The following is a 54869-nucleotide window of genomic DNA, read 5'->3' as shown; positions in this document are numbered from 1 at the left end:
TCGTCGGCGGCCTCCGCGTCGCCTCGGGCCAGATGACCATCGGCGACGCGACCGCGTTCATCCAGTACTCGCGCGAGTTCTCGCAGCCCATCGGCCAGATCGCGGGCATGGCGAACATGCTGCAGTCCGGCGTGGCGTCGGCCGAGCGCACGTTCGAGTTCCTCGACGCGCAGGAGCAGTCGGCCGACGTCGAGACCCGGCACCTGCCGGAGCGCGCCGACGGCCGCGTCGAGCTCGAGAGCGTCGACTTCTCCTACGACCCCGAGACCGAGCTGATCCGCGACCTGTCGCTGTCGGTCGCGCCCGGTCACACGGTCGCGATCGTCGGGCCGACGGGCGCAGGCAAGACCACGCTGGTCAACCTCATCATGCGGTTCTACGAGCTGAACGGCGGCACCATCCGCCTGGACGGCATCGACACGACGGACCTGTCCCGCGCCGAACTGCGCGGCCAGGTCGGCATGGTGCTGCAGGACGCCTGGCTGTTCTCCGGGACGATCCGGGAGAACATCCGCTACGGACGCCTCGACGCCACCGACGAGGAGGTCGTGGAGGCCGCCAAGGCGACCATGGTCGACCGGTTCGTCCGCCAGCTCCCGGACGGCTACGACACGAAGATCGAGGCGGACGGCGGCAACGTCTCCGCCGGTGAGCGCCAGCTCCTGACGATCGCGCGCGCCTTCATCGCGAACCCGTCGCTGCTCATCCTCGACGAGGCCACCTCGTCGGTGGACACCCGGACCGAGCTGCTCGTGCAGCACGCGATGGCCGCGCTGCGAAGCGACCGCACCTCGTTCGTGATCGCGCACCGGCTCTCCACGATCCGGGACGCGCACACCATCCTGGTGATGGAGCACGGCCGCATCGTCGAGCAGGGCGACCACGCGACCCTCCTGGCGAAGAAGGGCGCGTACTACGACCTGTACATGACGCAGTTCCGCGGCGCGGCGACCGAGGAGGAGACGGAGACGGCGGGCGACACGGAGGCCGCGGAGGTCCCGACGGCCTGACGCGCGCGTCGCTTACCCCGAATCGTTCGAAAAGTGAACGAGTTGAGCCGGTGCGGGAGGAGGTCGTAGAACATCAGTATGACGATCGACTCCCGCGCCGCGCTCCCGCCCGGTCCGACCTACGACTACGGCGGCCATAGCGTGCGGATCGCCCCCGAGCCGGGCTCCAACACTCGCTGGCGGGTGACCGAGGACGACGGCTACCTGGGCATCATCGCCACGGCCGACCCGGTCAAGGGCGAGCCGGAGGTGCACTTCGCCGTGCACTTCGCGGGTGAGGAGGACATCCCGCCCACGAAGATCGTCCCGCTATGGACGACCGCGGTTGAGTTCCTCATCGACGCGGGCGAGCCGCAGCGCCCACCGGTCACCTGAGACCACCCGTGACCTGAGACCAGGTGTGCGGGCGGCATTCGGGGTTGGGTTGAACCGCCGCCCGCACACCATCGACGGAAACACAACAGAACCGGACGGTCGATACGATTGACAGCCGCGCCGGTACGTGCTCGTGACACGACTCGGCCCCGGCGCACGAAGCACCGGGGCCGGGGGAGCGGGCGCCGCTGGGGCGCCGGCTTCGGGTAGTCGCTTCGGCGTCAGGCGAGCGCGCCGATCGCGAAGCTCACAGCGCCCTGCTCGTCCACCTGGGCGTCGAGCACCTTGTCGTCGAGCGCGACGGCGGCGCCCGGCTCCAGGAACAGTCGCGCACCGTCGGACTCGACCACCTGGTCCGCGGGCTCCGGCTCGGGCGTCACGGCGGCGGCGAACGCGGTGTTCTGCGGGTTGCTGCTGCTGATGCGCAGACCGGCGTCGTCCTGCGGCGCCTGATCGGTGAGGGTCTTGACGATCGTGCTGGCGTTCTCGGTCAGGGTGAGCACGTGCTCTCCTTTCGTTGTTCCTCCAGGAGTCGCCTACGTTCCCGCGGTCGGCTCCGGAGTGCAACCCCGCCGTCCGCCATTGTCAGGAAACGTCCACGAAGAGCGGAGGCGGGGTGCAGTCGCGGTCAGGCGATGAGCTTCAGGAGCTCCCGGTTGAACGCGGGGAGGTCGTCCGGCTTCCGGGACGACACCAGGGTGAACGGTCCCGAATCGACCCGGACCTCCTCATCGACCCAGGTCGCGCCGGCGTTGCGGTAGTCGGTCTGCAGGCTCGGCCAGCTGGTCAGCGTGCGGCCGCCGACCACGCCGGCCTCGATGAGCACCCAGCCGCCGTGGCAGATCACCGCGATCGGCTTGCCGGCGTCCGCGAAGGCCTTCACCAGCGCGACGGCGCCGGGGAACGTGCGCACCTGGTCTCCGTTGGCGACGCCGCCGGGTAGCACCAGCGCGTCGAAGTCGTCGGCGGACGCGGCGTCGAGCGTGAGGTCCACCGGGAACTCGTCGGCGGGCGTCAGGTGGTTGAAGGCCTGCACCGTCCCGGAGTCCTTCGAGATCAGTTTCGCGCTCGCTCCCGCGTCGGTCACCGCCTTCCACGGCTCGGCCAGCTCCGCCTGCTCGATCCCCTCCGGGCCGACCAGGAATGCCACCCGCTTGTCGTCGTAGGCCATGTCGTCTCCTTTCGTAGACCCCATCACTACGCCGGACGCGGGGCAGAATGAACCCATGGCGAACATCCCCCTGGTCTCTCTCAACGACGGCAACCGCATCCCCCAGCTCGGGTTCGGCGTCTACAAGATCCCGGAGGCCGAGACGGTGGACGCGGTGCTGACCGCCCTGGAGGCCGGGTACCGCCACATCGACACCGCCACGTTCTACGAGAACGAGCGCGCCGTCGGGGAGGGCGTGCGCCGCAGCGGTGTCCCGCGCGACGAGGTGTTCGTGACCACCAAGGTGTGGTGGACCGACAACGGCTACGACTCGACCCTGCGGTCGTTCGACGCCAGCCTGGAGCGGCTGGGGTTCGACACCGTCGACCTGTTCCTCATCCACTGGCCCGCGCCGAAGCACGACAGGTATGTGGAGACGTGGCGCGCCCTCGAGCGGCTGAAGGCGGAGGGCCGGGCCCGGTCGATCGGCGTCGCCAACTTCCACATCCACCACCTGGAGCGCCTCGCGGCGGAGACCGGGACGGTCCCCGCGGTCAACCAGGTGGAGCTGCACCCGTGGCTGCCGCAGGCGGAAGTGCGCGCGTACGACGCCGCGCACGGGATCGTGACCGAGGCGTGGTCACCGCTCGCGCGCGGACGCGTTCTGGACGATCCGCTGCTCGCCGGGATCGCCGCGAAGCACGGGGTGACGCCCGCGCAGGTCGTCATCCGCTGGCAGCTCCAGCTCGGCAACGTCGTCATCCCGAAGTCGTCCACGCCGCAGCGCATCCGGTCGAACCTCGACGTCTTCGGCTTCGAGCTGGACACCGACGACCTCGCCGCGATCGCCACCCTCGAGTCCGGCGAGCGCACCGGCAAAGACCCCGACCACCTCGGCTGACCCCGCCACCGGAGGACATCCACCCCCACCCGCCACCGCAGCCACCGGAGGACATCCCTCCGAACCGGGCCCCGATCTCCTCCGTTACCTGCGGATCGCGGGCGTGTCGCCTCGGATCTCCTCCGTTACCGACGCCGCAGCCAACGGAGGAGATCCCGCCCGCGGCGACCGCAAAACGCAGTCAACGGAGGACATCCCCGCGTATCCAGCCAGATTCTCCTCCGGTAGCTGCGCATCACCTGCGGCCCGGATCTCCGCTACTCCCCGGTCGGGTGCGCCCCCACCACGTCCAGCAGCCATGCCAGCGAGAACGCGCGCTCCCGCCAGGCCGCGTAGCGCCCGGACACGCCGCCGTGGCCGGCCGCCATCTCGGTCTTGAGGAGCGCGTCGGCGCCGACCTCCCGCAGCTTCGCCACCCACTTGGCCGGCTCCACGTACAGCACGCGCGTGTCGTTGAGGCTGGTGACGGCGAGGATGCGCGGGTACACGCTCTGGTGGATGTTCTCCACCGGCGCATACGACTTCATGTAGAAGTACACGTCCTCATCGTGCAGCGGGTCGCCCCACTCGTCCCACTCGATCACCGTCAGCGGCAGCGACGGGTCCAGGATGGTGGTCAGCGGGTCGACGAACGGCACCTCGGCGAGCACGCCGGCGAACAGCCGCGGCGCGAGGTTCGCGACCGCGCCCATCAGGAGGCCGCCCGCGCTGCCGCCCTGCGCGGCGAGCTGCGACGGGGTCGTCCAGCCCTGGTCGACGAGGTGCTTCGCGGCCGCGACGAAGTCGGTGAAGGTGTTCTTCTTGTGCAGCTTCTTGCCGTGCTCGTACCAGAGCCTCCCGAGCTCCCCGCCGCCGCGCACGTGCGCGATCGCGAACACCACGCCGCGGTCGAGGAGGCTGAGCCGGGGGATGCCGAACGACGGGTCCATGCTGGCCTCGTACGACCCGTAGCCGTAGAGCACGAGCGGCGCCGGCTCCCCGGGCGTCACCAGGTCGCGGCGGTAGACGAGCGAGATCGGGATGCGGGTGCCGTCCTCCGCGGTCGCCCACTCCCTGCGCTGCTCGAACAGCTCCGGCTCGAACTCGCCGAGCACCGGCTGCTGCTTGCGCAAGGTGAGCTGCCGGGTGCGCACGTCGTAGTCGTAGACGCTGGACGGGGTCACGAAGCTGCCGTAGCCGAGGCGCAGGAACGGCTGCGTCCACTCGGGGTTGCCGCCCGCGCCGACCGTGAAGAGCTCCTCGTCGAAGTGCAGCTCGTGGAGGATGTCGTCGACCTCGGCGACCACGCTGCCCTCGCTCGGGGAGGGGAGGGCCGCGACCGCGAGCCGCGTCATCCCCTCGCGCCGGTACTCCAGCGCCACGAAGTCGCGGAACGCGTCCACCCCTTCGATGCGCACGGCCGGGTCGTGCGGGAGCAGCGTGCGGCGCGGCCCCTGCGGGTCGTCGGCCGCGACGCTCACGAGCTCGAAGTTGACGGCGCCGTCGTTGTGGACGATGAGGAGGCGGTCGCGGCCGCCCGCGACGACGTGCTCGATGTCGTACTCGACGCCCTCCTTGCGTGGCCAGACGACCTGGAACTCGCCCGTCGGGTCACCCGCGTCGAGCAGCCAGCTCTCGCTGGTGATGTTGGAGCCGGCCTCGATGACCAGGAACCGCCGGCTGCGGGTGAGGCCGACGCCGATCCAGTAGCGCTCGTCCGGCTCGTGGAAGACCTGCGCGTCGGCCTCGCCGTCCGGCCCCTGGCCGACCCGGTGCCGCCAGACGGTATCCGGCCGCCAGGCGTCGTCCACGGTCGTGTAGAAGATGTACTCGCCGCTCGGGTCGAACAGCGCGCCCGCGCCCGTGCCGGCGATCTCGTCGGGGAAGGTCGTACCGTCGTCCGCCAGCGACCGCACGCGGATCGTGTACCGCTCGTCGCCCTCGGTGTCGACGCCGTAGAGCAGCCGGTTGCCGTCGGCGCTGACGTCGAAGCTGCCGAGCGCGTAGAAGTCGTGCCCCTCGGCCTCCGCGTTGTCGTCGAGCAGGATCTGCTCGCCCGGGAGGCCGTGCTGCTGGGCCTCCTCGTCCAGCGCGGGCGGCTCCCAGTCGTCCGGCCCGTCGATCGGCGCGCGGCAGTGGATGCCGTACTGCTTCCCCTCGACGGTGCGGGTGTAGTACCACCAGTCGCCCTCGCGGGTGGGGACGCTCAGGTCGGTCTCCCGGGTGCGCGACTTGATCTCGTCGAAGATCTGCTCGCGCAGCACGGCGAGCTTCTCGGTGCGCGCGTTGGTGTACGCGTTCTCCTCGTGGAGGTGCGCGATGACAGCGGGGTCGTCCTTGTCGCGCAGCCATTCGTACTCGTCCACGACGACATCGCCGTGGTGGCTGCGCTCGGTCGGCTTCTTCGCGGTGATCGGCGGCGTGAGCATCCCACCAGGCTACCGAACGCGAGTGGCCGCGGGGCCGCCCGCGCGACGCGAGCGTTTCGGCACGAATCGCGACTCTCGCGCCGCTGTTCGCGACATTCGGCACGAATCCGCGGACGGCCGCCGCGCAGCACGCGGCAGTGCGAGTGCTCGACATTCGACACGAATGTGCGGGGCCGGGTCTGCGCAACGCGGGGTGGGGGTGCCCACATTCCTCACGAATGTTGATTATGGCGGCGCCATTCGCGACATTCGGCACGAATGTGCGCGGCGGCGCTGCGGGTCAGCGTGCCGCGGTGAACGCGAGCAGGCCGGCCCCCGTACGGCCGGCGTCGCCGCCGAGGCCGCTGGCCACGATCGCGGGCCGCTCGCGCCAGGCGAGCCCCGCCGTCACGGCACGCTCCAGCGGGGCGAACAGCGCGTCGCCCGCGTGCGAGACGCCGCCGCCCAGCACGACGACCTTCGGGTCGAGCAGCAGGGTCAGGATGGTGAGGCCCTGGGCGAGCACGTCGACCGCGTCGCCCCAGATCCGGTCCGCGAGCGGGTCGCTGCCGAGCCGCGCCACGATCCGCCGCGTACTGAGCGCAGAACCGCCGGCCTCCCGGTAGCGTCGGGCCACCCCCGCCCCGGACATGTAGACCTCCAGGCAGCCGCGCTGGCCGCAGGTGCACGGCTCGCCGCCGGCGACGACGGGGATGTGCCCGAACTCGCCCGCCGCACCGGTCGCGCCGGTGATGGTGCCGCCCGCGGTCACGAGCGCCGCGGCGACGCCGGTGCCGATCGGGACCAGCACGAAGTCGTCGGAGCCCTGCGCCGCGCCGAACGTGCGCTCGGCCAGCCCGGCGGCCCGGACGTCGTGCCCGACCGCGACCGGGAGGTCCAGCTCGCCCTGCAGGATGTCGAGCAGCGGCACGTCGCGCCAGTCCAGGTTGGACGCGTAGTGCACGATGCCGCGCTGCTCGTCGAGCATGCCGGGGGTGGCGACCCCCGCGCCGACGACCTCGCGCTCCGCGACGCCGGCGACCTCCCGGAGGTCGTGGAACAGCGTCACGAGCGCGCCGAGGATGTCGCCGCCCGGCGTCGGCCGCGTCAGCTCCGCGACCACCGCGCCGCCCTCCGCCACGACGGCGCCCTTCATCGCCGTGCCGCCGAGGTCGACGGCGAGCACGACGGGCGCTCCGGAGCCCGGGGCCTCGCCGCCGTCGCCCTGCTCGGCCGGGAGCGCGGCGACGGTCGTGCCGCTCATGCCGCGACCTCCCGCACCGCGTCGACGACGGCCGCGACGATCGCCTGCGACGTCACCTGCCGGTGCCCGGAGTCGTACGCGCTCGTCGCCAGCGAACCGCTCGCGACCGTTGCGGCCGCCCGCAGGTGCACCTCCCGCACGCCCGTCCGGCGCACCAGGTCGGCGACGTTCCCCGGGCGGACTCCGCCGCCGGCGAGGACCACGATCCGCTCGCCCGCCTGCACGACCAGCGCGGCGAGCTCGTCGGCGCCCTCGAGCGTCGTGGCCGCGCCGCCCGACGTGAGGATGCGCGCCACCCCGAGCGCGGCCAGCTCCTCCAGAGCCGCCGCACGGTCGGGCACCTGGTCGAAGGCCTTGTGGAAGGTGACCGCCGCGTCGCCGCAGGCCGCGACCAGCGTGCGCGTCGCGTCCACGTCCACCGACCCGTCGGGCCGGAGCGCGCCGACGACGAAACCGACTGCGACTCCCCGCGGGTTGGGCAGCGCCCGCACGGCGTGGATGTCGGCCACCATCGCGGCGAGCTCGGCGGCGTCGAACACGAAGTCGCCGGCCCGCTGACGCACCAGCACGTTGACGCCCATCCGCCCGACCGACCGGAGCACGGTCGCCACGGTGCCGATCGACGGGGTCAGGCCACCGTCGGACAACGCGCTGCACAGCTCGATGCGATCGGCGCCCGCATCCTCGGCCAGGCGCACGCCGGCGAGGTCCTCGAGGCAGATCTCGACCAGCACTCCGCTCACGCGACGCGCTCCAGCACCGCGGCCAGGTCGGTCCCGACCTCGATCCGGCCGACCGGCACGCCGCCGCCGAGCACCGGCAGGTCGACCAGGGCGCCCGCACCGGAGATGTCGGTGCCCAGCGCTTCCAGCACCCGGAGGGCGATCAGGGTCGTCGCGCGCGGGCTCCCGTCCACGATCTTCATCGCGACGGCGGTGCCGTCGGCCGCCGCGACCCCGATCACACCCTCAGCGCCGCCCTTGGCGAGCGCGCCGGGGATTGTCTCCATGAGGGTCGAGTTCTGGTGACCGCTGCCGCCCACGTAGAACGGGTGCGCGCGCATCGCGTCCGCCACCGTGCGCTCGGGGGTCCCGGGAGCCGCGGTCACGAGGCGGCCGAACGAGCGGGCGACCCCGCGGACGGTCGTCCCGAACAGCGGCGCCCCGCAGCCGTCGATCGCGTCGTGCCCGACCGCGACGCCGGTGACGGCGGCCATGGTCTCGCGCACTTGCTGCTGCACGGGGTGCGCCGCGTCGAGGTATCCGTCCGTCGGCCAGCCGTTCGCGGCTGCGGCCAGCAGCATGGCGGCGTGCTTGCCGGAGCAGTTCATCCGGATGCGCGTGCGCGGCTCCCCGGCGCGGATCATCCGCTCGAAGGTGCCCTCGTCCTCCGGCCGGTCGACCGGGCAGCCGAGCGCCGACTCGTCCACCCCCGCCGCCGCGAGGATGCCGCGGACGACGCGCACGTGCTCGTCCTCGCCGGTGTGGCTGCCGGCCGCGATGGCCAGCTCCGGACCGGCGAGCGCGGCGCCCGCGGTGAGGCACGCCAGCGCCTGGAGCGGCTTGACCGTGCTGCGCGGCAGCACGACCGCGTCCGGGTCGCCGAGCTCCAGCAGCGTCCCGCCGTCCGGGTCGAGCGCGACCAGGCTGCCGAAGTGGCGGCTCTCGATCAAGCCGGAGCGGCGCACGGCGGCGAGCTCGGCGAGGCCCGGGACGGCGGTGGCGGAGGCGGTGCTAGGCATGGGTCTCTTCCTGGTGCTGGGCGGCCGGCAGCGCCGGGAGCGCGGGCTGCGCGGAGGGACGTCGCCGCGGCCCGCGCTGCAGGCGAGAGGCGAACGCCGAGAGGCTGCCGTTGACGACCAGGTAGATGACCGTCACGGCGACGTAGGTGGGGATCAGCAGGTGCAGGTACGAGGCGAGCACCTGGCCGCGGTAGAGCAGCTCGGTGAACGCCACGATGTAGCCGAGCGACGTGTCCTTGAGAAGGCTGACGAACTGCGTGACGAGCGACGGCGCGACGTTCCGCGCCGCCTGCGGGAGCACCACGAAGCGCATCGCCTGGCCGGGCCGCATCCCGAGGCTGAGCGCGGCCTCGCGCTGACCGCGGGGGAGACTGAGGATGCCGGCTCGCACGATCTCCGCGAACACGGCCGAGTTGGCGATCGTCAGCGGGACGACCAGCTTCCACAGCACTGGGAGGTTGATCCCGAGCTGCGGGAGGCCGAACAGCATGAGGTAGATCACCAGCAGGACGGGGACCGTGCGCGCGATCTCGATGTACAGCGCGCACAGGAACCGGACCGCGCGGAGGCGGCTGATCCGGCCGAGTGCGAGGAGCACCCCGAGGAGGCCGCCGAGCACGGCGACGATAGCGGCGGCCTCCAGGGTCCCGAGCAGCCCGACCAGCAGGTAGTTCCAGATCGGCCACTCGGTGAACGGCGCCCAGCGCTCGGGCGCGAGCTGCCCGTGGGACGCGAACTGCCACAGCCCGTAGCCGAGCAGCCCGGCGATCGCGAGGCAGCTCAGCACGGTGCCGAGCAGGATGTTGCGGCGTCCGCGCGGACCGGGGACGTCGTACATGAACGCGGCGGCATACGCCTTCCGCGGGCGCTTCGTCCGCGCGGCGCGCACCGGCGCCGGACGGTCGGGGATCAGCTGTGCGGTCATCGGGCGATCGCCACCTTCCGCTCCACCCAGCCGGCGGCCAGGCCGATGGCCAGCGCGATGGCCATGTAAAGGATGCCCGCGCTGGAGAAGATCAGGATGGGCTGCGCCGCGACGAGGTTGATCTTGTTGACCTCGGCGGTGAGCTCCACGACGCCGACGGCCGCGGCGAGGGCGGTGTTCATCGCGAGCGCGATCATCACGTTGCCGATCGGCTGGACCACGGCGCGCAGCGCCTGCGGGACGACGACGAGCCGCAGCGACTGGCCGAGGGTGAAGCCGAGGGCGCGAGAGGCCTCCACCTGCCCGACCGGGACGGTGTTGACGCCGGAGCGCACGGCCTCGGCGACGTAGGCGGCCTCGTAGACCGTGAGCACGATGATCGCGGTCGGCGTCAACGGCAGCAGGAGGCCGGCGTCGGGGAGCGCGAACACGGCGAGCAGCAGCAGCGCCAGCAGCGGCACGTTGATGAAGAACTGCACGTACAGGAAGGCGGCGGCGCGCAGCACCGGGATCGGGCTGACGCGCGCGACGGTGACCAGCACGCCGAGCACGATCGAGCCGACGCCGGCCACGACCGCCATCAGCAGCGTCGTGCCGAGGGCCTGCAGCAGCGGCCCGAGGTTGTCGATCAGGGGGTTCATCGCTCGCTCACTCGTGAGGAATGTCTGAGGGGCGGGCGGAGCCGGTGGACCGGCTCCGCCCGGGGGTTCCCGGGCTCATGGCCCGGGAACGTTGGTCGGGTCAGGAACCCGCTGGGTCAGGAACCCGGGACCGAGCCGATCTCCGGCGGGGTCGGGATGGCGGAGTCGGTCACGGTGCCGAGCGTGGTCTTCCACGCCTGACCCCACTGGCCGCCCTTCTGGATCGACTTCAGCCAGTTGTTGACGAAGGTCTTGAAGTCGCTGTCGCCGTGCGGGAGGCCGATGCCGTAGGGCTCCTTGGTGAACGGCTGGCCGACCACCTTGATCTGCTTCTCGCTGGCGGCGTCGCTCGCGAGCAGGGTGTAGTCCTGCACGTAGGCGTCGCCGCGGCCCTGGATGAGCGCCTGGACGGCGGCCGGGTCGGTGCCGAACGCGGTGACCGTGGCCTTCGGGGCGATCTTCGGCACCTCGGTGACGGCCGGCGTGTTCGCGCCGACGATCACGTTCTTGCCGTCGAGGTCCTTCTCGCTCTTGATGGTCTTGTTGTCGCTCTTGACGGCGACGGACAGTCCCGACTCGAAGTACGGGCCGGCGAAGTCGACCTGCGTCGCGCGCTGCTCGGTGATCGTGTAGGTGTTGAAGACGACGTCGACGGTGCCGTTCTGCAGCATCGCCTCGCGGGTCTCCGACGCCGGCGGGACGATCTCCACGTTCGGCTTGCCGAGGATGTAGATCGCGAGCAGCTTGGCCAGGTCGGCGTCGAAGCCGGTGACCTTGCTCGGGTCGGTCGGGTCCTGCTGCGAGAGCAGCGGGGCGTCCAGCGCCTCGGCGACGATGAGCTTGCCGCGCTTCTTGATCTTCTCCATCGTGGAGCCGGGGAGGATCAGGTCGGCCTTGGCGACGGGCGCGCCGGAGAAGACCGTGTCGGTCCCGGTCGTGGAGCCGGCGCCGTCGCCGGGGAGGGCCGAGGTGCCGGACGAGCAGGCCGTGACGGCGAGGGTCACGGCCGCGAGCAGGGCGCCTGCGAAGGCGGCCCGGCGGCGGGTCGTGCGGGTCGTGCTGCGGGTCATTGCGTCCCTTTCTGAGTTCGGACGTTCTGTGTTCGGACGTGTGGTGCTGTGGAACTTCGGTGCTGCGGCGTCAGTGCGAGAGCACGGACGCCAGGAACGACCTGGCCCGCTCGGTGCGGGGCGAGTCGAAGAATTCGGCGGGCGTCGCCTGCTCGACGATCTGCCCGTGGTCCATGAAGACGACGCGGTCGGCGGCGCGGCGGGCGAAGCCCATCTCGTGCGTGACGACGATCATGGTCATCCCCTCGCGGGCCAGGGAGGTCATCACGTCGAGCACCTCGCCGACCATCTCGGGGTCGAGCGCGCTGGTGGGCTCGTCGAAGAGCATCACCTTCGGCTGCATCGCGAGCGCGCGGGCGATCGCGGCGCGCTGCTGCTGGCCGCCGGAGAGCTGCGCCGGGTGGCTGCCCGCCTTGTCGGCGATGCCGACCCGGTCGAGCAGTTCGAGGGCCTGGCGCTCGGCCTCGGCCTTCTTGACCTTGCGGACCTTGACCGGCGCCAGGGCGACGTTGTCGAGGACGGTGCGGTGCGCGAAGAGGTTGAACGACTGGAACACCATGCCGACCTCGGCGCGGAGCCGGGCCAGGTCGGCGCCCTCCTGGGGGAGCAGCTCGCCGTCGACGCGGATCTCGCCGCCGTCGATGGTCTCCAGCCGGTTGATCGACCGGCAGAGGGTGGACTTGCCGGACCCGGACGGCCCGACGACCACGACCACCTCGCGGGGGGCGACGTCGAGGTCGATCGAGCGGAGGACGTGCAGGTCGCCGAAGTGCTTGTCGACGCCGCGCAGGCTCACCATCGTGCGAGCGTTCGGTGTTTCCATCGGTTCCTCGTATCGTCATCGGTCGGGATGCGATGAGCGTACTAAGTAACTTTTGTTCTTGCAATTTCGAATTTGGTTGATTCGAAATCGAAGAAAGTCGCTACAGTATCCTCAACGAATAACCGCACGCGACGGATGCGTGCACACGAGGGGGATGCGCTGAAGATGAGCGGCACGCACACCGCGGCACCCGGGAACACATCGGCCACGCCGGGGGGCATCCTCCACCTCGTCCGCTCCGGACGGGCGGGCTCGCGGGCGGACATCGCCCGGCACACCGGGCTCTCGCCGTCAACCGTCACCCAGCGGGTGGACGCGCTGCTCGCGGCGGGCTTCCTGCGGGAGGCGGGCGAGGGCGTCTCGCACGGCGGCCGCCGCCCGCGCGCCTTGGAGGTCGACCCGAGCTCCGGAGTGGTCGCCGCCGCCGACCTCGGCTCGCACCACGCGACATTCGGGCTGTTCGACCTGTCCGGGCGACTGCTGGCCTCGCGCACCGAGGCGATGGACATCGGCTCCGGCCCCGACCGGGTGCTCGCCTGGATCGCCGCCGGCGCCGAGGAGCTCCGTGCGCAGCACGCGGCGCCCGGCCAGGACCTGCGCGGCATCGGGATCGGCCTGCCCGGTCCCGTCGACTCGACCACGGGCAGGATGGTCTCGCCGTCGCGGATGCCGGGCTGGAACGGGCTGGATGTCGCGGCCGCGCTGACCGCCCGCACGGGCCTGACCGTCGCCGTCGACAACGACGCCAACCTCATGGCGCTGGGCGAGTACGACGTCACCGGCCAGACCGCCGACGCGCTCTCCGGCGACGGCCAGCTCGTCTTCGTCAAGGCCGGTTCGAGCATCGGTTGCGGGATCGTCGCGTTCGGGGGCGTCTACCGCGGCCACCACGGCATGGCGGGCGACATCAGCCACGTCACCGTGCCGGGCGCTCCGGACGTGCTGTGCTCCTGCGGCCGCGTCGGCTGCCTCGACGCCGTCGCGGGAGGCGCCGCGATCGTGCAGGCCCTGCGCCGGGACGGCGTGGACGTCGCCGACACCCGCGACGTCCTCGCGCTCGCCCGGGACGCGCACCCGCGCGCGACCCTCATGCTGCGGGAGGCCGGCCTGCGCACCGGCGGCGTGCTGGCGACGATCATGAACTTCTTCAACCCGGAGCGCCTCGTGCTCGGCGGCATCCTCGGCGAGGCGGAGGCGTTCGTCGCCGGCGTCCGCTCGGCGATCTACTCCGACTGCCTGCCGATGATCACCGACCAGCTCGACATCGCGGTCAGCGCGGCGAAGCAGGAGGCCGGCATCCGCGGAGCCGGCCGGCTCGTCCTCGACGCGCTGTTCGACCCCGCTCAGGTCGACCGCGCGGTGCGATGAGCGAGCTCGTCGCGGGGCACGGCGCGATCGTCGTCGGCGCCGGCCGGATGGGCCGTGCGCACGCGGAGGCCTGGGCGGCGTGCGGCGTGCCGGTCCGCTGGGCCGTCTCGCCCCGCCGCCGTCCCGACCTGCCGGCGGCGCCCGGCGCGCGCTGGGCGGCCTCGCTCGACGAGGCGCTCGCCGACCCGGCCGCGGACATCGTCTCGATCTGCACGCCGACCCCCACGCACGCCGACCTGGCCGTGCAGGCGCTCGCCGCGGGCAGGCACGTGCTGCTCGAGAAGCCGATCGCGCTCACCCTCGCCGACGCCGAGCGGGTGGCGGACGCCGCCCGGCGCGCGCCCGGTGTGCTGATGGTCGCGCACGTGGTGCGCTTCTTCCCCGGCTACGCGGCGCTCGCCGAGCGGGTCGCGGCGGGATCCGTCGGCCGGCCGCGCGCGGTGCTCGGGTCGCGGCTCTCGGCGGCGCCGGAGGGGTACGAGTGGCTGGAGGACGAGAGCCAGTCGGGCGGGATGATCGTCGACTTCGCCATCCACGACGTCGACCAGGCCGGGTCGTACCTGGGCGAGCCGGTCGCCGTCACGGCGGTCCGCGCGCCGGGGCCGGGCTTCGGCGCTCCCGCCGCGCTCACGGTCGAGTACGCGTCCGGCGGAGTGGCCCAGCTGCTCGCCGTCTCCGACCTCCCGGCCGGCGCGCCGTTCCGCACCACGCTGGAGATCGTGGGCGACCGCGGCACGGACGCCGTCGCCGACCTCCCCGGCGACCCGTTCGCTGCGCAGGCGCGCTACTTCCTCGACTGCGTCGAGAGCGGCGCCGAGCCGGTGCGCGCGCCGGTGGCCGCCGCGATCGACGCGCTGCGGGTGTGCCTGGCGGCACGCGAGTCGGCCGCGTCCGGCGCGCGCGTGGAGCTCGCGCGGCGTCGCGCGTGACGCCGGGCGCCCCGCTCACGCAAATGGCCCCGGCTAACGCGAATGGCCCCCGCTAACGCGAATGGCCCCCGCGGGTAAGGTGGGCGGGTGAGCGAGACATGGTGGAAGTCGGCGGTCGTCTATCAGATCTACCCGCGCAGCTTCGCGGACAGCGACGGCGACGGCATCGGCGACCTCCGCGGGATCATCCAGCACCTCGACCATCTGCAGGAGCTCGGCGTCGACGTGGTGTGGCTGTCGCCGATCTACGCCTCGCCCCACGACGACAACGGCTACGACATCAGCGACTACCGGGCGATCGACCCGCTGTTCGGCACGTTCGAGGACTTCGACGAGCTGCTGGCCGGCCTGCACGCCCGCGGCATCAAGCTGGTCATGGACCTGGTGGTCAACCACACCTCCGACGAGCACCCGTGGTTCATCGAGTCCGCCTCGTCGCTCGACAGCCCCAAGCGCGACTGGTACTGGTGGCGGCCGCCGCGGGAGGGCCTGGAGGCCGGCGCGCACGGCGCGGAGCCGAACAACTGGGGGTCGTTCTTCTCGGGTCCGGCCTGGCAGCTCGACCCGGCCACCGGCGAGTACTACCTGCACCTCTTCTCGCGCAAGCAGCCCGACCTCAACTGGGAGAACCCGGAGGTCCGCGAGGCCGTCTACGACATGATGAACTGGTGGCTCGACCGCGGCGTCGACGGCTTCCGGATGGACGTGATCAACTTCATCTCGAAGGTGGTCTCGCTGCCCGACGGCGAGGTCCCGCCGGGACGGCTGTACGGCGAGGGGTACCCGTTCTTCGGTCAGGGCCCGCGCATCCACGAGTTCCTGCACGAGATGCACGAGAAGGTCTTCGCCGGGCGCGCCGACCGCATCCTCACCGTCGGCGAGATGCCGGGCGTGACCATCGAGGACGCCCGGCTGTTCACGGATCCCGCGCGCGCGGAGCTCGACATGGTCTTCCAGTTCGAGCACGTCGACCTCGACCACGGTCCCGGCGGCAAGTGGGACGACCGCCCGGCGAGCGTGCTCGACCTCAAGCGCAACCTCGCGAAGTGGCAGGAAGGCCTCGCGGACACCGGCTGGAACAGCCTCTACTGGAACAACCACGACCAGCCGCGCGTCGTCAGCCGCTTCGGCGACGACCGGCCGGAGTACCGGGCGGCCTCGGCCAAGGCGCTCGGCACGGTGCTGCACCTGATGCGCGGCACTCCCTACGTCTACCAGGGCGAGGAGCTCGGGATGGCGAACGTGCCGTTCGAGTCCATCGACGACTTCCGCGACATCGAGACGCTCAACCACTACGCGGAGGCCGTCGACATCCAGGGCCGCGACGCCGCGGAGGTGATGGCGGACCTGCGCCGGACCAGCCGGGACAACGCGCGCACCCCCATGCAGTGGTCGGACGCCCCGGCGGCCGGCTTCACGACCGGGACGCCGTGGATCGCGCCGAACCCGGACTACGTGCTGGTCAACGCGGCGGCCGAGACGCACGCCGCCGACTCGGTGTTCTCCTACTACCGGCAGCTGATCGACCTCCGGCACCGCTCGGCGGTCGTCGCCGACGGCGACTTCACCCTCGTGCTGGCCGACCATCCGCAGCTCTTCGCCTACGTGCGCGAGCGGGACGGGAAGGCGCTGCTCGTGCTCGTGAACCTGACCGGGGAGCCGGCCAGGTACGACCCGGCCGATCTCGCCGGCTGGGAGGACGCCGCGCTCGTGCTCGGCAACCTGGCCGACTCGGTCGACCGCGGGCTCCGCGGCCTGGTCGAGCCGTGGGAGGCGTTGGTCTTCGAGCGGTCCTAGCCGGTCCCTCTCGCGCGGTCGTACCCGCGGGGTTGTGCTCTCCGCGCGCGGAGGTGTGTGATGGGCGTCAACGCCGCCGGTGGCGGCGGCGTCGACCGGGAGGAGCCATGGGCAACTACGTCGCGAGAGCGGAGGTGGACGTCCGCGCGCCGCGGCGCGAGGTCTGGAAGCTGCTGACGTCGAGCGGATCCCATCCCGAGATCCTGTTCGGGGCCGAGGTGGTCTCGGACTGGCGGCTGGGCTCGCGCATCGTCTGGCGGGGGGAGTGGCAGGGCCGCGCGTTCGAGGACCACGGCCGCGTGATCGAGCTCGACGACCGGGAGGAGCCCTGGCGGATCGTGCTCACGCACTTCAGCCCGCTCAGCGGCCTGCCCGACGTCCCGGAGAACTACCACGCCCTGCACTTCGAGCTGAACGCGACGCCGGAGGGCACGCACATCACGCTCGACCAGGACAACAACCCGACCGTGGAGGCCGCACGGCACTCCCGGGACAACTGGGTCGCCATGCTGCAGGGAGTGAAGGAGGTCGCCGAGCGCTCGGCGGCGAGCCGGCCGGCCTGACCGGTCAGGGGCCTGACCGGTCGGAGGCCCGACCGGTCAGAGGCCCGAGCCGTCAGAGGCCCGAGCGGGCTCAGCCGTGGCCGCCGCCCTTGCCCTTGCCGCCTCCGCCGCCCGGGTTGCCGCCGGCGGGCGGACCCGGGTTGGGCGCCGGGGCGCCGGGTGCGCCGGGCGCCGGAGCCGTCGTCTTCGGAGCGGCCGGCGCGCCGAGGAACTTGGCCGGCGGCGCGGGGAAGGCCGTCCCGCCGTAGGCGGCGTCGAGCGCCGTCTGGATGCGTTTCACGATCGAGAACTTGACGTTTCCGCCGCCGACGCCCTGGAACGACTGGCTGCGGAGGGCCACGCCGCCCGAGACGTTGCCCACCCAGGTCGCCTGGGCGATCTTCGTGGTGGAGGTCACCAGCCAGTTCTCGACCGAGTTGTCGGTCGTTCCGGTCTTGCCGAAGATCGGGACGCCGTCGTTCGGGTTCGCGGAGGCCGCGGTGCCGCCCCCGCGGAGGACGCCCTGCAGTGCGTAGATCGCGGCCGCCGCGACCCCCGGATCGATCGGGGTCGTCGAGCACTGCGTCTTGGGCACGGGGTGCTGGGCGCCGTCCGAGGAGACGATCTTGTCGATCGCGACCGGGCTGCAGGCCTTGCCGTTGTTGGCGATGCCGGCGTACGCCGTCGCCATCGTGATCGGGGCGATGTAGTTGGTGCCGAGCACCGAGGAGGGGTTCGCCCGGAACGGGTTGGTCGCCTCGTCGGCGCCGTGCACCAGGAGGTCCTGCGCGCCCTGCTTGATGCCGCAGAGGTCTAGCTTGGTGGCCATCATCGCGAAGATCGAGTTGATCGACGCCGCGGTCGCGTTCATCACCGTCGAGGATGTGACCGACTCGCCTTCGTCATTGGAGACGTTCCACGGGGACCCGCCGATGTCGTTGCACGGGTCGCTCTCGTGGAAGGCGGTCTGCGGGAAGGTGTGCTGCGTGCCGTTCACCGACTCGAAGAGGGTGTGGCCCTCCTTCAGCCATTCGAGCAGGTCGAACGCCTTGTACGAGGATCCGGTCTGGAAGCCCTCCGAGCCTCCGTAGTCGTAGTCGGTGTTGTAGTTGACCGCTGTCGTCCCGGCCGCAGGGGACGCCGTGTTGTCGTACTGCCGGTTCTGCACCATGGTGACGACCCGGCCGGTGCCGACCTCCACGGACACGTTGGACGACCCGAGGTCGAGGTTCGGGCTCGTCGGCGGGATGTACGCCGACACCGCCTGCTGCGCCTGCGACTGCAGGTCGAGGTTGAGCGTCGTGTAGATCTGGAGGCCGCCGCGCGTGAGGAAGCTCGACCGGTCGTCGGAGGTCTTGCCGAAGATCGGATCCTGCTCGATGGTCCGCTCGACGTAATCGCAGAAGAACGCCGCGTTGTACTGCTGCGCGGTCATGCAGCCGTTCGACATCTGGCTGATCTTGGGCTCGACCTTCGTCGCCTTCGCGGCGTCGTGCTCCTCCTTGGTGATCTTGCCGTTCACCAGCATGCGGTCGAGCACGTAGTTGCGCCGGGCGAGGGTCTGGGCGTAGCCGTTGGCCGCGCCGTTGACCTTGTTGTCAGGCTGGTCGATGCGGAGGTTGTCCGGGTTGTTGAGGATCGCGATGAGCGTGGCGGCCTGGGGGAGCGAGATGTCCTTGGCGGACACCCCGAAGTAGTACTCGGCCGCGGACTGGACCCCGTAGACGCGACCGCCGAACAGAGCGATGTTGAGGTAGCTCTGCAGGATGTCGTTCTTCGAGTACTCCTTCTCGAGGCCGATCGCGTAGCGCATCTCCTTGAGCTTGCGCACCGGGTCGACGGCCGTGGCGTCGCTGTAGCAGGCCTGGTACGCCTTGTACTGCTTCTTCTGCACGGCGTCCGACGCCGTCGGGTCCGGCTGCTTGCTCTCGCAGCGCTGCACGAGGATGTTCTTGACGTACTGCTGGGTGATGGACGAGCCGCCCTGCACCGACTTGTGCAGCGCTGTCAGCACGGCGCCGCGGAGCGTTCCGGTGACGTCGACGCCGCCGTGCTCGTAGAAGCGCGGGTCCTCCGTGGCGATCGCCGCGTCCTTGAGGTTCTGCGAGATGGCGTCCCAGCCGACCTCCACGCGGTTCTGCGAGTAGAACGTGGCGATCGGCACCTCTTTGCCGGCGGAGGACGCGTACATGGTCGACGCCTGCGCCAGCGGCTCGACCTTGACGTACTCGGGGAGGCCGTCGAAGACGTTGATGGTCGAGTCGGCGGCCGATCCGGTGAGGGCGACGGCGGGCGTCACCGCCGCGGCCGCGAGGAGACCGGCGACAGCGCTCAGTGCCACGAATCCGAGCAGCGCGGGCGCCCACTTCCATCTTCTGCGTCCGTCAGCCGTCATGCGCGCCATGATACGCGTGCCGCTTGGCGGGTCCCCGAGGTTCCGCCCGGCTTGTGGAGAACTCGTTCAGGAACCCGCCTGTGCCGAAGCGATCGCCGTCACTCGTCGCCGCGGAGCTTGTCGCACAGGGCGGCCAGCTGCTCCAGTTCGTCGTTGTCCAGCCGTGTGCCGACGCGCTGGGCGATCGAGCGCATGTGGTCGAACGCGACCCGGCGGAACATCTCGAAGCCGGTGTCGGTCAGCGTGATGATGGTCCCGCGCGCGTCGGAGGGCTCCGGGACCTTTGCGACGAAGCCGCGTGCGGCCAGCCGGTCGACCAGCCTGCTCACGCTCGGCTGGGTGAGCAGGACGTGCTTGTTGAGGTCGCGCAGCCGCAGCGAGCGGTCGGGCTGGCGCGAGAGGTTGAACAGGACGTCGTACTCGTTGAACGAGATGTCCCTGGTCGGGAACTCGGCCGCCAGCGTCCGCATGACGGCCACCTGCGCGCGGAAGAGCGACTCCCACGCCGAGACCGCGGTCGTCCTGGATCGCTTCGCGGGACCTGCCGTGGTCGTGCCCATGCTCATGGCGACACCCCTTCGCGCTCGACTGGTCAATGCGTTCGCATCTTCTCATCATGCGCCGACACTGCTCATCCGTGCCAGCACGGCATTCCGGAGGACGGGGACCGCGGCCCGGGCGAGTTAGAAAGATTGAGGGCCGGCCGCAGAGGCTAGCGGCCGGCCCTCTCCCTTGCACCAAGAGTGTCCTGCAATCACATTCCGCGATGGCTGCCACAGCAAACAACCATTGCTCTTGAACTATATAACGAAGAGGTAACGGGTGCTAGTTATCAAGTCGTTATTTTTGCTGCGAATTCTCTTGGGGAAGGTTATCCCCCCGCTGAGGGTGGACCGGCCGGTCGGAATAGTGCGGTTGCGCGCTCTGTTCACGTCAGGGGCCGTGCCCGGCGCAGGCTGCGCCCGATCGGCCGCATCCCCATCTACCGAAAGGCTTCCCTCGATGGATCTGTTCTCCCCCGTCTCGCTCGGCGATCTCCACCTTCCCAACCGCGTCGTGATGGCGCCGCTCACCCGGACGCGTTCGGGCGAGGCCGGCATCCCCGGGCCCCTGGTCGCGGAACACTATGCGCAGCGGGCGAGCGTCGGCCTCATCATCTCCGAGGGCACCTACCCGAGTCACGAGTCGCGTGCGTACCCCGGCCAGCCGGGCATCGTCACGGAGGAGCAGATCGCCGGCTGGCGCGCCGTCGCCGACGCCGTGCACGCCGAGGGCGGCCGCATCGTCATGCAGCTCATGCACAGCGGTCGCGTCTCGCACCCGCTGATCACGGGGACGGACCGGATCGTCGCGCCGAGCGCCGTCGCGATCGACGGCGAGACGCGCACCACCACCGGCAAGGTCGCCTACCCGGTGCCGCACGCGCTCACCACCGACGAGCTCGCGACCGTGCGCGACGAGTTCGTCACGGCGGCGAAGAACGCCATCGCGGCCGGGCTCGACGGGGTCGAGGTGCACGGCGCCAACGGCTACCTCCTGCACCAGTTCCTCTCGCCGGTCTCCAACGTCCGCGACGACCAGTACGGCGGGTCCCCGGAGGCGCGGGCGCGCTTCGTCGTCGAGGTGACCACCGCGATCGCCGAGGCCGTGGGCGCCGGGCGGGTGGGCATCCGCCTGTCACCGATGCACAACATCCAGGATGTCTTCGAGACCGACCTCGCCGACGCCACCGCCACCTACCAGGCCGTGGTCGACGGGCTCGCGCCGCTCGGCCTCGCCTATGTGAGCGTGCTGCACAGCGACCCCACCAGCCCGCTCGTCCAGGACCTGCGCCGGCGCTTCGGAGGCCCGTTCATCGTGAACAGCGGCTTCGCTTCGGTCACCACGCGCGACGAGGCGATCACGCTGGTCGAGGACGCGCACGCGGACGCGGTGGCCGTGGGGCGTCTCGCCATCGCCAACCCCGACCTGGTGGAGCGCTGGAAGGGCGAGCACCCGGAGAACGAGCCCAACCCGGCGACCTTCTACAGCCCGGGCGCCGAGGGCTACACGGACTACCCGCGCCTGAGCGCGTAGTCGCAGGCACATCAAGCCTCCCGGTCTTCGGCCGGGAGGCTTGACTTTTGCCTATCCGAAGTCGAATACTCTAATCAGAGTATTCGGAGGTGAGCAATGGCCAAGCGAGCGGTGTCCAACCCTCTGGCGCTGGCCGTCCTGGCCTGCCTCTGGGAGAAGCCGATGTATCCGTACGAGATGACGACGACGATGCGGGAGCGCGGCAAAGAGGACAGCATCCGCCTCAACTTCGGCTCCCTCTACGCCGTCATCAAGTCGCTGGAGAAGCACGGCTTCATCCGCGTGGCGCAGACCGAGCGCGAGGGCAACCGTCCGGAGCGGGTGGTGTACGAGATCACGGAGGCCGGGCGCGCGGAGGCCGACGGCTGGATGCGCGAGCTCATCGCCGTCCCGGTCAAGGAGTACCCCGCGATCGAGACCGGCCTGTCGCTGCTGCCGATGCTCGCCCCGGAGGTCGCCGCCGAGCTGCTGGAACGCCGGCGCGACCTCCTGGACGCCGAGCTCGCCGAGCGGGCCGGCGAGTACGAACGCGCGCTCGCCCTCCCGCTGCCCGAGCTCTTCATGATCGAGTCCCGGTACCGCGTCGCGATCATGGAGGCGGAGCGCGCCTTCGTCGCCGACCTCGCCGCGCGCATCCGCGACCGGTCGCTCGGCGGCGTCGACTGGTGGGAGCGGCTCTGGGAGCTGTTCGGCCAGGGCCACGACATGGCGGAGATCCGCGACCGGATCGCCGCAGGAGACTTCGGACGGGAGGTGGCCGACCTGTTCGGCACGGCGGAAGCGCCCAGCCCGGCAGGCACCTGAGCGCCGCACAGCAGACAGAACGATGGCCGGAGAGCGGCAACTCTCCGGCCATCCACACCTTCGATTCCGTTCCTTGCGGAACCTGCGTCAACAGTCACCGAGGGCTTTCTCCATGATATGCCCGCCGCGGTGGCTGCCCGAGATGAAAGGAAGCCACTCGTGGCACCACGCACCGGCTCGGCGATCGCCGCCGAGCACCTCGTCAAGTCCTACAGCGGAGGCCGGGGCAAGCCCGTCGTCCGCGCCGTCGACGACCTCGGCTTCGAGGTCGCCTCCGGCACCGTCTTCGGACTCCTCGGCCCCAACGGCGCCGGCAAGTCCACCACCATGAAGATCCTGTCCACGCTCGCCCGCGCCGACTCCGGGACCGCCTTCGTCGCCGGGATCGACGTGAACCGCAACCCCGGCCGGGTGCGCAGGGCGATCGGGTTCGTTGCTCAGAAGCCCGTCTCCGACCCCAACGACACCGGAGCGGAGAACCTCGTCCTCGCGGGGCGGCTGCAGGGGATGAGCGGCCGCGACGCGAAGGCCCGCGCCCGCGCGCTGCTCGACCGGTTCGGGCTCACCGAGCACGCCGGTCGCCAGGTCAAGACCTACTCCGGCGGCATGGCGCGCAAGCTGGACGTCGCGATCGGGCTCATGCACCGGCCGGAGGTGCTCTTCCTGGACGAGCCGACCACCGGCCTCGACCCGGAGGCGCGCGCCGAGCTGTGGGCGGAGCTGGAGCGGATGACCGGGGCCGAGAACCTCACCGTGCTGCTCACGACCCACTACCTGGACGAGGCCGACCGCCTCGCCGACCGGCTGGCGATCGTCGACCACGGCCGCATCGTCACCGGCGGCACCCCGGAGGAGCTGAAGAACGGTCTCCGCGGCGACGCCGTGATCGTGGAGCTCGCACCGGACGCCGACGCCGTCGTGGCGCTCGCGGCGCTGGAGCGGGTCGGCGCCCTGCGCGAGGTCGGCGGCGACGGACGGACGCTGCGCGCCCGCGCGGACAACGGCGCCGCCACCCTGCCCGCCGCGCTCGCCGCCCTGGAGGCCGCGGCCGTCGTCGTCGCCTCCGCCACGGTCGCCCGGCCCAGCCTGGACGACGTCTACCTGCGGCACACCGGCCGCACCTTCACGCGGGCGCAGGAGTCCGCCGAGCACGTTCTGGAGACCGCATCATGACCGCCATCGCGACCGTCCCGCCCCGCACCGTGCGCCGCCCGGGGCCGACCTTCCTGACCCACACGCTGCTGCTCACCGGCCGCCAGCTCCGCTGGGCGATGCGGATGCCCGCGTTCCTGGTGATGAACCTGGTGCAGCCGGTGATCTGGCTACTGCTGTTCGGGCAGCTCTTCAAGTCCGTCATCGAGATCCCCGGGTTCGGTGTCGGGCAGAGCTACCTCGAGTTCCTGACGCCGGGCGTCGTGATGATGCTCGCGCTGTTCGGGAGCGCCTGGTCGGGCACCGTGTACATCCAGGACATGGACCGCGGCGTGATGGACCGCTTCCTCACGTCGCCCACCAACCGCGGCGCGATGATCGTGTCGACGCTCGTCTACCAGTCGATCCTGGCCGTCGTGCAGTCGCTCATCGTGGTCGGGATCGCCTTCTGGGCGGGCGCGCGCTTCGACGGCGGCCTGGGCGGGATGCTGCTGCTCCTGCTCGGGGTGGTGCTGCTGACCGCGGTGTTCTGCTCCTTCTCCAACGCGGTGGCGCTTCTCGCCCGCGACCAGACCGCGCTGATCGGCATCTCGCAGCTCATCACGCTGCCGCTGATGTTCCTCAGCTCGGCGATCATGAACACCAGGCTGTCGCCGGAGTGGGTGCGGAACGCCGCTGCCTACAACCCGTTCGAGTGGGCGGTGATCGTCGGTCGCGAGGCCTTGAGCGCGACGCCGGACTGGGCGAGCCTCTGGGGCCACGCCGGCCTCCTGGCCGCCCTGGCCGTCGTCATGGCCGCGCTGGCCACGAACGCCTTCCGCATCTACCAGCGCTCCGCCTGACGCCGCCCCCCGCAGCCGCCGAGCACAGGAAAACCGTCGTGATCCACCTCAGGATCGCGACGGTTTTCCTGTGCTCGCGGGCTGGATCGCGACGGCTTAGAAGAGGTCGGGGGAGGGGGCGCTGGCGTGGCGGATGGACACGTCGGCGTGACGGTCGAAGCGGTAGCCGACGCCGCGCACGGTGCGCACGATGTCCTCGTAGCGGCCCAGCTTGGCGCGCAAGCGGCGGACGTGGACGTCGATGGTGCGCTCGTTCGGGATCTCGTCCTCGTCGGCGTTCGACCAGAGCGAGGAGATCAACTCGGCGCGCTCGATGGTGCGGCCCTCGCGCAGCACCAGGTACTGCAGGAGCTCGAACTCCTTGTAGGTGAGCGAGACGGTCTGGTTGTCGAGCACCAGGCGCTTGCGCGAGATGTCGACGACGACGCCGGAGGCGGCGCGGTCCTCGTCCTCGTCGACGGTCGCGGTGTGGCGGTGCTTGGCGATCGCGGCCGGGTCCTGCAGGGCGAGGCGGACGACGTCCACATCGCGGCCGCCGGCGCCGGCCGGGGCGAGGGCGACGGCGGCGTAGGTCTCGGCCTCCGGGGCCAGCTCGGCGGTCAGCTGCTTGAGGGCCTCGACGATGCGGCCGAGGTCGGTGCCGGCGGCGGCGGCCTTCAGCTCGTCGATGCCGACGTAGAGGACGAAGCCGCGGGCCTCGGTCCCCTCGGGGACGGCGCGGAGGCGGGGGGCCGGCGCGGGAGCGGCGACCGGGGCGGGAGCGGAGGGGCGGAGGGTGTCGACGGTTGCGAGAGACATGGGAGGGGAGTCCTTCGGTGATGATGATGCGTCCGGACCCGGGTACGGCTGGTCTCCTGCGTTCGAGCTCCGGATGGAGCTGCTGAGGAGGATGTGCCGGGACGGGTTCTCCGGTGTGACGAGGTGTCCCTGTTCAGAAAGGGACTGATGCGCGGGTGCGTTCGTGTGGCGCGCCCGGGGAGCTGTGCCCGGTGCCGACGCTCGTCTGCGTCGGTGGGCGACCGCTCGGCGAAAGGGTCGTCAGATTAGCGACACATTCGGCAACACATGACCGAGTCGCGGCCGGGCATCATCATGCCGGCATCCCCAAGGGCCTCGAAGGAGGTCAGGGTGCGCGAGTTGTCAGTCATGTTGAGAAGTAAACCGCCCGGTGACCCGTCGTGTCAAATCGTGACGGAATGTTTCAGAGGTGCTCGACACCCTACACAGTGCCGTACAAACGGTCTCCGGCGTCGCCGAGACCGGGCACAATGTATCCGTTCTCGTTCAACCGCTCGTCCAGCGCGCCGAGCACGATGGTCACGTCGCGGCCCTCGGTCGCCTTCTCCAGGGCCGCCAGACCCTCCGGGGCGGCGAGGATGCAGATGGCCGTGACGTCGACGGCGTTGCGCTTGAACAGGAAGTCGATAGCGGCGCCGAGCGAGCCTCCGGTCGCCAGCATCGGGTCGAGGACGAAGCACTGCCGGTCGGAGAGGTCCATCGGCAGGCGCTCGGCGTAGGTGGTCGGCTCGAGGGTCTCCTCGTTGCGCGCCATGCCCAGGAAGCCGACCTCGGCGGTCGGCATCAGCCGGACCATGCCCTCCAGCATCCCGAGGCCCGCGCGCAGGATCGGGACGACCAGCGGGCGCGGCTGGCTGAGGGTGACGCCCATCGTCGTGGTCACCGGGGTCTCGATCTCCACCGGCTCGACCCGCACGGCTCGGGTGGCCTCGTAGGCCAGCAGGGTGACGAGCTCCTCCGTGAGCGCCCGGAACACGGGCGACGGGGTCTCCTTGTTGCGGAGCACGGAGAGCTTGTGGGTGATGAGGGGGTGGTCAGCTACGTGCACTCGCATAGGCTCAAGGCTAGCCGAACCGGCCCCGCCCGGGGCCCCGACGAGGAGCAGCCGTGACCCTTCCCGTGCCCGCCGACTACGAGCGGTGGATGCGCCGTGCCGTCGCGGACGCCCGGCTGGCCTTCGGCACCGGCGACGTGCCGGTCGCGGCGCTCGTGCTGGACGAGCACGGCGAGGTCATCGGGACGGGGCGCAACGAGCGCGAACTGCACCGCGACCCGACCGCGCACGCCGAGATCCTCGCCCTCCGCGCCGCCGCGGCGACCCGCGACGACTGGCACCTGGAGGGCTGCACGCTGGTGGTCACGCTGGAGCCGTGCGTGATGTGCGCCGGCGCCGTGCTGGCCGCGCGGGTGCCGACCGTGGTCTTCGGGGCGTGGGACGAGAAGGCCGGTGCGGGAGGCTCGGTGTACGACGTCCTCCGCGACCGGCGGCTCAACCACCAGGTCGCCGTGTACCCCGGCGTCCTCGCCGAGGAGTGCGCCGACCTGCTGCTCGACTTCTTCCGCGCGAAGCGCTGACCCGGCTCAGCGGGGGAGCGCCGCCAGCCACTCCGAGAAGGCGGCGCGGGAGGCCTCCTGCATCCGCGCGGAGTACAGGGCGCGGTCCTCGCGCATGGCCTCCGGGTCGATCGCGTGCTCGTCCAACTCGTTGTAACCGTCCGCGACCCACTTCTCGTGCATCTCGTCCGTCACCTCGGGATGGAACTGCACCGCCAGCGCGAAGCCGCCGATCGAGAACGCCTCGTTGGAGTAGTCGCTCGAGGACGCCAGCCGGGTCGCCCGCTCCGGGAGCTCGAAGGTGTCGCCGTGCCACTCCACCACCGGCACCCCGTCGAAGTGCCGGATCGGCGACGCCGCGCCGGCCTCCGTCGGCTCCACGCGCCGGAAACCGATCTGCATGGTGTCGCCCTTGTAGACGCGCTCGCCGAGGGCGCCGGCCATGAGCTGCGCGCCCAGGCACACGCCGAGCGTCGGCCGCTCGGCGTCGAGGCGGCTGCGCAGCAGGTCCCGCTCGGCGGCGAGGAAGGGGAACTCGTCCGTCTGGTAGGCGCCCATCTCGCCGCCGAGCACGACGACGAGGTCGGCTTCGTGCGGGTCGAGGGCGGAGACGTCCTGAGTCGTCACGTCGACGATGCGGAGGTCGTAGCCGTGCTCGACGAGAACCGGGCCGATGTTGCCGAGGTGGATGGACGGGTCGTGCTGCAGGATCAGCGCGGTGCGGGTCACTCGAGTCCTTTGATGATGACGGTGTCGGTGGCGGGGTGCCGCTCGTTCGGGTCGACCCACACGTCCGGCTCGATGTAGATGACCCGGGCGACGGGGACCGCGTCGCGGATGCGGCGCTCGATCGTGTCGATGGCGGCCGAGACCTCCAGCATGGTCTGCTCGCCCGCGACGGCGAGCTTGGCGCCGACCAGCAGCTCGTCGGGCCCGAGGTAGAGCGTGCGCATGTGGATGATCCGCTCGACCTCGTCGCCGGCCAGGATCGCGCGCTGGATGGCCTCCACGTCGGCGTCGGACGCGCCCTCGCCGACCAGGAGGCTCTTGGTCTCGATCCCTAGGACGATCGCGACGGCCACGAGCAGGAGGCCGATCAGGACGGTCCCGACGCCGTCCCAGACGCCGTTGCCGGTGATGATGGTGAGCCCGACGCCGATCAGCGCGAAGACCAGACCGGTCAGCGCGGCGACATCCTCCAGCAGCACGACCGGCAGCTCCGGGGCCTTCGCGCGGCGGATGAACTGCGGCCACGACATCCCCTTGCGGAGCGGGTTCGACTCGTGCACGGCCGTCCGGAGCGAGAACGACTCCAGGCCGATCGCGACGGCGAGCACGAGCAGCGGCAGCCACCAGTTCTCCAGCGGGTGCGGATGCGTCAGCTTCTCCACACCTTCGTAGAGGGAGAAGACGCCGCCGACGGAGAACAGGATGATCGAGACGACGAACGCGTAGACGTAGCGCTCGCGGCCGTAGCCGAACGGGTGCTCCTTGTCGGCCTTCTTCTTGGCCTGGCGTCCGCCGAGCAGGAGGAGCAGCTGGTTGCCCGAGTCGGCGACCGAGTGCACGCCCTCCGCGAGCATGGACGACGAGCCGGAGAACGCCCACGCGATGAACTTGGTGAGGGCGATCCCGAGGTTGGCGGCGAAGGCCGCGACGATCGCCCTGGTGCCGCCTTCTGCGCTCATGCCCTCATCCTAGGATGGGCTCATGAGCGACACGAAGAACGTCACGCTGCCCACCATCGCGATGCTCGGAGCAGGGTCGATGGGGCGCGCCATCCTCTCCGGGCTGACCGCGCCGGGAGTGACCGTGTCCGGCGGGATCCGGGTGACCAACCGGTCGAAGGCGCGGGCGGCCGAGCTCGCCGGGATCCCCGGTGTGACGGCCTACGCGACCGAGCACGACGGCGACGCCAACCGGCTCGCGGTCGACGGCGCCGAGCTCGTGATCGTCGCGGTCAAGCCGGGCATGGTGCCCGACCTCCTGCGCGAAATCGCCGATTCGCTGACGCCCGGCGCCATCGTCGTGAGCGTCGCGGCCGGAGTCACCATCACGACCTTCGAGTCGCTGCTGCCTCCGTCGGTGGTCGTGGTCCGCTCGATGCCCAACACGCCAGCGGTCGTCGGCAAGGCGGTCACCGGGATCAGCCCGGGCAACCGCTCCGAGCCGGATGACCTCGCGCTGGTCCGCGCGCTCTTCGAGACCGTCGGGGAGGTCGTGGAGGTGCCGGAGTCCCAGCTCGACGCGCTCAGCACCATCTCCGGCTCGGGCCCGGCCTACGTGTTCCTCCTCGTGGAGGCGCTGACCGCGGCCGCCATCGAGAAGGGCTTCACGCCCGAGCAGGCGCGCACCCTGGTGAACGGCACCTTCCTCGGCGCCTCCGAACTGCTTGTGGCCTCCGGCGAGGACCCGGCCGAGCTCCGCCGCCGCGTCACCAGCCCCAACGGCACCACCGAACGCGCCATCGCCGTCCTCTCCGAAGCCGACCTCCCGTCCCTCTTCACCCGCGCCACCACCGCCGCCCTCACCCGAGCCCAAGAACTAGCCGCCCAGTAGCCCCCGAGCACAGGAAATCCGTTGCGATTTCGCCGATTTCACGACGATTTCCCTGTGCTCGCGAGCAAGCGACGCAGCCGGACGATGAGGTAGGCGGGGGAGGCGACGTCTTCGGCGGTCGTGAAGATGACCGACCAGCCGCGCTCGGTGAGCCGCTCGCGGCGCAGGATGTCGTCTCGATACACGCTCTTGACGGTTCTGTGGTGGTCGCCCTGGTATTCGATGGCGATTCGCTGGTCGGGATAGGCAAGGTCGACCATCGCCACGAGGGCGCCGTCGCGATCGACGATCCGGTGGTTCAACGAAGGCTCGGGCAGACCTGCTGCGACCATCGCCAATCGGGGCCTGGTCTCTTGAGGTGACAGCGATCCATAGCGTGCGAGATCTCGAGCCTGGCGCAGGCTGCGGACGCCGCGCATGCGTCCGCGCCGGGCGATGGCGCGATCGAGTTCGTCGATGGTGGTCGCTGCCGGAACGCCGGAATAGGGTTCGTCTCCTGTGATGAGCCAGTCGGCGAGGACGACCAGCTCCTCCACCGCGGCCCGCGGCGAAAGCTGCGCCCAGGTGTCCTCGCGGCCGAGAACTGCTAGGCCATCCAAGAACACGACTCGATGGCCGACCGCCTTGAGCTCGTGCGATCGCACCCCTCGCAGCTGGGGCGCGCGATCCGGCTCGAACACGCTGAGATGGAGATCCGCGTCTGGTCGGGAACGCGACCACTGCAGCGGAAAGCTGTGCAGCATGGCCGCGGTCTCATGACTGAAGACCTGCCCGGGTCGCATTCTGACCCGGAGCGCGTGACATCGCGCGCGGAGGTCTTGTGAATCGAATGCGCCTGTGACCCTCACGCCATGGAACGGTCGTGCATACTGCCGAGTCCGAAGCTGCCCTTCGCTGAGTCCCCGCTGGTACCCCTCGGCCACAGTGAACGCTCTCGTTTGTGTCTCTTCCCCCATGGACCAATCCTCGACGCCTCCTCCAACTCCTGCAGAACTTATCCACAGCCGCTGCCGAGCACAGGAAAATCGTCGCAAAAGCCCCGTCTTGGGCGACGTTTTTCCTGTGCTCGGCGGCTGGTGCTCGGCGGCTGGGGCTAGGCGTCGAGGGCGGCGAAGCGCTCGATGTCGGCGGAGGCGCCGGAGACGATGATGAGATCGTGGTTGCTGACGACGGTGTCGGCGGTGGCGTAGGTGAAGGGCTTGCCGGGGCTCTTCACGCCGACGACGGTGATGTTGTGCTTCGTGCGCACGCCGGACTCGGTGAGGTTCAGGCCCCGGATCGGCTTCGGCGGGAACATCTTGACCAGCGCGAAGTCGTCGTCGAACTCGATGAAGTCGAGCATCCGCCCCGACACCAGGTGGGCCACGCGCTCGCCGGCCTCCGCCTCCGGGTAGATGACGTGGTTGGCGCCGATGCGCTCCAGGATCTTGCCGTGCGACTGCGAGATCGCCTTCGCCCAGATCTGCGGCACGTGCAGGTCGACCAGGTTCGCCGTGATCAGCACGCTCGCCTCGATCGACGACCCGACGGCGACGACCGCGATGGAGAAGTCCTCCGCGCCGATCTGCCGCAGCGTCTCGATGGAGCGGGCGTCCGCCTGCACGGAGTGGGTGACCCGGTCGGCCCACTTCTGCACGAGGCCGGCGTCGGTGTCGATCGCGAGCACCTCCCGGCCCAGCCGGTCGAGCTGCCCCGCCGTCGCCGCGCCGAACCGGCCGAGACCGATGACGAGGACGGGCGCGTTGTGCTTGATCCGGTCAACCAACGAGCGGCCTCTCCTCGGGATTCTGGTAGAGCTGCCTGCGCTGGCTCTGCGCCAGCGCGGCGGCGAGAGTCACTGTACCAACGCGCCCGCAGAACATCGTGGCGGCCATCACATAGACGCCGGGGTCGGGCAGCCCCTCGGTCAGCCCGGTCGACAGGCCGCAGGTGGCGAACGCGGAGATCACGTCGAAGAGCACGTGGTCCAGCGGCGCCTTCGTGATCTGCAGGATGAGGATGCTCGACACCGCCACGATCGTCGCGCCCCACAGCGCCACCGCCACCGAGAGCCGCAGCACGTCGATCGGGATGCGCCGCTTGAAGGCGTCCATCGACTCCACGCCGCGCGCCTCCGCGAACGCCGCGAGGAAGAGCACCGCGAGCGTCGTCACCTTGATGCCGCCCGCGGTGGAGGCGGACCCGCCGCCGATGAACATCAGCATGTCGGTGACCAGCAGGCTCGACCCGTGCAGGTCGGAGATCGGGATGGTGGCGAAGCCCCCGGAGCGGCTCATCGTCGAGAGGAAGAAGGACTGGAACACCGTGTGCCCGGCGTCCAGGTGGCCGAAGGTCTTCGGGTTGTCGGCTTCGAGCACGATGTAGAGCACGGCGCCGGCGACCAGGAGGATGACGGAGGTCAGCAGGGTGAGCTTGACGTGGATCGACCACCGCCTGCGCCGCTGCCGCAGGTTGGAGGCCAGCGCCAGGATGACCGGGAAGCCGATCGCACCGAGGAACACGCCGATCATCAGCGCGCCGAGGAACCAGTAGTCCTCCACGAACGGCGTCAGCCCCTCGACGTTGGGTGCGAAGCCGGTGTTCGTGAACGCCATCGCGGAGTAGTAGAGGCTCTCCCACAGCGAGGTGCCGACGTCCATCCCGGCGATCAGCATGCGCGGGAACAGCAGGAGGGCGACCCCGCCCTCGATCACGACCATGCTGATCGCGACGGTGCGCAGCAGCTTGCCGACGTCGCCGAGCCGCACCGCCTGCCCCTCGGCGACGGGGCCGGCGTGGATGCGCAGCGGGTTGCTGTCGCTGGCGGCGATGAGCTTGGCGCGCAGCCCCAGCCGGCGGGAGATCACCATGCCGAGGATGCTGGCCATCGTCAGCACGCCCACCGCGCCGACCTGCACGCCGAGGTAGACGAGCAGGTGGCCGAAGACGGACCAGTGCGTCGCCATGTCGACCGTCGCCAGGCCCGTGACGCAGATGACCGACACCGCGGTGAACAGGGAGTCGGCCAGTCCCGTCCACGCGCCGGACGCCGACGACACCGGAAGCGAGAACAGCAGGGTGAAGACGAGGATCAGGAGGGTGAACACGAGGATCGCGAACCGCGACGGACTGCGCTGGGCGAACCCGTTCAGCGCCGCGCGGACGCGCCCTCCCGCGGCGGCGGGCCCGCGCCGAACCGCCTGCGTGGTGCGCATCGTCCGTTCCTCCCGACAGCTTCGGACCGACAGCTTCGGACATGGTACTCCGACACCCGTACGACTAGCCTGGTGCAATGGCCGACATCTTCGACGTGATCGCCGACCCGACTCGGCGCGACATCCTCAAAGTGCTGCTCGACCGCAACTCGGATGACACGCGCACCGCCGGGGAGATCTCGGTCTCGGAGATCGTCGCCACCTTGGAGCTCAGCCAGCCGACGGTGTCCAAGCATCTCAAGGTGCTGCGCGAGGCGTCGCTGGTGGCCGTCCGGGAGGAGGGGCAGCACCGCTACTACCGGCTGGACCCCACTCCGCTGGAGGCCGTCGAGGACTGGGTCATCCCGTTCACCGCCTCCGACGTCGACCTGTCCGCCTACTCGGTGCAGCTCGCCGACGAGACCCGCGAGTTCGCCAGCACGGTCGGCAAGGTCCTCGCCGACACCCGCGCCCGCGTGGAGCGCGTCACTCCGAAGAAGTGGCGCAGGGACTGACGAACCCGTAGAGGCGCGACCCCCTGAACGGCTAGAGTTCCCTAGTTCCCCGTCGTCACTACCCGAGTACGATGACGGGCAGAAAGGGACACCGCATGGTTCACGATGGGGGCTCCAACGCCCTACGGGAGGTGCGCTTCCTGACGGTCGCCGAAGTGGCCGACATGATGCGCGTCTCGCGCATGACCGTCTACCGGCTCGTCCACGCCGGCGAGCTCCCCGCGATCCGATTCGGCCGGTCGTTCCGCGTCCCGGAGTCGGCCGTGGCGCAGGCGCTGGAGGCTGTGACCCCGCATCTGGACGGCGGCGTCGCAGACTCGGCCTGAAGTCGGGTAGACTGGCTGCTTGTGTCGCCGCGTATCCCGCGGCAAACCCCTAACTTTGTGAGGTCTACGTGGGTTCCGTTATCAAGAAGCGTCGCAAGCGTATGGCGAAGAAGAAGCACCGCAAGCTTCTTCGCAAGACGCGCCACCAGCGTCGCAACAAGAAGTAGACCTCAGCGTCTGCTGCTCGAGCGCCGGTCCGTGAGGTCCGGCGCTTTCTGCTGTCCAGAGGCGCAGCCTGCTGTCGGCAAGGGCGCAGCCTGCTGTCCGGACGCAGGTTAGGCTGGACCTCGTGTCCACCGTCACCGTCACGCTCATCGGCAAGCCGGGCTGTCACCTGTGCGACGACGCACGGGAGGCGATCCGCGCCGTGATCGGCGGCCTCCCCGCCGGCGCCCCTGAGGTGCGCGTGGAGGAGCTCAGCATCCTCGACGACGCGGAGCTGCACGAACGCTACGTGGAGGACATCCCGGTCGTGCTCGTGGACGGCCGGCAGCACACCTACTGGCGCGTCGACCAGGCGCGCCTGCGCACCGCCCTGCTGGAGGAGGACCGTTGACCCTGCGTCACGTCGTCATGTGGAAGCTCGCGTCGACCGTCGAGGAGGAGCGCGCCGACCAGGCGGCGCGCATCAAGGCGGGGCTGGAGTCCCTCCCCGCCGTGATCCCGGAGATCCTGCGCTTCGAGGTGGGCGTCAACAGCCTGCCGGTGAACGAGTTCGACATCGTGCTCGTCAGCGACTTCGAGGACGAGGCCGCGCTGCAGCGGTACGTCGTGCACCCGGAGCACGAGAAGGTCGCGTCGTACATCCGCTCCGTGGTCTCCGGCCGCGCGGCCGTGGACGCCGAGGACTGAACGCACGCGTGCCCGGCGCCTAGGGCGCCGGGCACGGTGGTGGCGGAGGGGCGGCCGTGCGGAAAGCCGGTCAGAAGACCGGGCTCTCCTCGATGTCCTCGTCGTTGCGACGGTAGTCCGACAGGAACTGGGCGAGCGCCGGCGCGTACAGGTCGCGGACCAGGTCGCCGGCCTTCTCGCCGTCGTGCGCCTTGGCGGCGTCGTGGATCTCGGTGATCCGCGCCGGCAGCTCGTCGGTGTCGAACGGGCGCTTCCACACGGCGATGTAGCGCAGCACCTGCGGGCTGAGGCCTTCGCTGATCGAGATCAGCACGTCGTTGCCGCTGTTGCGCTCGAACTCCAGGAAGAAGTCGTTCACCGCGCGGCCGAGCGCCGGCAGGTTGTTGGACTTGGCGGCCTTGCGGATCTCCTTGAGCGCCTTGTCCTGACGTCCCAGCGCGGCGTTGTCGAGGCCGGGAACCACGGAGCGGGCGGCGTACTCGTGCAGCAGCCCCGTGGTGTAGATGGCCTCGTCGATCGCGCGGAGGTCGATCGGCGCGGTTGGGCGCCATCTCGACCAGGCCGATGTCGGCGAGCTTCATCAGCGCCTCGCGGATCGGCGTGCGGGAGACGCCGAGCCAGGCGGTGAGCTTCTCGTCGAGGAGGGTCTCGCCCGGCTCCAGCGTGCCGTCGAGGATGCCCTCGTAGAGGCGGTTGTAGACGACGTCGCGCAGCAGCTGGCGCTCGACGGGCGCGGAGTCTTTGACGGGGAGCGGCATCAGCGGGCCTCCTTCGTTCCGAACTCGTCGACGACGGTGACGAGCCCCTTGTTCCAGAAGTCGGACACGGCCTTGGCTGCCTTGGCGCCGTTGCCGGCGACCGCCGCGTCCACGGCGGCGGCGACGTACGGGGCGCCCTTCTCGAAGGCCTGCGACGACGGCGCGGCGATCAGTGCGCGGCGCACCTCCGGGAGGTGGCGCGTGAACAGCTTGGCGAGGGTGCGGTTGTCGAGGCGGCGGAGGAAGACGCCGACGAAGCCGTCGGTGAGCACGCGCTCGCGCACGAGCTCCGCCATGTCGCTGCCGTCGCCCATCCGCTCGGCGAAGGCACGGAGGGCGTCCTTGTCGCCGTCGGTCAGCAGCGGGGTGGCGTCGCGCACGATGCCGACGACCAGGCTCCCGACGGTGTCGATGAGCGCGCGGAGACGCTCCGGGTCGATCGGCGTGACTCGGGTGCGCTTCTGCGGCATGATCTCGACGAGGCCCATGGCCGCGAGCTGGTTGAGGGCTTCGCGGACGGGCGTCCGGGAGACCCCCACCCACTTCTCGATTTCAGCGTCGTAGAGCTGTTCTCCTGGCGTGAGGTCCCCGTCGACGATGGCGTCGAGCAGACGAACGAATACTTCGTCTCTGATGAGCCGTCGGGGACTGACGGCCTCTGCGATGGGTACAGGCATACATGAATATTACATCCACCCCCGTCGGATGCAAGACCATCGCGTCACGAGTTTATGCGTGTCGTATCGCACGCCTCTGGGGCAGCTCCCAGGAAGCGGATCCGGGCGGTGTCAGAAGCGGTTGCCGAGCGCTTTCGCCTTGAGCGCGTCGAACTCGTTCTGGCTGATGACGCCCTTGTCGAGGAGGGCCTTCGCCTGCTCGATGTCGGCCGCCGGCGTCGCGGAGGGCGTGGGATGCGTGTAGTAGTCGGTGTCCTCCGGGACCGTCCGCCGATCCCGTGCGTTGCGCTCGGCCATGCCCCGCCCGCGGGCGATCAGATACACCAGCGCCGTGAGGAACGGCGCGAAGATCAGGAAGATCACCCACACGGCCTTCCACCAGCCGTTGAGCTTCTCGTCCCGGAAGAGATCGGCCAGGATCGTGAACAGCACCATCAGGTAGGCGACGAAGGCGAACGACCAGAAGATCAGCCAGATGAAGTTCCAGAAACCGTTCACGACGGGCTCCTCTCGATCGGTGAGCACACCGTAGCCGTGGAGCGACGAGTCTGGCTAGACGGCAGTGCGCGGCTGCGGCGACGGCGGTCGCGGTTAGGCTGACCGCATGCTCAGCCAGCTGCCGCCGCGTGTGTGGCGGGGGAGGACGCCCGGCGGCTGGGCGGGGCTGATCGTCGGACTGATCGTGGGCGTCCCGATCGCCTTCGGCCTGGGGCTGGTGCTCGCGGCCGTGGGCGTCGTCGTCGCCGTCGTCGCGGTGGTCGTCTTCCTCCTGGCGCTCGCGGGCGAGTGGACCTGGTACGCCATCCAGCGCGCGGCACGGCCGCCGTACCCGTTCCCCGTGCCGGCGCCGCGCCGCAGGCGGACACGGCGGACGGCGCTGAGCGGCCTGTACCTGGCGTCGGCGCCGCGGCTGACCGGCGGCCTGGCGCGGGTGGCGGGCTGGGTGCTCGCGCCGCTCGCCCTCCTGATCGGGCTCGTGGGGATCGTCGTGCCGCGCTGGCGCGCCCGGCCCTACCTCGCGGTGTTCACGCTGCCCGCGCTGCTCCGCAAGACCGTCGCGCTCGGGCGCAGGCGGGGGCTGCTGCGCGACGGGCACGACGCCGTGCTGCTCGGCTACGACGACCTCCTGGAGCGGCGCTTCCCGCTCCTGCACGACTTCCTCCGCTGGTGGGACGACCCCCGAGGCGGAGACGACTACACGCCGCCGCCGGGACTGCCCGACGTGCCGGCCGGACTGCTCGGGCTCGAGCTGGGTCCGTCGCCCGACCCGCTCGGGACGCCCGGCCTGGCCGCCGGCGCGATGCGGCGGAGGTCCGTGCACACGCTCCGCGACCTGCTGCTCAGCCAGCGCGAGATCGACGACCTCTGCGATCCGGACCTGGACGAGCGCATCGACACGGCCGTGATCCGCCTGGTGGTGCGGGAGCACGAGGGCGTGCGGCACTGGATCGTGCAGTTCCCGAGTACCAAGTCGTGGCATCCCCGCCCGGGTATCGCGCCGAACGACCTCACCGCCGACCTCGTGATCGGCGCGGAGCACGAGGCCACCATCACGAGGGCGGCGATCGAGACGATGCGGGAGGCGGGCATCCGGGAGGGGGAGCCCGTGGTGCTCGCGGGGTTCAGCCTCGGCGGGATGGTCGCGGCCCAGGTCGCCGTCCGGGCCCGCGCCGCCGGGTTCACGGTGACGCACCTGGTGGTCGCGGGTACGCCGCTCGGCCGGCTGGCCGTGCCGGACGGCGTCCGGACGCTCGCGATCGAGCACGTGCTCGACCTGGTGCCGCGCATCGACGGCAGGGAGAACGCCGTGCGGCTGGATCTCGACGGGCCGCAGGTGCTGGTCACCGTCAAGGCCGGACCGCCGCTCGCGCCCGGCTTCCGGCTCGGGGCGCTGCACCAGGCGGTCGCCTACGCCGACACCGCCGGGGTCATCGAGACGGATCCGCCCGGCGCGCCCGTGGCCGTGCTGCTCGGCGAGCTCCGGCCGTTCTTCGGCGAGGGCCAGCGTGTGCACGACCGCGCTGCGCTGCGCGCGGGGAGCCTCCCGGCCAGGGCGGCCGTGCCGCTGTACCTGCACAGCACCGTGGAGGAGGGCATCACCCGAGGCTCGCTGCGGCAGTCGCTCCGCCGGCTCGCCGGAGTGTACGCGGTGGACGTGTACCAGTCCCGCGGCGGCCTGGCGACGACCATCCTCTGGAGCGCCGACGTCCTGGTGCGCGCGCTCGAGCCGTGGCTCGCTCCCACCCGGCGGGCGGCGATCTACCGCGGCCTGCTGTCGCTGCTCGGCCGGCGGCGCGGCGTCGGCATCCACCTGCGGCTGCAGGCCCGCACCACACCGGGGCTCACCTGGGAGGCGACGCTGCAGCGGATGCCGGACGGTCGGTGGCGCGAGACCATCGACGTCATCGTGGACGACCGCGCCGCGGCGGCGGACATCGCCCGGCTGTTCCCCGAGGGCGTGAGGACACGGGTGGTTCTGCACCGTCCGGACGCGTTCGAGCCAGTGGTCGATGTCGCCGGGGTGTGATCGGGCCGTACGATTCCCCGTACGCGCACTGCACGGGTGCCGGCGCAGCTGAGGAGGCGACATGGGACGCGAGACCTATTGGGCTGAGGACCCGGACCCGCTGCTCCGGGTCGGCGCCGGATTCCGGCTGGCCGACCGCGACACGAACGCGACGCCGGGATTCGACGGGTCCAAGAAGGACGGCGAGGCGGCGCTCGCCGAGGGCGCCGCGATCCTCGCGGACCTCCAGGAGCGGCTGTTCGCCGCGGGGACGCTCGGCGACCGGCGGAGCGTGCTCCTCGTCCTCCAGGCGATGGACACGGCAGGCAAGGGCGGCATCGTGACGCACGTCGTCGGGCAGATGAACCTGGGCGGCGTGCGGTACGCGGGTTTCAAGCGTCCGACGCAGGAGGAGCTGGCGCACGACTTCCTCTGGCGGGTCTGGAACCACGTGCCGGGAGCCGGCGAGGTCGGCGTTTTCGACCGGTCGCACTACGAGGACGTGCTGATCGGCCGCGTCCGCGGGCTGGCGGAGGACGACGAGATCGAGCGCCGCTACCAGGCGATCAACGACTTCGAGCTGGAACTGGCCGAGACCGGCACGACCATCGTCAAGGTCATGCTGCACCTGAGCAAGGGCGAGCAGAAGAAGCGGCTGGCCGACCGCCTCGACCGCGCGGACAAGCACTGGAAGTACACCCCGGGCGATGTGGACGAGCGCCTGCTCTGGGACAGCTACCAGGACGCCTACCAGGTCGTGTTCGATCGCACCTCCACCGCGTACGCGCCGTGGTACGTGGTGCCGGCCGACCGCAAGTGGTTCGCGCGGATCGCTGTGCAGCACCTGCTCATCCACGCTCTGGAGGAGCTGGAGCTGGACTGGCCGAAGCCCGACTACGACCTCGACCTCGAGAAGGCGCGGCTGGCGGCGAGCTAGGCGGACGGGACTCGCGTTCGGCGGATCCGTTCCGGCCGGAGCCGGGGTCAGGTTCGGGTCAGCCGAAGGCCTCGACGATCGGGCGGAACTTCATCGTCGTCTCGGCGTACTCCCGCGCGGGGTCGGAGTCGGCGACGATCCCCGCGCCGGCGTAGGCCGTGAGGTCGCCCGACTCGGTGAGCTGCGCGCAGCGGAGCGCGATCGCCCACTCCCCGTCGCCGTCCCCGCCGACCCAGCCGACCGGGCCCGCGTAGCGGCCGCGGTCGAACGGCTCCAGTTCGCGGATGAGCGCGACGGCCTCCGGCGTCGGCGTCCCCGCGACGGCGGCGGTCGGGTGGAGGGCGTCCGCGAGGTCGAGCGAGCTCGACCCGTCGCTGAGCGTGCCGGCGATGTCGGTCGCCAGGTGCCAGAGGTTCGGCAGCTTGAGGGTGAACGGCTCGTCGCTCGCGGCGAGGTCCGCGCTGTGCGGACGGAGCGCGTCGAGCACGCTGGACACCGCGAACCGGTGCTCGCCCTGGTCCTTCGCCGAACCCGCGAGGGCTTCGGCGGACGCGCGATCGCTCTCCGCGTCGCGGCCGCGGGACATCGTCCCGGCGAGGACACGCGCCGTCACCGTGCCGTGGTGCACGCGCACCAGCGTCTCGGGGGAGGAGCCGACCAGTCCGTCGACCGCGAAGGTCCAGCAGTCCGGGTAGCCGAGCGCGAGCTCGACCAGCGCGCGCCGCACATCGGACTCCAGCGGGAGGTGCGCCGACAGCTCCCTGGCGAGCACCACCTTGGAGAGGTCGTGCTCGCGGATCCGCTCCACCGCGGTCGCGACGGCGGCCTCGTAGCCGCCCTCGTCCAGGCCGGCGGGCAGGAGGCTGAGGCGGTACTCGTCGCCGAACGCGATCGGCCGGGGGAGGTCGGTGCGCGAACCCGGCCGGCCCCTGTCGGCGCGGGAGGACGCGGCCGCGTCGCTCTCGGGGGTCGCCGTGTCGTCCGTCTGCGTGATGCGGGTGATCCAGCTGCGTCCGCCGCGGCGGCCGAGCACGACCTCCGGCACGATCAGGACGCTCGTGGCCGAGCTCTCGTCGTCGAACGCGAAAGTCCCGAACGCGATCAGGCCGGTCCCCGGCGTCCGCACGGCGTCCGTGACGGTCGCGGCCTGCACGGTCGCCCGCCACGCGTCCGACGCCTGCCGGATCCGGTCCGGTCCGCGGAACTCCAGCCGCAGCGCCTCGCCGATGCCGGCGATCCCCTCGCCTTTGCGGATCCACACCAGGGGACGGCGGGAGTCGAGGAAGGGAACGAGATGCCGGACGTCGTCGAGGGGGGTGGTCTCGACCGACAGGGCGGTCACGCCCGTAGCCCGGCGGGTGGTCGAGGGTGCGGTCACCGGACCAGCCTACGCCCGGGGCGCTGGGCGCCGGATGCGCGGCGGCTGGACGTTCCCCCGACGCTGTGCGCCCCCTCCGCAGGCCCGAAATGCACGGCATGTCGCCGCAGCCTAAGCTGGGGGGGTGAGTAAGGCCGACCTCAGCAAACAGCCCGCCCAGGTCGCCGCCATGTTCGATGAGGTGTCGACCCACTACGACCGGACCAACACCGTCCTCTCGATGGGCAATGCGACGCTCTGGCGCGTGGCGACGACGCGAGCCGTCGCCCCGCGCGCCGGCGAGACGATCCTGGACGTCGCGGCGGGCACCGGCACCTCCAGCGCGTCGCTCGCGCGCAACGGAGCCAGCGTGGTCGCCGCGGACTTCTCCGAGGGGATGATCGAGGTCGGCAGGCGCCGTCAGGCGGGCAACCCCTTCATCAGCTTCGTGCAGGCCGACGCCACGGCGCTGCCGTTCGACGACGACACCTTCGACGCGGTCACGATCTCGTTCGGTCTGCGCAACATCGTCGACCCGCGGGCGGCGCTCGCCGAGTTCTACCGGGTGACCAAGCCGGGCGGCCGGGTCGTCGTGTGCGAGTTCTCGCAGCCTCCGCTGGCGCCGGTGCGGGCGGGCTACGGCGCGTACCTGCGCTACGGGATGCCGGTCCTCGCCCGGTTGGCGAGCTCGAATCCGGCGGCGTACGAGTACCTGATGGAGTCCATCGAGGCGTGGCCCAACCAGCCGGCGCTGGCGTCGTGGCTGCGCGAGACCGGCTTCGAACGCGTCGCCTGGCGTAACCTGACGGCCGGGATCGTGGCGCTTCATCGCGGCTGGAAGCCGGTCGAGGCGACGGGCGGGGCCCACGCCGGTGCGGAGGCGGAGGCGAAGCCCGCCGCACGGAAGTCCACCGCGGCGAAGGCGGCCGGATCGCCCGCAGCGCGGTCGAACGCGGGCGCGACGAAGGCGACGGGCGGGAAGCCCGCTGACGTGGACGCGGGGGCTGAGGCTGCGAACCTTGAGGTCGTGGCAACGGGGGCCGCGAAGTCCGCTGCCGCGACGGTGGCCGCCGCGAAGCCTGCTGGCGCGAAGCCCGCGGCACCGAAGGCTTCTGCCGCGAAGTCCGCGGCACCGAAGGCTTCTGCCGCGAAGTCCGCATCCGCGAAGCCTGAGGCTTCGAAGCCTGCGGCTGCGAAGTCCGAGGCCGCCGCTCCTGCTGCGACGAAGGCACTGGCCGCGAAGCCTGCGTCCGTGAAGCCCGCTGCCGCAACGGCGCCCGCTTCCAAGGCTGGTGCTGCGAAGGCCGGCACGGCGAAGCCCGGCACGGCGAAGCCCGGCGCGGCGAAGCCCGGGCCCGCGAAGCCCGGCGCGGCGAAGCCCGGGCCCGCGAAGCCCGCATCCGCGAAGGCGCCCGCATCCTCCAAGCCCGCATCCGCGAAGGTGCCCGCATCCTCCAAGCCCGCATCCGCGAAGGCGCCCGCATCCGCGAAACCCGCCCCCGCCAAGGCGCCCGCCGCCAAGCCCGCCGCCGCCAAGCCCGCATCCGCCGACCCCGCGTCCGGTTCCGCCGCCTCGGCGCGATCCGGGCGACCGGCCGGCTCCGAAGACTCGACGTCCGCCGTCCCACCCGAGGGGGAGTAGTGCCACGAAGCGTTCCGGCCGTGCGGCGTCCCGCGTCGCTCACCAGCCAGCTCGGCCTGACCGAGCGGATCTTCGTCCGCGGGGAGGACCGCCAGGTCGCCAACGCCGTCGACGACGGCCTCGCGCTGGTCGAGGAGGGCCTGCACCGCGAGATGCGGTTCGCCGACAACCTCGCCGACGTCACCACCCGCTACCTGCTGGAGGCCGGCGGCAAGCGCGTGCGGCCGATGCTCACCTTGCTCACCGCCCAGCTCGGCGAGGGCAACACCCCGCGGGTGCTGCAGGCGGCGGAGGCCGTCGAGATCACCCACCTCGCCTCGCTCTACCACGACGACGTGATGGACGACTCGCAGATGCGCCGCGGCGTCCCGACCGCGCAGTTCGTCTGGGGCAACTCGGTCGCGGTCCTCACCGGCGACCTCCTGTTCGCCCGGGCCAGCAAGCTGGTCTCCGCGCTGGGCGAGCGCGCCATCCAGCTGCAGGCAGACACCTTCGAGCGGCTCTGCCTGGGGCAGCTGCACGAGACCATCGGACCCCAGGACGGCGAGGACCCGATCGCGCACTACATCCGGGTGCTCGAGGACAAGACCGGGTCGCTGATCGCGGTCGCCGCGCAGATGGGCGTCGCGTTCTCGGGCGCCGACCCGTCCTACGAGCAGCCCGTCGTCACGTTCGGCGAGAAGATCGGCGTCGCGTTCCAGCTGATCGACGACGTCATCGACCTCTCCTCGGTCGGCGTCGCCGAGACCGGCAAGACGCCGGGCAACGACCTCCGCGCCGGCGTCGCCACCCTGCCGGTCCTGAAGCTGCGGGCGCGCGCCGACGCCGATCCCGAGGCCAAGGCCCTGCTCGAGCGCCTCGAGCGCGACGTCATGGGCACGGCGGAAGAGGGCGAGATCACTCCGGAGGCCACCGCGGCGATCGCCGCGCTCCGGGAGCACGAGGTGACGGCGGAGACCCTCGAGGAGGCGCACCGCTGGGCGCGGGAGGCCGTGGAGGCCCTCGCCCCGCTGCCCGACGGCCCCGTGAAGAAGGCGCTCGTGCGGTTCGCCGACACGATCGTCGAACGTTCCAGCTGAGCACGAAGGAATCAACGCATGACCAAACTGCGACTGGCGATCGTCGGCGCCGGCCCGGCCGGGATCTACGCCGCTGACATCCTCCTCAAGGCGGAGCGCGGCTTCGACGTCTCGATCGACCTCTTCGAGGCGCTCCCCGCGCCGTACGGACTGGTCCGCTACGGCGTCGCCCCCGACCACCCGCGCATCAAGGGCATCATCACCGCGCTGCGCGAGGTGCTCGACCGCGGCGACATCCGGATCTTCGGCAACGTGACCTACGGTGTCGACATCACGCTCGACGACCTCAAGCGGCACTACAACGCCGTGATCTTCGCCACCGGGGCGGTGCGCGACTCGGACCTCGACATCCCGGGCATCGACCTCGGCGGCTCGTACGGCGCGGCCGACTTCGTGAGCTGGTTCGACGGCCACCCCGACGTCCCCCGCACCTGGCCGCTGAACGCGAAGTCCGTCGCGGTCATCGGCAACGGCAACGTGGCGCTCGACGTCTCCCGCATCCTCGCGAAGCACGCCGACGACCTGCTGCCGACGGAGATCCCCGACAACGTCTACGAGATCCTGAAGAACTCGCCGGTCACCGACGTGCACGTCTTCGGCCGGCGCGGCCCGGCGCAGGTGAAGTTCACCCCGCTGGAGCTGCGCGAGCTCGGCGAGCTGCGCGACGTCGACATGATCCTCTACGACGAGGACTTCGAGTACGACGAGCACTCCAAGGACGCCATCGCGAGCAACAAGCAGGTCATGGTGATCGACCGGGTGCTGCAGCAGTGGCGGCAGCGCGAGGTGGGCGCGGCCTCCCGGCGGCTGCACCTGCACTTCTACGCCAAGCCGCTGGAGGTGCTCGGCGACGAGGACGGCAACGTCCGCGCGATCCGCTACGAGCGCACCGAGTCGGACGGCGCCGGCGGCGTGCGCGGCACCGGTGAGATCCGGGAGCTGGAGATCCAGGCGCTCTACCGCGCGGTGGGCTACTTCGGCTCGCCGCTGCCGGGGATCCCGTTCGACAAGAAGCACGGGGTCATCCCGAACCACGAGGGCCAGGTGCTGCGCAACCGCGACAACGAGCGGATGTACGGCGTGTATGCGACGGGGTGGATCAAGCGGGGCCCGGTGGGCCTCATCGGTCACACCAAGTCGGATGCGATGGAGACGATCAAGCATGTGATCAACGATCAGGGCAACTGGTGGTCTCCCGCAGACCCCTCCGAGGAATCTGTGGAGAAGCTGCTCCGCGACCGGGGTGTGGAGTACACGAACCTGGACGGCTGGCACAACCTGGACGCGCACGAGCAGGCGCTCGGCGCCGAGCGCGGTCGCGCGCGGATCAAGGTGGTGCCGCGCGACGAGATGATCCGAGCGTCCAACGGCGCAGCGGTGGAGGCCACGGCGGCGGAGTAGCCCGGTCCTGCGTCGAGCGGAACGCCCCTCGCGTCTCGCGCGTCCGATCTGGCACGCTGGAGGCATGGTCGGCCCCGTGGAATGGCGCCCCGACGTCCTCGGCGGCGGGTTCCAGCAGGCGACGCTTCCGCTCGGCCACGACGCCGAGGGGGAGGTCGTCGCCACGCTCGTGCGCTACGAGCCCTGGCCGCACCTGGCCGACCTCCGGCCGGGGCCTCCGGCCGAGGAGACCGACGTCCTGTACGTGCACGGCTGGTCGGACTACTTCTTCCAGACCGGGCTCGCACGGTTCTGGCACGACCAGGGCGCGCGGTTCTTCGCGCTGGACCTGCGCAAGTACGGCCGCAGCCTCCGGCCCGGCCAGACGCCCGGATTCGTCGACTCGCTCGACACCTACGACGCCGACATCGAGGCCGCGCTGACCGCAATGGGCCACGCGGAAGGCGAGCACACGCACCGCCGCCTGGTCCTGCTCGGCCACTCGACCGGAGGCCTCACGCTGAGCCTCTGGGCGGACCGGCATCCCGGACGCGTGTCCGCGCTCGTCCTCAACAGCCCGTGGCTGGAGTTCCAGGCCCACTCGGCCGGCCGGGCGATGCTCGCGCCGTTGGTGGACCTGCAGTCCCGGATCGAGCCGAAGGCGGCGATGCCGAACGTCGACCTCGGCTTCTACACCCGCTCCGTCTCCCGCACGCTGGACGGCGAGTGGGACTATGACCTGACCTGGCGCCCCGTGCGCGGCTTCACCGTGTACCCGGCCTGGCTCACCGCCGTCCTCGCCGGGCACACCCGCGTCGCCGCCGGCCTCGCGATCGACGCGCCGGTGCTCACCCTGCTGTCGGCGCGGTCGACGCTGCTGCCGTACTGGACGGAGGAGATGCGGAGCTCGGACGTAGTGCTCCTTGTGGAGGACATCGCCGTGCGGTCGCTGCGGCTCGCGCCGACCGTCACCGTGGCGAGGATCGACGGCGCCCTGCACGACGTGTTCCTGTCCGAGGAGCGGGCGCGCGTCGCCGCCTACACGCAGCTGGCGGGCTGGCTGCGGGGGGCGCTCAGCGGAAGTTCACGAACTGGAGGGCCACGTCCAGGTCGGCGCCCTTCAGGAGCGCCATCGTCGCCTGGAGGTCGTCCCGGCTCTTGGAGCTGACGCGCAGCTCGTCGCCCTGGATCTGCGACTTGACGCTCTTGGGCGCCTCGTCGCGGATCAGCTTGTTGATCTTCTTGGCGGCGTCCTGCTCGATACCGTTCTTGAGCCCGACCTCGATGCGGAACTCCTTGCCCGACGGGTACGGCTTGCCGGTGTCGAGCGACTTGAGGGTGATGCCGCGCTTGATGAACTTGGATTCCAGGACCTCGAGCACCGCCTTCACGCGCTCCTCGGTGTTGGCCTTGAGCAGCACCGACTCGCCGCTCCACTCGACCGAGGCGCCGACGTTCTTGAAGTCGTAGCGCTGCTCGACCTCCTTGCGGGCCTGGTTGACGGCGTTGTCCGCCTCCATCTTGTCGACCTTGCTGACGACGTCGAACGAGGAGTCTGCCACTGTTCCATTCCCTTCGGTTGGCCAGGTTCCAGCTTACGCGGAGTGGATGATGGTCTCTCGGGTCGCGGGTCGTTCAGGCTGCGATGTACTCCTGCCGGACGGCGCCGTTCGTCGCGTATTCGATGTAGCCGAAATCCAGATCGGAGTTCAGCACGACTGCGTCGTTGGCGACCGCATAGGCGGCGATGAGGCAATCGAACGCCGCCGCGGCTCGCACGAGGCCGGTTTTCCACAGTGCCTGTTGGATATCGAGGGCGTCGCGCTCGCCCGGGTGCTTCCACGCCCCGAGCAGGGCATCCATGTCCTCTCTCAGCTCCGCGTGTTCCTCAGGCGAGCGGGCGGAATGGCAGTATTCCAAGACCTGGGGAGGGCAGGTGATGATGAGGTGTTGCGGCGAGATCTCCCTGAGCCTCTGCGCGATGGCTGCGCTCGATCCCGCCTTCTGCCAGATGCTGTTGTCGACCAGGTACGTCGTCACGCTGCGGAGTGACCTGGTGCCGGTGCGATCGTAGGGGCGTCGATCTGGCTCGGATCGAAGCGGCGCCCGATGATGCGCTCCACGGCGGATGGCTGGCGACGAACGGCGATCAGAGTCCTGAGCGCGAGGTCGACGGCCTCGCGATTGGAAGCAGCGCCGGTCAGCTCCTTGGCCTGTCTCAGCTCTTCCTGGTCGATGTCGATCGACGTGATTGCCATATCGCCCCCTGCGGTCGCGGTTCTATATACCGCACTATATAACGCGGGAGAAGCGCGCGGCCAGTGACCGCCCGCCGATCAGGCCGTCTGCTGGAGCTCGGCGTAGTAAGTGACGTGGCAGCCGTCGCCGCCGCACTCCACGCAGAGGATGATCTCCTCGCTGTGCTGCCGGGGGTCGGCACCCGTCCCGTCGCACCGTTCGCAAATCTCGAGGGTTCTCATGCCCACGATTGTGCGCGCCGCCACCGACATCGACGGCAGGCGTCGGGGTGTGTCGCGAAGTCGCGGAGGTCGTGCGGAGCCCGTGCCGATTCTGCTGTGGGCGGAATCCGAAAGACCGATCCGCGCGGACGCGGGGCCGCGGCTTAGGCTTCAGGCATGTTGATGCGGCACGCGATCGGCTCCGTGCTCCGCCGGCTGCGGACGGAGCGGGGCGCCACGCTGCGCGAGCTCTCGGAGAGCTCGCGCATCAGCATCCCGTACCTCTCGGAGATCGAGCGCGGCCGCAAGGAGGCCTCCTCGGAGATCCTCGCGGCACTGTGCCGGGTGCTGGACGTGACCGAGCGCGAACTGCTCGCGCAGGTGGTCACGGAGTTCGCCGAGGCGGAGGTCGTGAGCCTGGTCCGCGACGGCGCCGACGCCCGCCCGGCCGACGCGCCGACAGTGCTCCTCGCCGCCTGAGCCCCCCGATTTCGTTCGGCGGCGCGCGCCGAGTATCCTTACATGGCGCCTTCGGTCAGCAGCTGACTGGTGGTCGGGAGCGCGAATGGCGAGTTACCCAAGCGGCCAAAGGGATCTGACTGTAAATCAGCCGGCGTAGCCTTCGGGGGTTCGAATCCCTCACTCGCCACCCATCGACGAAGGGGACCCGGCACGTAGCCGGGTCCCCTTCGTCGTCCCCGCTCATCCCCGCGTGAGTGGTTGTCGGCGCCGATCCCTGTCAGGCTTATCCCCATGCCCACCCCGAACGCGTTGCTCGAGATCGCCGCCACCGTCGCCCGCCGGGCGGCCGCACTGGCCTTGCAGCGGCGGAGGGACGGGGTGGAGGTCGCGGCCTCCAAGTCGACCATCACCGACATCGTCACGCGGGCCGACCGGGAGTCGGAGGACCTGATCCGGAGTGCGCTGGCGGCCGCGCGGCCGCGGGACGGGTTCCTCGGGGAGGAGTCGGGCGGCGACGCGGGCAGCAGCGGGCTGACCTGGGTGGTCGACCCGATCGACGGGACCGTCAACTACTTCTACGACATCCCCGCCTGGGCCGTGAGTGTCGCGGTGGTCGAGGGCGACCCCGATCCGGCGAGCTGGCGGACGCTCGCGGGCGCCGTCGTGAACCCGGTCACCGGCGAGGTGTTCACGGCCGCCGCGGGAGGCGGGGCGCGGCTGAACGGCGAGCCCATCCGGGTGAACGAGGGGGTGGGGCTGCCGCTCGCACTGGTGGGTACCGGGTTCGGGTACGACCCCGAGATCCGGCGCAAGCAGGCGGCGTTCGTCACCGAGCTGATCCCGCAGGTGCGCGACATCCGGCGGATCGGGGCGGCCTCGCTCGACCTGTGCTCCGTCGCGTGCGGACGGCTCGACGCCTACTACGAGCGCGGGCTCAACCCGTGGGATCACGCGGCGGGAGCCCTCATCGCCCAGGAGGCGGGCGCGCGGCTGGGCGGCCTCGGCGATGCGCCGGCCGGCCGGGAACTGCTCCTGGCGGCGGCGCCCGACCTGTTCGAGGAGCTCGACCCGCTGGTCCAGCGGTATTACCGGAACTGGGACCGACCCTCGTCCGGGGAAGTGGTGTCGTAGTTACCGTTTCGTTATATTGGGTCGGGTGCGCCACGGAACCAGACCTCGGACGGGTATCGGCGCACCGGCGACCCCGGACGGGGCGCCTCCGGCCGGGGCGACCCCGGACGCTGCGACCCCGGGCCGACCGGGCCGGGGCGCGCAGGCGCACCGCCAGCCCACCCGGCGCGAGCTCCGGCAGCGCGAGGAGGCGGCCCGACGGGCCCGCGAGCCGCGCTTCGGCCGCGGAGTCAGCGTCGTGGCGATGCTCTCCGTCCTCGGGATCGCGGTCGCCACGACCGTTCCCGCGATGGCCCTCCTGACCGACGACCAGGTCCGTGCGCGCACGGCGACCGCGCACTTCTCCAGCGCACCGGCGTCGGAGGGCGACGTCCAGGCGCTCGACAGCATCACCTCCGCCGAGCGCGAGGCGATCATCCGCGACAGCGGCGCCGCGACCTCCGGCGAGCAGCTCGCAGCGTTGCGTTCGATGCGGATCGCGGACACCTTCCGCAACAACCCGGCCGGCGCCATCCAGTGGCCGTTCCCGGTCGGCGTGCCGATCACCTCCGGGTTCGGACCGAGAACCGCGCCGACCGCGGGCGCGTCCACGAACCACCTCGGCGTCGACTTCGCGCCGGGCGCCGGCGTCCCCGTCCAGATCATCGCCGACGGCGTCGTGCGGGAGGTCGTGGCCCACGACGGCGGCGGCTGCGGCGTCAACGTCACCATCGACCACATGATCGGCGGGCAGCTGGTCAGCAGCAAGTACTGCCACCTGCAGACCGGTTCGGTGCGGGTGGCGGCGGGTCAGCAGGTCCGCGTCGCCGACATCGTGGGGCGCGTCGGCAACACCGGCATCTCGACCGGGCCGCACCTCCACTTCGAGATCCGGCTGAACGGCACGGAGCCTGTCGACCCGGTCGCGTGGCTGCGGGCCAACGCGAGCTGAGCGGCCGCGGGCAACGGAGGAGATCCGGCCCGACACGCCGGCTGGAGACAGCGAACGGAGGGGTTCCGTCCCGGATCGGGGCGGAACTCCTCCGTTGTGCGCAGGGGAGGGGCGGGCTCAGACCAGCCAGGCGGTGGTGTCGCGGGGCAGCATGCCGCCCTCGAGCGGGCCGCTCGCCAGGACGACCGTGCCCGCCGGGAGCGGCAGCGGCGCCTCGCCGAAGTTCACCACGACCGTGACCTTCCCGGAGGTGAACCGCAGCGCGTCCTCGCCGGCGTTCGCCCACTGCAGCTCGCCGAACGCGAGATCGTGCTCGCGCCGGGCGGCCAGCGCCTCCTGGTACATGGTCAGGGTCGAGCCGGGCACGCCCTCCTGGGACGACCGCGTGTAGTCCGCCCACGTCGCCGGCTGCGGGAGCCAGCTCTTCGGGCCGGGACCGAAACCGTACGACGGGTCGGCGCCCTCCCACGGGATCGGCACCCGGCAGCCGTCGCGGCCGTAGCGCTCGCCGTTGGTGCGGAACCAGGTGGGGTCCTGGCGCGCCTCGTCGGGGAGGTCGATGGCCTCCGGGAGGCCGAGCTCCTCGCCCTGGTACAGGTACGCCGAGCCGGGCAGCGCGAGCATCAGCGCCGTCGCCGCGCGGGCACGGCGCAGGGCGAAGGCCGGGTCGGGGATGCCCGTCGACTTCGGCCCGATGCCGTGGCCCTGCGGGTTGTCGCCGGTGAGCGCGAGGCGGGTGGCGTGCCGGACCACGTCGTGGTTCGAGAGCACCCAGGTGCTGGGCGCGCCGACGCTGCCGAACACCGCGATGGAGCGGTCGATCACGGTGCGCAGCGCGACCGCGTCCCACGGCGTCTCCAGGTAGCCGAAGTTGAAGGTCTGCTGCATCTCGTCGGGGCGGACCCAGTGCGCGAGCTTCTCCAGCGGCTCCACCCAGGCCTCGCCGCAGAGCACGCGGTCGCCCTCGTACTCGGCGAGGACCTGGTGCCAGTCGCGGTAGATGTCGTGCACACCGTCCTGACCGAAGTAGGGCGGCGTGACGGGCTCGCCCTCGGCGTGAGCGCTGATCTCGGGCTCCAGGACGATCCCGCCCGTGGTGGTCGCGATCGCGCCGCCGCCCATGCTGCCGGCGTTCGCGGGGGGCGTGTAGTCGGGGAGGCCAGCCTCCTTGATCATGCCGTGGGCCACGTCCACGCGGAAGCCGTCGACGCCGCGGTCGAGCCAGAACCGCAGGATGTCGCGGAACTGCTCCCGCACCCACGGGTTCTCCCAGTCGAAGTCGGGCTGCGACTTGTCGAAGAGGTGGAGGTACCACTGGCCCGGGGTGCCGTCGGGCTCGGTGATCCGGGTCCAGGCGGAGCCGCCGAAGATGGACTCCCAGTTGTTGGGGGCCTCGTCGCCGTTCGCCCCCTTGCCGTCGCGGAACAGGTAGCGCGCCCGCTCGGGGCTGCCCGGCGCGGCGGCCAGGGCCTCCTGGAACCAGACGTGGTCGCTCGACGAGTGGTTGGGGACGACGTCGATGATGACGCGCAGTCCGAGGCTGTGCGCGGTCTCCAGGAGCACGTCGAAGTCGGCGAGGGTGCCGAAGCTCGGGTCGACGTCGCGGTAGTCGGCCACGTCGTAGCCGGCGTCGTTCTGCGGCGACGTGTAGAACGGGGACAGCCAGACGGCGTCCACGCCGAGGTCGCGCAGCGCGGGGAGGCGGCGGGTGATGCCGGGCAGGTCGCCCATCCCGTCGCCGTCTGCGTCGGCGAACGAGCGCGGGTAGACCTGGTAGATGACGGCGGAGCGCCACCACTCGCGGCCGGGCGTGCTTGGCGCGAGCGTGCGGGAGGTTTCGGAAGTCGGAATGGGGATCACCTGTCTTGGCGGAGGACGGGGCGCCCTCGCGATCACGCGTCGGGGAACGATCGGGGGGCGCCGTCGCTCCGCGCGCGCCGCTGGGGCACCGGGACCGGCGCGCCGTCGTCGGCGCTGCGAGCCATGCTAGCCCCCTGCGACTGTGCGTCGCGTGTCCGGACGGCAAACTGCGCGCACGCGGATGGGCGGGTGCGGCTCAGCTCCAGTGCGCCGGGCGGTGCAGCGCGGCGGGCAGGCGGGTGCGGGCGTCGCCCTGCGCCGCGTCGAGCTGGGGCTGCGTGAGGTAGATGGCGCGGTCGAGGTCGGCGCCGTGGAGCCGGGCGTCGCGGAGGTCGGCGCCGATCAGCTCGGCCGCGCTGAGGTCGGCGTCGCGGAGGTCCGCCCCTATGAGGAGGGCTCCGCGCAGCTCGGCGCCGCGGAGGTCGGCGGCGCGCAGGTCAGCGCCGAGCAGGTCGGCGCCCGGGTGCAGGCGGGACGCTTTGACGCGGCGGGTGGCGGTGCTCGCGGCGGCGGTCCGCTCGCGGAGGGCGGCCTCGCGGGTCAGGCGCGCGGCCTCCCGCAGCAGCCGCGCCGCCGGGTCGCGGAGCTCGTCGACGTCGAGGCCGAGGATGTCGGCGGGCGCAGCGTCCGCGGCGTGCGCGACCTCATCCCAGGCGCTCCGCAGCGCGGCGTGGAGCGGCGCCGCAGCCGGCATCGCGAGCGCCTCGCGGAGGTACCAGAGCAGTTCGTGGAGCTGGCGGACGATCGGGAACACGGCGAACATCTCCGCGCGGACGCCCGCGTCGTCGCGCCAGGACCGGCCGCCGAACGTGTGCCGGGTGACGAGCTGGCCCGCGCCGAAGCAGTCGAAGACGGTGCAGCCCTTGAAGCCGCGCTCGCGGAGCTGCGGGTGGATTCGGCACCCGAAGCCGTCCTCCAGGTTGACGCACTCCTCGCCGGCCGGCTTGTCGAACGCGAAGTCCGCGGAGCGCGCGAAGGCGAGGGCGACGCAGCAGAGTCCCGAGCAGGACGCGCAGTCGGCGGAGAGCGCTCGCTCCGGCGCGGGCGACGGGGACGGAGCCATCCCTCCACAATAGGGCTGCCCTCCACAGCAGTGCCGCGCCGGTCGTCTCCCCACATCTTCGACACATTCGGAATAGCCTCCGGCCGCCCGCGTTAGCGTGGAACGACAGCCACGAAAGGATCACGGAATGACTTCACCGCGCCGCGCCATCGGAACCTCCGACCTCCAGGTCTTCCCGCTCTCACTGGGCGGAAACGTCTTCGGCTGGACCGCCGACCGGGACACGTCCTTCGCCGTGCTCGACGCCTACACGGCGGCCGGCGGCAACTTCGTGGACACGGCCGACGGCTACTCGGCCTGGGTGCCGGGCAACACCGGCGGCGACTCCGAGAGCATCCTCGGCGAGTGGTTCTCGGCGCGCGGCCGCCGCGACGACGTCGTGCTCGCGACCAAGGTCAGCCAGCACCCCGACTTCAAGGGCCTCGCTGCCGACAACATCCGCCGCGCCGCCGACGCCTCCCTCGAGCGCCTGCAGAGCGACTACATCGACCTCTACTACGCCCACTTCGACGACCCGTCGGTCCCGCTGGAGGAGACCGTCGCCGCGCTGTCGGGTCTCGTGGACGCGGGCAAGGTCCGCCACATCGGCATCTCCAACTACTCCCCGGAGCGCATCGAGGAGTGGTTCGCCATCACCGAGCGCGAGGGCCTGCACCGCGCCGTCGCCCTCCAGCCGCACTACAACCTGGTCGAGCGCTCCTACGAGGAGAAGTACCGCCCGCTGGCCGAGCGCGAGGGCCTCGGCGTGATGCCGTACTTCGCGCTCGCCGCCGGCTTCCTGACCGGCAAGTACCGCGACGGCGTGACCGTGGACAGCGCCCGCGCCGGCGGCGCGGCCAAGTACCTGGACGAGACCGGCCGCAGCGTGCTCGCCGCCCTCGACGAGGTCGCGGCCGCCCACGGCGCCTCGGTCGCGACCACCGCGCTGGCCTGGCTCGCCGCCCAGCCGACCGTCACCGCCCCGATCGCGAGCGCCCGCACCCTGGAGCAGCTGCCCGACCTCCTGGCGTCGGTGGACCTCGAACTGACCGCCGACGAGCTGGCCGCGCTCGACGGCGCGTCGGAGGCCGCCAAGGCCGCGTGAGCACGGCTCGATCGGGCGGGCACGCGCCCGCTCGATCGAGCACCGATCCGGGGTCCGGGTGGTACGAAGCACCCTCGCGAGGATGGTATCCTCGTACGGTTGCCGAAAACGGCCCGGACCCTTCCGGATGCCCGGCTTCGCCCCCTTAGCTCATTGGTAGAGCACTTCCTTGGTAAGGAAGAGGTAGTGGGTCCGATTCCCACAGGGGGCTCCGTCTCCCGGTCGCGACGACGGGAGGCCCCGGCGGGGTAGCTCAGGTGGTTAGAGCACACGGCTCATAATCGTGGTGTCGCGGGTTCGAGTCCCGCCCTCGCTACATAGCTTGAAAACACGGGGAACGGCGGCTGATGATCAGCCGCCGTTTTCTCGTTGTGTTCCTTTCCCCTTCCCTGACGTCGTGCCTTCGGAGACTCCTCCGCATCAGTTCGGCGGTCGCATCCGCCGCGCCTCTTAGACTGGCGTGATGGGGACCGACACGCGCACGGTGACGCTGCAGGACGTGGCGGACCGCGCCGGCGTATCACGCGCCACCGCCTCCCAGGCGCTGAGCGGAAAAGGCCGCATGTCGGACGAGACGCGCCAGCGTGTCCGGGAGGTCGCCGCCGAGCTCGAGTACTCGGTGAACCTGATCGCGCGCGGCCTCCGGACGGCGCGCACGGGAACCGTCGGCCTCAGCGTTCCCGACCTGACGCTGAGCTTCCGCTACTACATGGACGTCGCCTTCGGCGCGGTCGAGCGGGCCAAAGAGGCCGGAATGCTGGTCACGCTTCTCCCTCCGGCATTCGCCCAGCCGGGGATCACCGATCAACTGGACGGATTCCTCATCATCGACCCGGTCGACGGCGACCCTCTGACCGAGCGTCTGCTCGCCGGGCCGAAGCCGGTCGTCACGGGCGAGGACCCTCCCGCGGGTACGCCGGAGCCGTTCGCCGTGGTCTACGGCGACCACGATTCCGCGATGCGGCGACTGCTCGATCACGTGTGGGAGCGGGGCAGCCGCCATCCGGCTGTGATGCTCCCGGACCCGTCGATGGCGTGGGGGCGCGACATGGCGCGCGGATACGCCGCCTGGTGCGCCGAGCGCGGCATCCCCGAGCGGCGGGTGCTCAGCTGGTTCGACGCTCCGATGGAGGTAGTCCGGCGTGAGCTGGACGACCTGCTGGCCGGCCCTGGCCGGCCCGACGCGATCATCTCGGCCCCGGAGGGCGTGGCGATCGTGGCGGTGGAGGCGATCCGCGCGGCCGGGCTCGTCCCAGGCCGGGACGTTCTCGTCGCCAGCTATGTCGACTCGGACGCGCTGAGCGTGATGCAGCCCACGGTCACCTCCCTCGACCTGCACCCTCGGGAGATGGGCATCCGGTGCATGGAAGCCCTGATCGCGGCCCTCGACGGAGAGCCGGCGGGACGTCGCGTCCCCGTCCCGATCGACCTCATCGAGCGGGAGTCGACGCAGGGCATCGCGCAGGACCACTGATTTCGCATCGAGAAATCGATTAGGCATCTTGTTTTTCGTGTGGTGAATCGATTAGTCTTCACGAAATCGATCGCGATTCGTGACACGTCGGAAACACTCC

The 54869-nt window shown here is 71.0% G+C and carries 58 protein-coding genes, 3 tRNA genes and 1 pseudogene (1 of these 62 cut by a window edge); 32 read left to right on the top strand and 30 right to left on the bottom strand.

Features of this window, described 5'->3' with window-relative positions; all coding sequences use genetic code 11:
- Positions 1–1010: the 3' portion of an ABC transporter ATP-binding protein gene (locus tag HNR13_RS19235; RefSeq protein ID WP_179609690.1), read on the top strand. Its footprint begins 937 nt before the window's first position; 1010 of the gene's 1947 nt are visible here — the last part of the coding sequence; the start codon falls outside the window, past its left edge; the stop codon is at positions 1008–1010.
- A gap of 78 nt (positions 1011–1088) precedes the next feature.
- Positions 1089–1385, top strand: coding sequence for a hypothetical protein (locus tag HNR13_RS19230; protein ID WP_179608327.1), 297 nt, complete (start codon positions 1089–1091; stop codon positions 1383–1385).
- Between the two features lie 221 nt (positions 1386–1606).
- On the opposite strand, the gene HNR13_RS19225 is transcribed toward HNR13_RS19230, so the two are convergent.
- Complete coding sequence (locus HNR13_RS19225; RefSeq protein ID WP_179608326.1) at positions 1607–1888, bottom strand: Fe-S cluster assembly protein HesB; 282 nt, start codon at positions 1886–1888, stop codon at positions 1607–1609.
- 125 nt (positions 1889–2013) lie between these two features.
- Positions 2014–2556 carry a type 1 glutamine amidotransferase domain-containing protein gene (locus HNR13_RS19220; protein ID WP_179608324.1) on the bottom strand — a complete coding sequence of 181 codons (543 nt, stop codon included), beginning with the start codon at positions 2554–2556 and terminating at the stop codon, positions 2014–2016.
- A gap of 55 nt (positions 2557–2611) precedes the next feature.
- Between HNR13_RS19220 and HNR13_RS19215 the strand changes: the two genes are divergently transcribed.
- Complete coding sequence (locus HNR13_RS19215) at positions 2612–3436, top strand: aldo/keto reductase (RefSeq protein WP_179608323.1); 825 nt, start codon at positions 2612–2614, stop codon at positions 3434–3436.
- A 257-nt stretch (positions 3437–3693) separates the two neighbouring features.
- Here the strand turns inward: HNR13_RS19215 and HNR13_RS19210 are convergent, their stop codons facing one another.
- From HNR13_RS19210 to HNR13_RS19175, 8 genes are all read right to left on the bottom strand, one after another.
- Positions 3694–5844 carry a S9 family peptidase gene (locus tag HNR13_RS19210; RefSeq protein WP_179608321.1) on the bottom strand — a complete coding sequence of 717 codons (2151 nt, stop codon included), beginning with the start codon at positions 5842–5844 and terminating at the stop codon, positions 3694–3696.
- 280 nt (positions 5845–6124) lie between these two features.
- Positions 6125–7087 (bottom strand): ROK family protein, encoded by a 963-nt coding sequence (locus HNR13_RS19205; protein ID WP_179608319.1) that lies wholly within the window; start codon positions 7085–7087, stop codon positions 6125–6127.
- The gene (locus tag HNR13_RS19200; protein WP_343063626.1) at positions 7084–7830 is read right to left on the bottom strand and encodes a copper homeostasis protein CutC; all 747 of its coding nucleotides are present in this window, start codon (positions 7828–7830) and stop codon (positions 7084–7086) included. The genes HNR13_RS19205 and HNR13_RS19200 overlap by 4 nt, the downstream gene beginning before the upstream one ends.
- Positions 7827–8828: an asparaginase gene (locus tag HNR13_RS19195; protein WP_179608317.1), complete on the bottom strand. Its 1002-nt coding sequence runs from the start codon at positions 8826–8828 to the stop codon at positions 7827–7829. The genes HNR13_RS19200 and HNR13_RS19195 overlap by 4 nt, the downstream gene beginning before the upstream one ends.
- Positions 8821–9753 (bottom strand): amino acid ABC transporter permease, encoded by a 933-nt coding sequence (locus HNR13_RS19190; RefSeq protein ID WP_179608316.1) that lies wholly within the window; start codon positions 9751–9753, stop codon positions 8821–8823. Before HNR13_RS19190 ends, HNR13_RS19195 begins: the two co-directional genes overlap by 8 nt.
- Positions 9750–10394 (bottom strand): amino acid ABC transporter permease, encoded by a 645-nt coding sequence (locus HNR13_RS19185; RefSeq protein WP_179608314.1) that lies wholly within the window; start codon positions 10392–10394, stop codon positions 9750–9752. Before HNR13_RS19185 ends, HNR13_RS19190 begins: the two co-directional genes overlap by 4 nt.
- Positions 10395–10510: 116 nt before the next feature.
- Positions 10511–11464, bottom strand: coding sequence for a glutamate ABC transporter substrate-binding protein (locus HNR13_RS19180; protein WP_179608313.1), 954 nt, complete (start codon positions 11462–11464; stop codon positions 10511–10513).
- Positions 11465–11534: 70 nt separating this feature from the next.
- Positions 11535–12287 carry an amino acid ABC transporter ATP-binding protein gene (locus HNR13_RS19175; RefSeq protein ID WP_281369288.1) on the bottom strand — a complete coding sequence of 251 codons (753 nt, stop codon included), beginning with the start codon at positions 12285–12287 and terminating at the stop codon, positions 11535–11537.
- 165 nt (positions 12288–12452) lie between these two features.
- Here HNR13_RS19175 and HNR13_RS19170 point away from each other — a divergent pair, with 165 nt between their 5' ends.
- The 4 genes from HNR13_RS19170 (at position 12453) to HNR13_RS19155 (ending at position 16944) form a co-directional block, all read left to right on the top strand.
- Positions 12453–13655, top strand: coding sequence for an ROK family transcriptional regulator (locus HNR13_RS19170; RefSeq protein ID WP_179608311.1), 1203 nt, complete (start codon positions 12453–12455; stop codon positions 13653–13655).
- Positions 13652–14584: a Gfo/Idh/MocA family protein gene (locus HNR13_RS19165; protein WP_179608309.1), complete on the top strand. Its 933-nt coding sequence runs from the start codon at positions 13652–13654 to the stop codon at positions 14582–14584. The genes HNR13_RS19170 and HNR13_RS19165 overlap by 4 nt, the downstream gene beginning before the upstream one ends.
- A gap of 87 nt (positions 14585–14671) precedes the next feature.
- A complete protein-coding gene (locus HNR13_RS19160; protein WP_179608307.1) occupies positions 14672–16381 on the top strand; it encodes an alpha,alpha-phosphotrehalase in 1710 nt (569 codons plus the stop codon).
- A 107-nt stretch (positions 16382–16488) separates the two neighbouring features.
- Positions 16489–16944 carry an SRPBCC domain-containing protein gene (locus HNR13_RS19155; RefSeq protein ID WP_179608305.1) on the top strand — a complete coding sequence of 152 codons (456 nt, stop codon included), beginning with the start codon at positions 16489–16491 and terminating at the stop codon, positions 16942–16944.
- A gap of 70 nt (positions 16945–17014) precedes the next feature.
- On the opposite strand, the gene HNR13_RS19150 is transcribed toward HNR13_RS19155, so the two are convergent.
- Together HNR13_RS19150 and HNR13_RS19145 are read right to left on the bottom strand one after the other, a co-directional pair.
- Positions 17015–19318, bottom strand: a complete 2304-nt coding sequence (locus HNR13_RS19150) for a transglycosylase domain-containing protein (protein WP_246312816.1) — start codon at positions 19316–19318, stop codon at positions 17015–17017.
- 98 nt (positions 19319–19416) lie between these two features.
- Positions 19417–19884: a MarR family winged helix-turn-helix transcriptional regulator gene (locus HNR13_RS19145; protein WP_218881269.1), complete on the bottom strand. Its 468-nt coding sequence runs from the start codon at positions 19882–19884 to the stop codon at positions 19417–19419.
- Positions 19885–20320: 436 nt separating this feature from the next.
- Here HNR13_RS19145 and HNR13_RS19140 point away from each other — a divergent pair, with 436 nt between their 5' ends.
- The 4 genes from HNR13_RS19140 (at position 20321) to HNR13_RS19125 (ending at position 24192) form a co-directional block, all read left to right on the top strand.
- Positions 20321–21394 carry an alkene reductase gene (locus HNR13_RS19140; protein WP_179608302.1) on the top strand — a complete coding sequence of 358 codons (1074 nt, stop codon included), beginning with the start codon at positions 20321–20323 and terminating at the stop codon, positions 21392–21394.
- Positions 21395–21490: 96 nt separating this feature from the next.
- On the top strand, positions 21491–22198 hold the full coding sequence (locus HNR13_RS19135) for a PadR family transcriptional regulator (protein ID WP_179608300.1): 708 nt from the start codon (positions 21491–21493) through the stop codon (positions 22196–22198).
- Positions 22199–22315: 117 nt separating this feature from the next.
- The gene (locus HNR13_RS19130) at positions 22316–23371 is read left to right on the top strand and encodes an ABC transporter ATP-binding protein (RefSeq protein WP_179608298.1); all 1056 of its coding nucleotides are present in this window, start codon (positions 22316–22318) and stop codon (positions 23369–23371) included.
- A complete protein-coding gene (locus HNR13_RS19125; protein ID WP_179608296.1) occupies positions 23368–24192 on the top strand; it encodes an ABC transporter permease in 825 nt (274 codons plus the stop codon). Before HNR13_RS19130 ends, HNR13_RS19125 begins: the two co-directional genes overlap by 4 nt.
- A gap of 96 nt (positions 24193–24288) precedes the next feature.
- Here HNR13_RS19125 and HNR13_RS19120 read toward each other — a convergent pair whose 3' ends face one another.
- Both HNR13_RS19120 and upp read right to left on the bottom strand, forming a co-directional pair.
- Positions 24289–24990, bottom strand: a complete 702-nt coding sequence (locus tag HNR13_RS19120) for a winged helix-turn-helix domain-containing protein (protein ID WP_179608294.1) — start codon at positions 24988–24990, stop codon at positions 24289–24291.
- A gap of 421 nt (positions 24991–25411) precedes the next feature.
- Positions 25412–26044 carry a uracil phosphoribosyltransferase gene (gene upp, locus HNR13_RS19115; protein ID WP_179608292.1) on the bottom strand — a complete coding sequence of 211 codons (633 nt, stop codon included), beginning with the start codon at positions 26042–26044 and terminating at the stop codon, positions 25412–25414.
- Between the two features lie 53 nt (positions 26045–26097).
- Between upp and tadA the strand changes: the two genes are divergently transcribed.
- Positions 26098–26565: a tRNA adenosine(34) deaminase TadA gene (gene tadA / locus HNR13_RS19110; RefSeq protein WP_343063624.1), complete on the top strand. Its 468-nt coding sequence runs from the start codon at positions 26098–26100 to the stop codon at positions 26563–26565.
- A gap of 6 nt (positions 26566–26571) precedes the next feature.
- Here tadA and HNR13_RS19105 read toward each other — a convergent pair whose 3' ends face one another.
- A complete protein-coding gene (locus tag HNR13_RS19105) occupies positions 26572–27273 on the bottom strand; it encodes a glutamine amidotransferase (protein ID WP_179608290.1) in 702 nt (233 codons plus the stop codon).
- The gene (locus HNR13_RS19100) at positions 27270–28232 is read right to left on the bottom strand and encodes a cation diffusion facilitator family transporter (protein ID WP_179608288.1); all 963 of its coding nucleotides are present in this window, start codon (positions 28230–28232) and stop codon (positions 27270–27272) included. Before HNR13_RS19100 ends, HNR13_RS19105 begins: the two co-directional genes overlap by 4 nt.
- Positions 28233–28254: 22 nt before the next feature.
- On the opposite strand from HNR13_RS19100, the gene proC reads away from it, so the two are divergent.
- Complete coding sequence (gene proC, locus HNR13_RS19095; protein WP_179608287.1) at positions 28255–29103, top strand: pyrroline-5-carboxylate reductase; 849 nt, start codon at positions 28255–28257, stop codon at positions 29101–29103.
- A 38-nt stretch (positions 29104–29141) separates the two neighbouring features.
- On the opposite strand, the gene HNR13_RS19090 is transcribed toward proC, so the two are convergent.
- The 3 genes from HNR13_RS19090 to HNR13_RS19080 form a co-directional block, all read right to left on the bottom strand.
- Positions 29142–29846: a hypothetical protein gene (locus HNR13_RS19090; RefSeq protein WP_179608285.1), complete on the bottom strand. Its 705-nt coding sequence runs from the start codon at positions 29844–29846 to the stop codon at positions 29142–29144.
- 350 nt (positions 29847–30196) lie between these two features.
- A complete protein-coding gene (locus tag HNR13_RS19085) occupies positions 30197–30868 on the bottom strand; it encodes a potassium channel family protein (protein WP_179608283.1) in 672 nt (223 codons plus the stop codon).
- Positions 30861–32297, bottom strand: coding sequence for a TrkH family potassium uptake protein (locus tag HNR13_RS19080; protein ID WP_179608281.1), 1437 nt, complete (start codon positions 32295–32297; stop codon positions 30861–30863). Before HNR13_RS19080 ends, HNR13_RS19085 begins: the two co-directional genes overlap by 8 nt.
- 77 nt (positions 32298–32374) lie before the next feature.
- Here HNR13_RS19080 and HNR13_RS19075 point away from each other — a divergent pair, with 77 nt between their 5' ends.
- From HNR13_RS19075 to HNR13_RS19055, 5 genes are all read left to right on the top strand, one after another.
- The gene (locus tag HNR13_RS19075; RefSeq protein WP_179608279.1) at positions 32375–32791 is read left to right on the top strand and encodes an ArsR/SmtB family transcription factor; all 417 of its coding nucleotides are present in this window, start codon (positions 32375–32377) and stop codon (positions 32789–32791) included.
- Positions 32792–32886: 95 nt separating this feature from the next.
- Complete coding sequence (locus HNR13_RS19070) at positions 32887–33117, top strand: helix-turn-helix domain-containing protein (RefSeq protein WP_179608277.1); 231 nt, start codon at positions 32887–32889, stop codon at positions 33115–33117.
- Positions 33118–33185: 68 nt separating this feature from the next.
- Positions 33186–33284 carry a 30S ribosomal protein bS22 gene (locus HNR13_RS19065; RefSeq protein WP_003792170.1) on the top strand — a complete coding sequence of 33 codons (99 nt, stop codon included), beginning with the start codon at positions 33186–33188 and terminating at the stop codon, positions 33282–33284.
- A gap of 122 nt (positions 33285–33406) precedes the next feature.
- Positions 33407–33673, top strand: coding sequence for a glutaredoxin family protein (locus HNR13_RS19060; RefSeq protein WP_179608275.1), 267 nt, complete (start codon positions 33407–33409; stop codon positions 33671–33673).
- Entirely contained in the window at positions 33670–33969 is a 300-nt protein-coding gene (locus HNR13_RS19055; protein WP_179608273.1) for a Dabb family protein, read from the top strand. The genes HNR13_RS19060 and HNR13_RS19055 overlap by 4 nt, the downstream gene beginning before the upstream one ends.
- Positions 33970–34039: 70 nt before the next feature.
- Here the strand turns inward: HNR13_RS19055 and HNR13_RS21740 are convergent, their stop codons facing one another.
- The 4 genes and pseudogenes from HNR13_RS21740 to HNR13_RS19040 all read right to left on the bottom strand — a co-directional run bounded on the left by HNR13_RS21740 (position 34040) and on the right by HNR13_RS19040 (position 35902).
- Complete coding sequence (locus tag HNR13_RS21740) at positions 34040–34432, bottom strand: FCD domain-containing protein (protein ID WP_343063623.1); 393 nt, start codon at positions 34430–34432, stop codon at positions 34040–34042.
- 133 nt (positions 34433–34565) lie between these two features.
- Positions 34566–34727, bottom strand: a pseudogene (locus HNR13_RS21735) (GntR family transcriptional regulator); the annotation flags it as partial.
- Complete coding sequence (locus HNR13_RS19045; RefSeq protein ID WP_179608271.1) at positions 34727–35404, bottom strand: GntR family transcriptional regulator; 678 nt, start codon at positions 35402–35404, stop codon at positions 34727–34729. The pseudogene HNR13_RS21735 and the gene HNR13_RS19045, both read right to left, overlap by 1 nt.
- Positions 35405–35515: 111 nt before the next feature.
- Positions 35516–35902 carry an SHOCT domain-containing protein gene (locus HNR13_RS19040; RefSeq protein WP_382312419.1) on the bottom strand — a complete coding sequence of 129 codons (387 nt, stop codon included), beginning with the start codon at positions 35900–35902 and terminating at the stop codon, positions 35516–35518.
- A 106-nt stretch (positions 35903–36008) separates the two neighbouring features.
- Here HNR13_RS19040 and HNR13_RS19035 point away from each other — a divergent pair, with 106 nt between their 5' ends.
- Together HNR13_RS19035 and HNR13_RS19030 are read left to right on the top strand one after the other, a co-directional pair.
- Positions 36009–37931, top strand: coding sequence for a thioesterase domain-containing protein (locus tag HNR13_RS19035; RefSeq protein ID WP_179608269.1), 1923 nt, complete (start codon positions 36009–36011; stop codon positions 37929–37931).
- A gap of 61 nt (positions 37932–37992) precedes the next feature.
- Entirely contained in the window at positions 37993–38847 is an 855-nt protein-coding gene (locus HNR13_RS19030) for a PPK2 family polyphosphate kinase (protein ID WP_179608267.1), read from the top strand.
- Between the two features lie 58 nt (positions 38848–38905).
- Here HNR13_RS19030 and HNR13_RS19025 read toward each other — a convergent pair whose 3' ends face one another.
- The gene (locus tag HNR13_RS19025) at positions 38906–40225 is read right to left on the bottom strand and encodes an isochorismate synthase (protein WP_343063622.1); all 1320 of its coding nucleotides are present in this window, start codon (positions 40223–40225) and stop codon (positions 38906–38908) included.
- A 124-nt stretch (positions 40226–40349) separates the two neighbouring features.
- Between HNR13_RS19025 and HNR13_RS19020 the strand changes: the two genes are divergently transcribed.
- The 4 genes from HNR13_RS19020 (at position 40350) to HNR13_RS19005 (ending at position 45473) form a co-directional block, all read left to right on the top strand.
- Complete coding sequence (locus HNR13_RS19020) at positions 40350–41846, top strand: ubiquinone/menaquinone biosynthesis methyltransferase (protein WP_179608266.1); 1497 nt, start codon at positions 40350–40352, stop codon at positions 41844–41846.
- Between the two features lie 20 nt (positions 41847–41866).
- Positions 41867–42925: a polyprenyl synthetase family protein gene (locus tag HNR13_RS19015; RefSeq protein ID WP_179608264.1), complete on the top strand. Its 1059-nt coding sequence runs from the start codon at positions 41867–41869 to the stop codon at positions 42923–42925.
- Positions 42926–42943: 18 nt separating this feature from the next.
- The gene (locus HNR13_RS19010) at positions 42944–44326 is read left to right on the top strand and encodes an FAD-dependent oxidoreductase (RefSeq protein ID WP_179608262.1); all 1383 of its coding nucleotides are present in this window, start codon (positions 42944–42946) and stop codon (positions 44324–44326) included.
- 64 nt (positions 44327–44390) lie between these two features.
- Positions 44391–45473, top strand: coding sequence for an alpha/beta hydrolase (locus HNR13_RS19005; RefSeq protein ID WP_179608260.1), 1083 nt, complete (start codon positions 44391–44393; stop codon positions 45471–45473).
- On the opposite strand, the gene HNR13_RS19000 is transcribed toward HNR13_RS19005, so the two are convergent.
- The 4 genes from HNR13_RS19000 to HNR13_RS18985 all read right to left on the bottom strand — a co-directional run bounded on the left by HNR13_RS19000 (position 45379) and on the right by HNR13_RS18985 (position 46785).
- On the bottom strand, positions 45379–45867 hold the full coding sequence (locus tag HNR13_RS19000) for a YajQ family cyclic di-GMP-binding protein (protein ID WP_179608258.1): 489 nt from the start codon (positions 45865–45867) through the stop codon (positions 45379–45381). The two genes, HNR13_RS19005 and HNR13_RS19000, sit on opposite strands and share 95 nt — an antisense overlap.
- A gap of 73 nt (positions 45868–45940) precedes the next feature.
- Positions 45941–46345: a PIN domain-containing protein gene (locus tag HNR13_RS18995; protein ID WP_179608256.1), complete on the bottom strand. Its 405-nt coding sequence runs from the start codon at positions 46343–46345 to the stop codon at positions 45941–45943.
- On the bottom strand, positions 46342–46563 hold the full coding sequence (locus tag HNR13_RS18990) for a type II toxin-antitoxin system VapB family antitoxin (RefSeq protein WP_179608254.1): 222 nt from the start codon (positions 46561–46563) through the stop codon (positions 46342–46344). Before HNR13_RS18990 ends, HNR13_RS18995 begins: the two co-directional genes overlap by 4 nt.
- A gap of 78 nt (positions 46564–46641) precedes the next feature.
- On the bottom strand, positions 46642–46785 hold the full coding sequence (locus HNR13_RS18985; protein ID WP_179603900.1) for a hypothetical protein: 144 nt from the start codon (positions 46783–46785) through the stop codon (positions 46642–46644).
- 156 nt (positions 46786–46941) lie between these two features.
- Between HNR13_RS18985 and HNR13_RS21925 the strand changes: the two genes are divergently transcribed.
- The 4 genes from HNR13_RS21925 to HNR13_RS22085 all read left to right on the top strand — a co-directional run bounded on the left by HNR13_RS21925 (position 46942) and on the right by HNR13_RS22085 (position 49288).
- A complete protein-coding gene (locus HNR13_RS21925; protein ID WP_179608252.1) occupies positions 46942–47244 on the top strand; it encodes a helix-turn-helix domain-containing protein in 303 nt (100 codons plus the stop codon).
- An 87-nt stretch (positions 47245–47331) separates the two neighbouring features.
- Positions 47332–47413: transfer RNA gene (locus HNR13_RS18975), tRNA-Tyr, on the top strand.
- A 104-nt stretch (positions 47414–47517) separates the two neighbouring features.
- Complete coding sequence (locus HNR13_RS18970) at positions 47518–48357, top strand: inositol monophosphatase family protein (RefSeq protein ID WP_179608251.1); 840 nt, start codon at positions 47518–47520, stop codon at positions 48355–48357.
- 25 nt (positions 48358–48382) lie between these two features.
- On the top strand, positions 48383–49288 hold the full coding sequence (locus HNR13_RS22085) for a peptidoglycan DD-metalloendopeptidase family protein (protein ID WP_179608249.1): 906 nt from the start codon (positions 48383–48385) through the stop codon (positions 49286–49288).
- 117 nt (positions 49289–49405) lie between these two features.
- Here HNR13_RS22085 and HNR13_RS18960 read toward each other — a convergent pair whose 3' ends face one another.
- Both HNR13_RS18960 and HNR13_RS18955 read right to left on the bottom strand, forming a co-directional pair.
- On the bottom strand, positions 49406–51148 hold the full coding sequence (locus tag HNR13_RS18960; protein WP_179608247.1) for an alpha-amylase family glycosyl hydrolase: 1743 nt from the start codon (positions 51146–51148) through the stop codon (positions 49406–49408).
- Positions 51149–51344: 196 nt separating this feature from the next.
- Positions 51345–52211, bottom strand: a complete 867-nt coding sequence (locus HNR13_RS18955) for a pentapeptide repeat-containing protein (protein ID WP_179608245.1) — start codon at positions 52209–52211, stop codon at positions 51345–51347.
- Positions 52212–52338: 127 nt separating this feature from the next.
- Between HNR13_RS18955 and HNR13_RS18950 the strand changes: the two genes are divergently transcribed.
- The 4 genes from HNR13_RS18950 to HNR13_RS18935 all read left to right on the top strand — a co-directional run bounded on the left by HNR13_RS18950 (position 52339) and on the right by HNR13_RS18935 (position 54769).
- Entirely contained in the window at positions 52339–53295 is a 957-nt protein-coding gene (locus HNR13_RS18950) for an aldo/keto reductase (RefSeq protein ID WP_179608243.1), read from the top strand.
- A gap of 139 nt (positions 53296–53434) precedes the next feature.
- Positions 53435–53506 (top strand) — tRNA-Thr (locus HNR13_RS18945).
- A gap of 31 nt (positions 53507–53537) precedes the next feature.
- Positions 53538–53611 (top strand) — tRNA-Met (locus HNR13_RS18940).
- A gap of 147 nt (positions 53612–53758) precedes the next feature.
- On the top strand, positions 53759–54769 hold the full coding sequence (locus tag HNR13_RS18935; protein ID WP_179608241.1) for a LacI family DNA-binding transcriptional regulator: 1011 nt from the start codon (positions 53759–53761) through the stop codon (positions 54767–54769).
- Positions 54770–54869: the final 100 nt, after the last annotated feature.

The sequence above is a fragment of the Leifsonia shinshuensis genome, assembly GCF_013410375.1.
GTDB lineage: Bacteria > Actinomycetota > Actinomycetes > Actinomycetales > Microbacteriaceae > Leifsonia > Leifsonia shinshuensis.
This window is presented reverse-complemented; position numbering and strand designations above follow the sequence as displayed.

What these genes read in the sequence shown, in the direction of transcription:
- HNR13_RS19230 (WP_179608327.1), top strand. Translation starts at nt 1,089, where the DNA reads ATGACGATCGACTCCCGCGCCGCGCTCCCGCCCGGTCCGACCTACGAC.
- HNR13_RS19220 (WP_179608324.1), bottom strand. Translation starts at nt 2,556, where the DNA reads ATGGCCTACGACGACAAGCGGGTGGCATTCCTGGTCGGCCCGGAGGGG.
- HNR13_RS19215 (WP_179608323.1), top strand. Translation starts at nt 2,612, where the DNA reads ATGGCGAACATCCCCCTGGTCTCTCTCAACGACGGCAACCGCATCCCC.
- HNR13_RS19210 (WP_179608321.1), bottom strand. Translation starts at nt 5,844, where the DNA reads ATGCTCACGCCGCCGATCACCGCGAAGAAGCCGACCGAGCGCAGCCAC.
- HNR13_RS19205 (WP_179608319.1), bottom strand. Translation starts at nt 7,087, where the DNA reads ATGAGCGGCACGACCGTCGCCGCGCTCCCGGCCGAGCAGGGCGACGGC.
- HNR13_RS19195 (WP_179608317.1), bottom strand. Translation starts at nt 8,828, where the DNA reads ATGCCTAGCACCGCCTCCGCCACCGCCGTCCCGGGCCTCGCCGAGCTC.
- HNR13_RS19190 (WP_179608316.1), bottom strand. Translation starts at nt 9,753, where the DNA reads ATGACCGCACAGCTGATCCCCGACCGTCCGGCGCCGGTGCGCGCCGCG.
- HNR13_RS19185 (WP_179608314.1), bottom strand. Translation starts at nt 10,394, where the DNA reads ATGAACCCCCTGATCGACAACCTCGGGCCGCTGCTGCAGGCCCTCGGC.
- HNR13_RS19180 (WP_179608313.1), bottom strand. Translation starts at nt 11,464, where the DNA reads ATGACCCGCAGCACGACCCGCACGACCCGCCGCCGGGCCGCCTTCGCA.
- HNR13_RS19175 (WP_281369288.1), bottom strand. Translation starts at nt 12,287, where the DNA reads ATGGAAACACCGAACGCTCGCACGATGGTGAGCCTGCGCGGCGTCGAC.
- HNR13_RS19170 (WP_179608311.1), top strand. Translation starts at nt 12,453, where the DNA reads ATGAGCGGCACGCACACCGCGGCACCCGGGAACACATCGGCCACGCCG.
- HNR13_RS19165 (WP_179608309.1), top strand. Translation starts at nt 13,652, where the DNA reads ATGAGCGAGCTCGTCGCGGGGCACGGCGCGATCGTCGTCGGCGCCGGC.
- HNR13_RS19155 (WP_179608305.1), top strand. Translation starts at nt 16,489, where the DNA reads ATGGGCAACTACGTCGCGAGAGCGGAGGTGGACGTCCGCGCGCCGCGG.
- HNR13_RS19150 (WP_246312816.1), bottom strand. Translation starts at nt 19,318, where the DNA reads ATGACGGCTGACGGACGCAGAAGATGGAAGTGGGCGCCCGCGCTGCTC.
- HNR13_RS19145 (WP_218881269.1), bottom strand. Translation starts at nt 19,884, where the DNA reads ATGAGCATGGGCACGACCACGGCAGGTCCCGCGAAGCGATCCAGGACG.
- HNR13_RS19140 (WP_179608302.1), top strand. Translation starts at nt 20,321, where the DNA reads ATGGATCTGTTCTCCCCCGTCTCGCTCGGCGATCTCCACCTTCCCAAC.
- HNR13_RS19135 (WP_179608300.1), top strand. Translation starts at nt 21,491, where the DNA reads ATGGCCAAGCGAGCGGTGTCCAACCCTCTGGCGCTGGCCGTCCTGGCC.
- HNR13_RS19130 (WP_179608298.1), top strand. Translation starts at nt 22,316, where the DNA reads ATGCCCGCCGCGGTGGCTGCCCGAGATGAAAGGAAGCCACTCGTGGCA.
- HNR13_RS19125 (WP_179608296.1), top strand. Translation starts at nt 23,368, where the DNA reads ATGACCGCCATCGCGACCGTCCCGCCCCGCACCGTGCGCCGCCCGGGG.
- HNR13_RS19120 (WP_179608294.1), bottom strand. Translation starts at nt 24,990, where the DNA reads ATGTCTCTCGCAACCGTCGACACCCTCCGCCCCTCCGCTCCCGCCCCG.
- upp (WP_179608292.1), bottom strand. Translation starts at nt 26,044, where the DNA reads ATGCGAGTGCACGTAGCTGACCACCCCCTCATCACCCACAAGCTCTCC.
- HNR13_RS19100 (WP_179608288.1), bottom strand. Translation starts at nt 28,232, where the DNA reads ATGAGCGCAGAAGGCGGCACCAGGGCGATCGTCGCGGCCTTCGCCGCC.
- proC (WP_179608287.1), top strand. Translation starts at nt 28,255, where the DNA reads ATGAGCGACACGAAGAACGTCACGCTGCCCACCATCGCGATGCTCGGA.
- HNR13_RS19090 (WP_179608285.1), bottom strand. Translation starts at nt 29,846, where the DNA reads ATGCTGCACAGCTTTCCGCTGCAGTGGTCGCGTTCCCGACCAGACGCG.
- HNR13_RS19080 (WP_179608281.1), bottom strand. Translation starts at nt 32,297, where the DNA reads ATGCGCACCACGCAGGCGGTTCGGCGCGGGCCCGCCGCCGCGGGAGGG.
- HNR13_RS19075 (WP_179608279.1), top strand. Translation starts at nt 32,375, where the DNA reads ATGGCCGACATCTTCGACGTGATCGCCGACCCGACTCGGCGCGACATC.
- HNR13_RS19070 (WP_179608277.1), top strand. Translation starts at nt 32,887, where the DNA reads ATGGTTCACGATGGGGGCTCCAACGCCCTACGGGAGGTGCGCTTCCTG.
- HNR13_RS19045 (WP_179608271.1), bottom strand. Translation starts at nt 35,404, where the DNA reads ATGCCTGTACCCATCGCAGAGGCCGTCAGTCCCCGACGGCTCATCAGA.
- HNR13_RS19035 (WP_179608269.1), top strand. Translation starts at nt 36,009, where the DNA reads ATGCTCAGCCAGCTGCCGCCGCGTGTGTGGCGGGGGAGGACGCCCGGC.
- HNR13_RS19030 (WP_179608267.1), top strand. Translation starts at nt 37,993, where the DNA reads ATGGGACGCGAGACCTATTGGGCTGAGGACCCGGACCCGCTGCTCCGG.
- HNR13_RS19010 (WP_179608262.1), top strand. Translation starts at nt 42,944, where the DNA reads ATGACCAAACTGCGACTGGCGATCGTCGGCGCCGGCCCGGCCGGGATC.
- HNR13_RS19005 (WP_179608260.1), top strand. Translation starts at nt 44,391, where the DNA reads ATGGTCGGCCCCGTGGAATGGCGCCCCGACGTCCTCGGCGGCGGGTTC.
- HNR13_RS18990 (WP_179608254.1), bottom strand. Translation starts at nt 46,563, where the DNA reads ATGGCAATCACGTCGATCGACATCGACCAGGAAGAGCTGAGACAGGCC.
- HNR13_RS18985 (WP_179603900.1), bottom strand. Translation starts at nt 46,785, where the DNA reads ATGAGAACCCTCGAGATTTGCGAACGGTGCGACGGGACGGGTGCCGAC.
- HNR13_RS21925 (WP_179608252.1), top strand. Translation starts at nt 46,942, where the DNA reads ATGTTGATGCGGCACGCGATCGGCTCCGTGCTCCGCCGGCTGCGGACG.
- HNR13_RS18970 (WP_179608251.1), top strand. Translation starts at nt 47,518, where the DNA reads ATGCCCACCCCGAACGCGTTGCTCGAGATCGCCGCCACCGTCGCCCGC.
- HNR13_RS18955 (WP_179608245.1), bottom strand. Translation starts at nt 52,211, where the DNA reads ATGGCTCCGTCCCCGTCGCCCGCGCCGGAGCGAGCGCTCTCCGCCGAC.
- HNR13_RS18950 (WP_179608243.1), top strand. Translation starts at nt 52,339, where the DNA reads ATGACTTCACCGCGCCGCGCCATCGGAACCTCCGACCTCCAGGTCTTC.
- HNR13_RS18935 (WP_179608241.1), top strand. Translation starts at nt 53,759, where the DNA reads ATGGGGACCGACACGCGCACGGTGACGCTGCAGGACGTGGCGGACCGC.